The 57,671-nt window shown below is 34.1% G+C and carries 52 protein-coding genes (1 of these 52 running past the window's edge); 21 read left to right on the forward strand and 31 right to left on the reverse strand.

What is annotated here, in order from left to right; all coding sequences use genetic code 11:
- Positions 1–130: 130 nt before the first annotated feature.
- The 4 genes from AAEO59_RS11690 to AAEO59_RS11705 form a co-directional block, all read right to left on the reverse strand.
- Entirely contained in the window at positions 131–1,651 is a 1,521-nt protein-coding gene (locus tag AAEO59_RS11690) for an aminotransferase class V-fold PLP-dependent enzyme (protein ID WP_341700926.1), read from the reverse strand.
- Between the two features lie 73 nt (positions 1,652–1,724).
- Entirely contained in the window at positions 1,725–3,698 is a 1,974-nt protein-coding gene (locus AAEO59_RS11695) for a protein-disulfide reductase DsbD family protein (RefSeq protein WP_341700927.1), read from the reverse strand.
- A 10-nt stretch (positions 3,699–3,708) separates the two neighbouring features.
- Positions 3,709–4,155: a protein-disulfide reductase DsbD domain-containing protein gene (locus tag AAEO59_RS11700; RefSeq protein ID WP_341700928.1), complete on the reverse strand. Its 447-nt coding sequence runs from the start codon at positions 4,153–4,155 to the stop codon at positions 3,709–3,711.
- A gap of 11 nt (positions 4,156–4,166) precedes the next feature.
- The gene (locus AAEO59_RS11705; protein WP_341700929.1) at positions 4,167–6,992 is read right to left on the reverse strand and encodes a M16 family metallopeptidase; all 2,826 of its coding nucleotides are present in this window, start codon (positions 6,990–6,992) and stop codon (positions 4,167–4,169) included.
- A gap of 886 nt (positions 6,993–7,878) precedes the next feature.
- On the opposite strand from AAEO59_RS11705, the gene AAEO59_RS11710 reads away from it, so the two are divergent.
- Positions 7,879–8,421: a hypothetical protein gene (locus AAEO59_RS11710; protein WP_341700930.1), complete on the forward strand. Its 543-nt coding sequence runs from the start codon at positions 7,879–7,881 to the stop codon at positions 8,419–8,421.
- A gap of 83 nt (positions 8,422–8,504) precedes the next feature.
- Here AAEO59_RS11710 and AAEO59_RS11715 read toward each other — a convergent pair whose 3' ends face one another.
- Positions 8,505–9,383: a PPK2 family polyphosphate kinase gene (locus AAEO59_RS11715; RefSeq protein WP_341700931.1), complete on the reverse strand. Its 879-nt coding sequence runs from the start codon at positions 9,381–9,383 to the stop codon at positions 8,505–8,507.
- A 181-nt stretch (positions 9,384–9,564) separates the two neighbouring features.
- Between AAEO59_RS11715 and AAEO59_RS11720 the strand changes: the two genes are divergently transcribed.
- Complete coding sequence (locus AAEO59_RS11720) at positions 9,565–10,281, forward strand: 3-ketoacyl-ACP reductase (protein ID WP_341700932.1); 717 nt, start codon at positions 9,565–9,567, stop codon at positions 10,279–10,281.
- A 150-nt stretch (positions 10,282–10,431) separates the two neighbouring features.
- Here the strand turns inward: AAEO59_RS11720 and mtaB are convergent, their stop codons facing one another.
- Positions 10,432–11,760 carry a tRNA (N(6)-L-threonylcarbamoyladenosine(37)-C(2))-methylthiotransferase MtaB gene (mtaB, locus tag AAEO59_RS11725; RefSeq protein ID WP_341700933.1) on the reverse strand — a complete coding sequence of 443 codons (1,329 nt, stop codon included), beginning with the start codon at positions 11,758–11,760 and terminating at the stop codon, positions 10,432–10,434.
- Positions 11,761–11,880: 120 nt separating this feature from the next.
- Here mtaB and AAEO59_RS11730 point away from each other — a divergent pair, with 120 nt between their 5' ends.
- From AAEO59_RS11730 to AAEO59_RS11740, 3 genes are all read left to right on the forward strand, one after another.
- Positions 11,881–12,126, forward strand: a complete 246-nt coding sequence (locus AAEO59_RS11730) for a hypothetical protein (protein ID WP_341700934.1) — start codon at positions 11,881–11,883, stop codon at positions 12,124–12,126.
- A 79-nt stretch (positions 12,127–12,205) separates the two neighbouring features.
- Positions 12,206–12,892 (forward strand): hypothetical protein, encoded by a 687-nt coding sequence (locus tag AAEO59_RS11735; protein ID WP_341700935.1) that lies wholly within the window; start codon positions 12,206–12,208, stop codon positions 12,890–12,892.
- Positions 12,893–13,200: 308 nt separating this feature from the next.
- A complete protein-coding gene (locus tag AAEO59_RS11740; RefSeq protein WP_341700936.1) occupies positions 13,201–14,700 on the forward strand; it encodes a hypothetical protein in 1,500 nt (499 codons plus the stop codon).
- 106 nt (positions 14,701–14,806) lie between these two features.
- On the opposite strand, the gene AAEO59_RS11745 is transcribed toward AAEO59_RS11740, so the two are convergent.
- The 12 genes from AAEO59_RS11745 to hisS all read right to left on the reverse strand — a co-directional run bounded on the left by AAEO59_RS11745 (position 14,807) and on the right by hisS (position 24,953).
- Positions 14,807–15,604 carry a Cof-type HAD-IIB family hydrolase gene (locus AAEO59_RS11745; protein ID WP_341700937.1) on the reverse strand — a complete coding sequence of 266 codons (798 nt, stop codon included), beginning with the start codon at positions 15,602–15,604 and terminating at the stop codon, positions 14,807–14,809.
- Positions 15,605–15,644: 40 nt separating this feature from the next.
- Positions 15,645–15,929 (reverse strand): hypothetical protein, encoded by a 285-nt coding sequence (locus AAEO59_RS11750; RefSeq protein WP_341700938.1) that lies wholly within the window; start codon positions 15,927–15,929, stop codon positions 15,645–15,647.
- A complete protein-coding gene (locus AAEO59_RS11755) occupies positions 15,930–16,223 on the reverse strand; it encodes a type II toxin-antitoxin system RelE/ParE family toxin (RefSeq protein WP_341700939.1) in 294 nt (97 codons plus the stop codon).
- A 1-nt stretch (position 16,224) separates the two neighbouring features.
- A complete protein-coding gene (locus tag AAEO59_RS11760; protein ID WP_341700940.1) occupies positions 16,225–16,470 on the reverse strand; it encodes a hypothetical protein in 246 nt (81 codons plus the stop codon).
- Positions 16,471–16,506: 36 nt separating this feature from the next.
- Complete coding sequence (locus AAEO59_RS11765; RefSeq protein WP_341700941.1) at positions 16,507–16,725, reverse strand: putative signal transducing protein; 219 nt, start codon at positions 16,723–16,725, stop codon at positions 16,507–16,509.
- A 15-nt stretch (positions 16,726–16,740) separates the two neighbouring features.
- Positions 16,741–17,415: a DEAD/DEAH box helicase gene (locus tag AAEO59_RS11770; protein WP_341700942.1), complete on the reverse strand. Its 675-nt coding sequence runs from the start codon at positions 17,413–17,415 to the stop codon at positions 16,741–16,743.
- A gap of 103 nt (positions 17,416–17,518) precedes the next feature.
- Positions 17,519–18,682: a sigma-54-dependent transcriptional regulator gene (locus AAEO59_RS11775; RefSeq protein WP_341700943.1), complete on the reverse strand. Its 1,164-nt coding sequence runs from the start codon at positions 18,680–18,682 to the stop codon at positions 17,519–17,521.
- Positions 18,683–18,746: 64 nt separating this feature from the next.
- Positions 18,747–20,066, reverse strand: a complete 1,320-nt coding sequence (locus AAEO59_RS11780) for an ABC transporter permease (RefSeq protein WP_341700944.1) — start codon at positions 20,064–20,066, stop codon at positions 18,747–18,749.
- A gap of 70 nt (positions 20,067–20,136) precedes the next feature.
- Complete coding sequence (locus AAEO59_RS11785; RefSeq protein WP_341700945.1) at positions 20,137–21,060, reverse strand: ABC transporter ATP-binding protein; 924 nt, start codon at positions 21,058–21,060, stop codon at positions 20,137–20,139.
- Positions 21,061–21,218: 158 nt separating this feature from the next.
- The gene (dnaJ, locus tag AAEO59_RS11790; protein ID WP_341700946.1) at positions 21,219–22,328 is read right to left on the reverse strand and encodes a molecular chaperone DnaJ; all 1,110 of its coding nucleotides are present in this window, start codon (positions 22,326–22,328) and stop codon (positions 21,219–21,221) included.
- A 56-nt stretch (positions 22,329–22,384) separates the two neighbouring features.
- Positions 22,385–22,963, reverse strand: a complete 579-nt coding sequence (locus tag AAEO59_RS11795) for a nucleotide exchange factor GrpE (protein ID WP_341700976.1) — start codon at positions 22,961–22,963, stop codon at positions 22,385–22,387.
- A 331-nt stretch (positions 22,964–23,294) separates the two neighbouring features.
- A complete protein-coding gene (hisS, locus tag AAEO59_RS11800; RefSeq protein WP_341700947.1) occupies positions 23,295–24,953 on the reverse strand; it encodes a histidine--tRNA ligase in 1,659 nt (552 codons plus the stop codon).
- Positions 24,954–25,133: 180 nt separating this feature from the next.
- On the opposite strand from hisS, the gene AAEO59_RS11805 reads away from it, so the two are divergent.
- Positions 25,134–26,375 (forward strand): ABC transporter permease, encoded by a 1,242-nt coding sequence (locus AAEO59_RS11805; protein WP_341700948.1) that lies wholly within the window; start codon positions 25,134–25,136, stop codon positions 26,373–26,375.
- 70 nt (positions 26,376–26,445) lie between these two features.
- Here the strand turns inward: AAEO59_RS11805 and prmC are convergent, their stop codons facing one another.
- Positions 26,446–27,303 (reverse strand): peptide chain release factor N(5)-glutamine methyltransferase, encoded by an 858-nt coding sequence (gene prmC, locus AAEO59_RS11810; protein WP_341700949.1) that lies wholly within the window; start codon positions 27,301–27,303, stop codon positions 26,446–26,448.
- Positions 27,304–27,550: 247 nt separating this feature from the next.
- On the opposite strand from prmC, the gene ribD reads away from it, so the two are divergent.
- From ribD to AAEO59_RS11825, 3 genes are all read left to right on the forward strand, one after another.
- Positions 27,551–28,594 carry a bifunctional diaminohydroxyphosphoribosylaminopyrimidine deaminase/5-amino-6-(5-phosphoribosylamino)uracil reductase RibD gene (ribD, locus tag AAEO59_RS11815; RefSeq protein WP_341700950.1) on the forward strand — a complete coding sequence of 348 codons (1,044 nt, stop codon included), beginning with the start codon at positions 27,551–27,553 and terminating at the stop codon, positions 28,592–28,594.
- Positions 28,587–29,198 (forward strand): HAD family hydrolase, encoded by a 612-nt coding sequence (locus tag AAEO59_RS11820; RefSeq protein WP_341700951.1) that lies wholly within the window; start codon positions 28,587–28,589, stop codon positions 29,196–29,198. Before ribD ends, AAEO59_RS11820 begins: the two co-directional genes overlap by 8 nt.
- Positions 29,199–29,283: 85 nt before the next feature.
- Positions 29,284–29,895 (forward strand): IMPACT family protein, encoded by a 612-nt coding sequence (locus AAEO59_RS11825; RefSeq protein WP_341700977.1) that lies wholly within the window; start codon positions 29,284–29,286, stop codon positions 29,893–29,895.
- Between the two features lie 117 nt (positions 29,896–30,012).
- On the opposite strand, the gene AAEO59_RS11830 is transcribed toward AAEO59_RS11825, so the two are convergent.
- Complete coding sequence (locus AAEO59_RS11830; protein WP_341700952.1) at positions 30,013–30,414, reverse strand: acyl-CoA thioesterase; 402 nt, start codon at positions 30,412–30,414, stop codon at positions 30,013–30,015.
- A 200-nt stretch (positions 30,415–30,614) separates the two neighbouring features.
- Between AAEO59_RS11830 and dnaA the strand changes: the two genes are divergently transcribed.
- From dnaA to AAEO59_RS11860, 6 genes are all read left to right on the forward strand, one after another.
- Positions 30,615–32,042: a chromosomal replication initiator protein DnaA gene (gene dnaA, locus AAEO59_RS11835; RefSeq protein WP_341700953.1), complete on the forward strand. Its 1,428-nt coding sequence runs from the start codon at positions 30,615–30,617 to the stop codon at positions 32,040–32,042.
- 7 nt (positions 32,043–32,049) lie between these two features.
- On the forward strand, positions 32,050–32,517 hold the full coding sequence (locus tag AAEO59_RS11840) for a low molecular weight protein-tyrosine-phosphatase (RefSeq protein WP_341700954.1): 468 nt from the start codon (positions 32,050–32,052) through the stop codon (positions 32,515–32,517).
- Between the two features lie 31 nt (positions 32,518–32,548).
- On the forward strand, positions 32,549–33,271 hold the full coding sequence (locus AAEO59_RS11845; RefSeq protein WP_341700955.1) for an SAM-dependent methyltransferase: 723 nt from the start codon (positions 32,549–32,551) through the stop codon (positions 33,269–33,271).
- A 207-nt stretch (positions 33,272–33,478) separates the two neighbouring features.
- Positions 33,479–34,606, forward strand: a complete 1,128-nt coding sequence (locus AAEO59_RS11850; protein WP_341700956.1) for a methionine aminotransferase — start codon at positions 33,479–33,481, stop codon at positions 34,604–34,606.
- Positions 34,607–34,894: 288 nt separating this feature from the next.
- Entirely contained in the window at positions 34,895–35,776 is an 882-nt protein-coding gene (locus AAEO59_RS11855) for an SDR family oxidoreductase (RefSeq protein WP_341700957.1), read from the forward strand.
- 69 nt (positions 35,777–35,845) lie between these two features.
- Complete coding sequence (locus AAEO59_RS11860; RefSeq protein WP_341700958.1) at positions 35,846–36,373, forward strand: hypothetical protein; 528 nt, start codon at positions 35,846–35,848, stop codon at positions 36,371–36,373.
- On the opposite strand, the gene AAEO59_RS11865 is transcribed toward AAEO59_RS11860, so the two are convergent.
- On the reverse strand, positions 36,353–36,565 hold the full coding sequence (locus AAEO59_RS11865; RefSeq protein ID WP_341700959.1) for a transposase: 213 nt from the start codon (positions 36,563–36,565) through the stop codon (positions 36,353–36,355). The genes AAEO59_RS11860 and AAEO59_RS11865 overlap by 21 nt on opposite strands.
- Positions 36,566–36,862: 297 nt before the next feature.
- Between AAEO59_RS11865 and udk the strand changes: the two genes are divergently transcribed.
- The 4 genes from udk (at position 36,863) to scpA (ending at position 41,707) form a co-directional block, all read left to right on the forward strand.
- On the forward strand, positions 36,863–37,471 hold the full coding sequence (gene udk, locus AAEO59_RS11870) for a uridine kinase (RefSeq protein WP_341700960.1): 609 nt from the start codon (positions 36,863–36,865) through the stop codon (positions 37,469–37,471).
- A 300-nt stretch (positions 37,472–37,771) separates the two neighbouring features.
- Positions 37,772–38,095 carry an FtsB family cell division protein gene (locus AAEO59_RS11875; protein WP_341700961.1) on the forward strand — a complete coding sequence of 108 codons (324 nt, stop codon included), beginning with the start codon at positions 37,772–37,774 and terminating at the stop codon, positions 38,093–38,095.
- Between the two features lie 48 nt (positions 38,096–38,143).
- Entirely contained in the window at positions 38,144–39,511 is a 1,368-nt protein-coding gene (locus tag AAEO59_RS11880) for a methylmalonyl-CoA mutase subunit beta (RefSeq protein WP_341700962.1), read from the forward strand.
- A gap of 42 nt (positions 39,512–39,553) precedes the next feature.
- On the forward strand, positions 39,554–41,707 hold the full coding sequence (scpA, locus tag AAEO59_RS11885; RefSeq protein WP_341700963.1) for a methylmalonyl-CoA mutase: 2,154 nt from the start codon (positions 39,554–39,556) through the stop codon (positions 41,705–41,707).
- Positions 41,708–41,756: 49 nt separating this feature from the next.
- Here scpA and AAEO59_RS11890 read toward each other — a convergent pair whose 3' ends face one another.
- The 5 genes from AAEO59_RS11890 to dapF form a co-directional block, all read right to left on the reverse strand.
- A complete protein-coding gene (locus AAEO59_RS11890) occupies positions 41,757–42,395 on the reverse strand; it encodes a peptidoglycan-binding protein LysM (protein WP_341700964.1) in 639 nt (212 codons plus the stop codon).
- A 97-nt stretch (positions 42,396–42,492) separates the two neighbouring features.
- Entirely contained in the window at positions 42,493–43,407 is a 915-nt protein-coding gene (locus tag AAEO59_RS11895; RefSeq protein ID WP_341700965.1) for a DUF2279 domain-containing protein, read from the reverse strand.
- Positions 43,408–43,409: 2 nt separating this feature from the next.
- Positions 43,410–44,450: an endolytic transglycosylase MltG gene (gene mltG, locus AAEO59_RS11900; protein WP_341700966.1), complete on the reverse strand. Its 1,041-nt coding sequence runs from the start codon at positions 44,448–44,450 to the stop codon at positions 43,410–43,412.
- 15 nt (positions 44,451–44,465) lie between these two features.
- A complete protein-coding gene (locus AAEO59_RS11905; protein ID WP_341700967.1) occupies positions 44,466–44,999 on the reverse strand; it encodes a GNAT family N-acetyltransferase in 534 nt (177 codons plus the stop codon).
- Positions 45,000–45,018: 19 nt separating this feature from the next.
- Complete coding sequence (dapF, locus tag AAEO59_RS11910) at positions 45,019–45,801, reverse strand: diaminopimelate epimerase (protein ID WP_341700968.1); 783 nt, start codon at positions 45,799–45,801, stop codon at positions 45,019–45,021.
- Positions 45,802–45,936: 135 nt separating this feature from the next.
- On the opposite strand from dapF, the gene AAEO59_RS11915 reads away from it, so the two are divergent.
- Positions 45,937–47,340, forward strand: a complete 1,404-nt coding sequence (locus tag AAEO59_RS11915) for a Do family serine endopeptidase (protein ID WP_341700969.1) — start codon at positions 45,937–45,939, stop codon at positions 47,338–47,340.
- 303 nt (positions 47,341–47,643) lie between these two features.
- On the opposite strand, the gene AAEO59_RS11920 is transcribed toward AAEO59_RS11915, so the two are convergent.
- From AAEO59_RS11920 to AAEO59_RS11940, 5 genes are all read right to left on the reverse strand, one after another.
- A complete protein-coding gene (locus AAEO59_RS11920; RefSeq protein ID WP_341700970.1) occupies positions 47,644–49,155 on the reverse strand; it encodes a peptidoglycan endopeptidase in 1,512 nt (503 codons plus the stop codon).
- Between the two features lie 224 nt (positions 49,156–49,379).
- Positions 49,380–51,641: an aconitate hydratase gene (locus AAEO59_RS11925; protein ID WP_341700971.1), complete on the reverse strand. Its 2,262-nt coding sequence runs from the start codon at positions 51,639–51,641 to the stop codon at positions 49,380–49,382.
- 122 nt (positions 51,642–51,763) lie between these two features.
- Positions 51,764–54,535, reverse strand: a complete 2,772-nt coding sequence (locus tag AAEO59_RS11930; RefSeq protein ID WP_341700972.1) for a bifunctional aconitate hydratase 2/2-methylisocitrate dehydratase — start codon at positions 54,533–54,535, stop codon at positions 51,764–51,766.
- A gap of 313 nt (positions 54,536–54,848) precedes the next feature.
- Positions 54,849–55,802, reverse strand: a complete 954-nt coding sequence (locus tag AAEO59_RS11935; protein ID WP_341700973.1) for an AAA family ATPase — start codon at positions 55,800–55,802, stop codon at positions 54,849–54,851.
- A gap of 78 nt (positions 55,803–55,880) precedes the next feature.
- Positions 55,881–57,281 (reverse strand): peptidylprolyl isomerase, encoded by a 1,401-nt coding sequence (locus tag AAEO59_RS11940; RefSeq protein WP_407934933.1) that lies wholly within the window; start codon positions 57,279–57,281, stop codon positions 55,881–55,883.
- Between the two features lie 333 nt (positions 57,282–57,614).
- Here AAEO59_RS11940 and AAEO59_RS11945 point away from each other — a divergent pair, with 333 nt between their 5' ends.
- Positions 57,615–57,671, forward strand: partial view of a peptide chain release factor 3 gene (locus AAEO59_RS11945; RefSeq protein ID WP_341700975.1) — the beginning only. Its footprint extends 1,533 nt past the window's final position; the window shows 57 of its 1,590 coding nt (coding positions 1–57); its start codon is at positions 57,615–57,617; its stop codon lies beyond the right edge, outside the window.

Consider the following 57,671-nt stretch of genomic DNA (forward strand, 5'->3'; position numbering starts at 1 on the left):
AAATTCGTCTGATAATAAATCTTCTTTTTTCATAAGACTGTGTAATATTTAAATTTAAACAAAAAAATAATGAGGTCGTAAAACCCCATTATTTTTTAATTACACAGTTTATGTTATAGTACCTTTGAAATTAAATTTTAAACCAGTTTTCAGATATTTCACTTTCAACCAATTTATTGCTTTTGTGTACAAATTCATTTTTAGAGGAATTATAAGTATAATCTTCCCCCCATGTTTTGTAATTGGTAGCAACCTGCTTGATCGCATCGCAAATGAATTCGATTTCATCATTTGTCATAATTGGATGAACTGACATACGTATCCATCCCGGTCTTTCTATAAAACAACCTTCTAAAATCTTAAGCTCTATTGATTTGGATGTTGGCTGATCAACATTTAACAAATAATGTCCATAAGTACCCGCACATGAACAACCGCCTCTGGTTTGAACTCCAAAACGGTCATTTAATAATTTAACAACCAAATTATAATGAGCATCTTCAATATAAAATGAAACAACCCCTAATCTTTCAGTGTAATCAGGTGCCAAGATTTTTAGATTCTCAATCTTAGATAATCTGTCAAAAATAATATCAGTCAATTCATGCTCTCTATCCAAGATATTTTTAACACCCATTTTTTCTTTCAATTCAATGGAAAGAGCGATTTTAATAGCCTGTAAAAAACCAGGTGTACCACCATCTTCGCGAGTTTCAATATCATCAACATAGTCGTGATCTCCCCAAGGATTCGTATAACTTACAGTTCCGCCTCCAGGATTATCCGGCACTAGGTTTTTATATAATTTTTTATTAAAAATCAATACCCCTGAAGTTCCTGGACCACCCAAAAATTTATGAGGTGAAAAAGTAATAGCATCTAAATACTCTTCCTCATTTACTGGGTGCATATCAATTTGTACATAAGGAGCTGAACAAGCAAAATCTACAAAACACAAACCGTTATTTTGATGCATTAATTTCGCTATTTGATGATAATTAGTTCTAATACCTGTTACGTTAGAACAACCTGTAACCGCAGCGATTTTAATAGGCACATGTTTGTACTCCTGAAGTAAACTATCCAAAGCTGATAAACTTGGCAAACCATTTTCATCTGCAGCAATTACAACTACTTTAGCAATAGTCTCTAACCAAGATGTTTGATTAGAATGGTGCTCCATATGAGAAACAAAAACTACAGGTCTTTTTTCTTCAGGAACCTGGGTATGTTCTTTAAGGTTTTCGTTCAATTTAATTCCTAAAATACGTTGGAATTTATTGATAGCTCCAGTCATACCGGAACCTTCCGTAATTAACACATCGTCTTTTGAAGCATTAACATGTTTTTTGATAATTTCTCTCGCATCATGATACGCATGAGTCATTACACTTCCTGTTATAGCAGTCTCAGTGTGTGTATTTGCCACATAAGGACCTATTTCATTTAAAAGTTTTTCTTCAATAGGTTTGTATAATCTACCGCTTGCTGTCCAGTCGGCATATATAATTTTTTTCTTTCCGTAAGGAGATTCAAAATACTGATCTACTCCTACAACATTATTTCTAAATTGTTCAAAATACTTTTGAAGATTGGATACTTCCTTTTTTGAACCAGCCTTAGCCTTTAGAAAATTACTTATCAAACTCATAAATTGAAATTGTATTAAATACCACTTTGGCTGTTAACCAAAGTGGCATAAATAAAAAAATTAAGTTGTAGAATTATTTTTTAAATTTTGAAATTCCATCTTTAAGCCACTGATGGAATGTTGGTACATCTGGAGTATATCCCACAGGATCAATCAAATTATTTTCATTATGATCCATTAAAACATAGAAAGGTTGCGAATTAGCTTTGTAACGAATCGTTTGTAATTCGCTCCATTTTTGACCAATGTATTTTAATTTTTTACCTGGTTGCAATTTAGATTCGGTAATTTCACTTTCTTCTAACGGACGTTTATCATCAACATATAAAGAGATTAAAACCACATCCTTTTTCAAGATTTCTAAAATTTCAGGTTTTGGCCAAACATTTTGTTCCATCTTTCTACAGTTTACGCAAGCCCAACCTGTAAAATCTAACATCACTGGTTTTCCTACTTCTTTTGCGTAAGCCAAACCTTTATCATAATCGTCAAAAGCAACAATGTCGTGTGGTGCTAACAAGTGCGCTCCTTCCGGCAAAACTGTTTCTGCTGCTGCGCTACCATCACCCGCTTTAGAGTAGCCTACTCCATAAGGCGATTCACTATATTCTTGCGGCGGAGGGAAAGCACTAATTAAATTTAAAGGTGCTCCCCAAAGTCCAGGAATCATATAAATCGTAAAAGACAACACTACTAATCCTAAACTTAATCGACCTACCGAGATATGACTCAAAGGCGAATCATGAGGCAATTGGATTTTTCCAAAAAGATAAAATGCCAATGCTCCAAAAACAGCAATCCAAATAGCAATAAACACTTCTCTTTCTATCAAATGTGTTTGCGACACCAAATCAGCCTGAGATAAAAATTTGAATGCTAAAGCTAATTCTAAGAATCCTAATACCACTTTAACCGTATTTAACCATCCACCAGATTTAGGTAATGAATTTAACCATCCAGGGAAAGCTGCAAATAACGCAAAAGGTAAAGCGATAGCCATTGAAAATCCTAACATCCCGATAATTGGTGCTAAACCACCTTTAGAAGCAGCTTCTACTAAAAGTGTTCCCACAATTGGTCCTGTACATGAAAATGACACAATCGCTAAAGCTAATGCCATAAAAAAGATTCCTATCATTCCACCTCTATCGGCTTGAGAGTCTACTTTATTAGCCCATGAGTTTGGTAACATAATTTCGAAAGCTCCTAAAAAGGAAGTAGCAAATACTACTAATAGGATAAAGAAAATAATATTAAACCAAACATTTGTAGCCAAAGCATTTAAAGCATCCGCACCAAAAATACTGGTAACAGCTGTTCCTAATAATACATAGATAAAAATGATGCAAAGACCATAAATAATCGCATTTCTAACACCTACCGCTTTGTTTTTACTTTGTTTAGTAAAGAAACTCACAGTCATAGGAATCATCGGAAACACACAAGGAGTTAACAAAGCAGCAAATCCTGATAAAAAGGCAATGAAAAAGATAGACCAAATTCCTTTTTTAGAGTTAGAATCGGTTTTTTCTCCCTCAGAAACAGCCGATTTGTCAACTTCAGTTGTACTAGTAGCAGTTGCTACAGGCGCTGTTGCAGCAGAAAGATCAAAAGATAATTCAACTTCCTTAACAGGAAGACTTTCTTTTCCATTCGAAGCTACAAATTCTAAAAAAGCAGCTATTGTTTTTACATCACCTTTAGTTTCAATTCGTTGTTTAAAAGTAGCCTCTTTTTCAAAAGATTTAATTTTTAATTTATAAACAGCATCCTCAGCAGTTTTACCCTCATCTTCAGTTGTATTACCTACAATTGTAAAATTTCCAGCACTATCATCATAAATAAAACTAGTTGCTGTTGGACCTCCATCTGGAACAGTTTGAGAAAATAAGCTCCAACCTGATTCGATTGTTGCTTTTGTAACCAAATCATATTCAGTTGCAGAAATTTTTTCTACAGAAGTTGTCCACTTAACCGGATCAATATTTTGAGAATACCCCAGCGTTACAAAAACAAGTAAGGCATATACAAAAAGTATCTTTTTCATCAACTAAATATTATTTAATACTGAATTCTAAATCTTCTTCAGTAGGAGGTAAACATCTGCTATCATCACAAACCATATATTCCACTGTAGCTTTTACTTTGAATGGAGCTTTCCCTTTTAATTTAATACGTTGTTTAAAAGAAGCTTTATTTTCAAAATATTTAATTTTCATTTCAAAAATAGGATCATTTACAGTATGTCCTTGCTCTTCTACAGTATTCCCTTTTTTAAGGAATTTTGGGTTCGCAGGGAAAATAAATTTTGTTGGTTTTGGACCATCAGCAGGTATTGTCTGAGAATATAAATGCCATCCTTTATCGATAGTAGCAGTAGCTATTAATTCATATTCTGTGGCCGAAATCTTTTTAACAGAAGTAGCCCATTTTACTGGTTTTAAAACTTGTGATTGTCCTCCAAAAGCAATCATTAAAGTAAATAATAATACTAGTTTTTTCATTTGATTTTAATTTAATTAAGGGTATTGATTTTTGGTTTTATTATTATTTCATAAGATCTTTTTCCTGCTAAGATCTTTTTAGCGATTTCCTGAAAATCTTTTTCAGACATTTTATTTAAAATATCATCAAACTCTTTAGGATCGTTCATATTTTCATTGTATCTGAAATATCTTGAAAGCAACTGCATATCATAATCATTTTTATCTTTATACTGCTGACGTTCTTTAATAAAATTCACTCTTGTTTTATTCAAATCATTAGCATTTATTGTGCCATTTGCAATTTTTTCAAATTCATTAGTAACAATCTTTGCTAACTTATCTGCCATATCAGGATTACATTCAAATGAAAAAGACACATAAACACTTGTTTTAGGCTCTCTTATAAAACTTGCTCCCGCTCTTGGACTATAAGCACCTCCTTCAGATTCTCTTACGGTTTCTGTAACTCTTAATTGCAAAATATCTCCTAAAACATTAGTAAAGAGCACATTTTCTCTAGAATATTTAATATCATTATTTTTGAAAACAATATTAATTGAGGCTTTTGGATCTTTCATTTTTAAATAGACCGTTTTATCAATTTTATTAGATAACCAGTCCACTTGATTGTCTTTATAATTCTCTTTTTTATTCTTAGTTGGGATACTCGCAATGAATTTTTCTAAAAGCGGTTTCAATTCAGCTTCCTTAACATCTCCAACTATAAAAAACTCAAAATCAGAAGCATCAGCAAATCTATCCTTATAAATTGATGTTATTTTATCAAAAGAAATGGCGTCTATATATGCCTTGTCAAAAATATGCTTTTTAGGGTTATTTTTACCATATAAAGTAACCAACAAACTATCTTTCATATTCTCATTAATACTCTTGCTTCGCTTTTCAAGATTATTATTTAAATTACTCTTTAAAATTTTAAAGGCATCAGCATCAAAACGAGGTTTCACAAAGTTAAGATGAATCATTTGCAGCATAGTTTCAACATCTTTACTATTTGAAGATCCTGAAATCACTTCATTAATTTCATTAATAGAAGCATTCACTCTGGCTGTATTACCAGCTAGGATTTTATTCAAATCAGTTTCAGTAAAATCTCCCAAACCAGACATTTGTTGCAAACTTGTAGCAACAGAAGCCGATGGTAAATCTTCATCTTTTAGTAATGAAGTACCCCCGTAACTAATTGCATTAAGAGCAACAGTATTTTTTTGTTTGTTTACAAACTTGTAGCGCACTTTAACACCATTACTTAATTCAAAAGTTGTGGCTCCTACATTTGCGTCCTTAATTTCTTTGACAATTTTACCTTCATTAATTACTAAATCAGATACTAAATTTTTATTGGATACTGTTTCTGTATAGGGTTCTAATGTACCATCATTTTCAACTGATTCAATAATTGCAATAGCATTTTCTTTACTTAAATTTTCCTGACCTTTAACCCCTACAACATTCAAAAATCGATTATCCTTTGTATAAAGATTTTTTAAAGTAGTTTGAAGTTCTTCTGCTGTAATATTGTTGAATATTTCCTTAGTAATTTCATATTCTTTAGTAATATCTGTGATTACCTCATTATCCAAAAAGTTGTTTTGAATATTATCTTCAATGGAACTGTGATCAATATCATCTTTTTTGGCAATTTGATTTTCATATGATGACTTAAACATCGTAATCATTCGGTCTATTTCAGATTGAGTATAACCGAATTTAACAGCACGCATTACTTCTTGAAAGGCTTCTTTAAAAGCTTCTGCATGTTTATTTGGCTTAGGACTTACATTTAAATTAAAAACAGACATTGTCTTTGTCCAAGAGCCATTACCTACACCTGCTCTTACAAAAGAAGTATTAGGATCTTTAGCTTTTTCGGCAATTCTTGAAGATAACATTCCTAATGCCATATTTTGCAAAAGGGAACGTTTTAAATCAGCAACTGTTCCAGTGTTTAGTGGTTTTTTGTGGCGAATACCAAAACTGATTGACGGCGTAGATACTTCAGGATCTGTTCCTAAACTATACATCATTTCCTTGCTTTCAGGTATATCAACCGTATAACGTTTAAGTGGATTTTTTACTGCAGGGATTTTTGAAAATTTAGCAATAATATCCTTTTCCATTTTATCCACGTCAAAATCACCAATAACTGCTATTGCCTGTAAATCGGTTCTATACCAATCACGATAAAAATCTCTTAAAGCTTTGTACTTAAAACCTTCAACTACTGACATCAAACCAATAGGCATTCTATCAGCGTATTTTGAGTGATTGAAGATAACTGGAAATGAAATCTCAGATAAACGTGCATTTCCATCTTGTCTGGCGCGCCATTCTTCTTTAATAACTCCACGCTCAGCATCGATTTCCTCATCAGTTAACAATAAATAATGAGACCAATCAAACAAAACCTGCAAACAAGTATCAACTAAACCATCTTTGGTTGGAATATTATTTAAATTGTAAACTGTTTCGTCAAAACTAGTATACGCATTAATATCTTTTCCAAATACCGCACCGTGCTTTTGAAGCGTATTTAAAATACCTTTTCCTGGAAAATGTTCTGTACCGTTAAAAGCCATATGTTCTAAAAAATGAGCCAAACCTCGTTGATCTTCATTTTCTAAAATTGAGCCTACATTTTGAATAATATAATAACTTGCTGCATCTTTTACGACACTTGTACTTTTAATATAATATGTCATACCGTTAGGCAAAACACCTTTTTTATAGGTTTGATCCACTGGCAATGACGCCTTATAATCAATTGATTGCGAAATTGCTTCGGTCCCTATTAAAGCAAAAAAAGCAACAAACAAAAAGAAAAATTTCCTCATATAATCACCGGATTTAGTTTGGTTTAGTTTAATTTTTATTGAAAATCATTTTTCAAAGATATTCTCAAAAATAATGCTGTTATGTTAAAAAAAATTTAAAATATAATCATATAAATCCGATAGAATTACAGAAAAACCAACAATATTTCAATATTTAGCAAAAAAATAAAGTGAAAAAATAGTTATATAATTTATTAATAAACTCCTTTTTATATCAATTAAACAATATTCAACAGTTACAACTGTATTTAAAAAAGGTTCTATTCTTACTTCTTTCCTAGTTACAAAAAAAACATAAAACAATATATAACAACACTTTACACACAAAAAACAATCATTTTAAATCCATTTCATGTAACATTTAACTTTACAAATCATACTCTTTTAGTCGTATTTCAATTTATATTTCTTTTCATAATGCTAAAAAATAATTATCAAACTGTAATTTTTTTGTAAGTAAAATATTTTTTTGTAAACAACTTCTCATAATAAAAAAATACTGTTTGTAATTATAATCACAAACAGCCTCTTCTGAGATAGTTTGACTTTAGAATATATTATATCTCAGAAAGGTTTTTATAAAATGAATTAGTAGATATACTCAAAATCGTTTAAAATCAATTAATCTCTAGTCAAAAATTTGATTTATAAAGAAAATCCAATCCGTTTCCTATGCCTCGATTACAAAATCAATAACATCATTTTTTCTTTTAAAACACTCCCCCAAGAAAAGGATCTATATCCATTTAAACATCAATGCTTATATATTTTCAAACAAAATGTAACAAAATGCACAACATTTAAAAAGCTGTTCCGTTTATTAAATCTGAAATAAACTCTTCTAAAGAAATAGTATAAAATTTATAAATAAAAATCCCCCCAAATCATGAAAACAACAAAAAAAATTACTGCAACATTTATGCTTGCTTTAACGCTATTCTCTTTCAATGGAATTAAAGCACAAGAAACTAAAAATTATGACCAAGGTTTCCGTTTAGGATTTGGTTTAAGTGCCGGCTATGCGAACGAAGATCCATACAAACTTGCACTTGGAGCCGATGCCAGACTGCAATATGACCTGACTAAAAGATATTCTATAACCTTAACAACAGGTTTCAACAACATATTTGTAAGCAAAAATGACGGTAATGACTTAGGTTTTATTCCGGCAAAAGCAGGTTTGAAAGCCTTTGTATGGAACGACCAATTTTATTTGACCGGTGAAGCTGGAGCCGCTTTTGCAGTGACTAATAATTACAACGACACCTCGTTCTTACTATCACCTGGTATTGGATTTGCCAACAGATATATTGACATTTCTGCTCGATATGAACATTATTCTGATTTCCCAACTATTAATAATGATGGAAGTCCAGGCAAAGGTTTTGGTCAATTTGCAGTTAGACTGGCTTATGGTTTCAAATTATAAATTTAAAATTATTAAATACAAAAAGGTTTCATCTCAAATTTTAAGATGAAACCTTTTTCATTTAAAAAAAGCTTATAAAAACTTTATTCTTTAGCCAATTGCTCTTTATAAACTGCAAAATTAGCTTTCACTTTGTCCTCTAAATCAGGAACCTGAATGTCAGTCAATTTTTGCATTTCTTCCCAAATAATTTTAGCCACAATATAGCGCGCCATTTCTTTATCATCGGCAGGAACAATGTACCAAGGTGCATTTTCGGTAGCCGTTTTATTAATAGCTTCCTCATAATATTGCATATAAGAATCCCAATGCTCCCGCTCTTTCAAATCTCCCGGTGAAAATTTCCAATGGTGTTCCATATTTTCCAGTCGTCGTAAAAGACGTTTGCGTTGTTCTTCTTTACTCAGATGAAAATAAAATTTCAAAACAATCGTTCCATTTTGAGTAATGTGTTTTTCAAAATTCCGAATTTGCTCCATTCGGTTTTCCCAAAATTCAGGTGTAATGTCTTCGACCTTTTCTATTCCGGGCAAATTTTCATTCAAAATATATTCCGGATGCACTCTGGTAACTAAAACATTCTCGTAATGTGTACGATTAAAAACAGCAAATTTTCCTTTTTCCGGCAAAGCCAAATAATGGCGCCATAAATAATCATGCTCTAGTTCTGTAGAATTCGGTGTTTTAAAACTGTGCACCACTACGCCTCTCGGATTAAATTCCTTGAAAACTTCTCGTATTAAACTATCTTTCCCAGAGGTATCCATCCCCTGCAGGCAAATCAATACCCCATAACGGTTGTGCGCATACATGACATCCTGCAACACACTCAGCTTTTCCTGAACCTTTTCCAGTTTCTCTTCCTTATCATCATCACTGGCTTTGTTGTTTAAATCTGTCGGAATTTCCGAAAGTTTAATAGGCGCTATTACTTTAAAATCGGCTGGATCTATTGATTTCATAAGACATCTCTTAAGGTTACACTCTCAAATATAAGGAATAAATACTATATTTCTTTTCCTTTTAAAAAGTGAAATTTCGATTTTAAAATAAAATTAACTCAATTTCAACTTCGAAAAGCTAATTTTAGCATTCAAAATCAGTACTAAATCTTAATTAGTTATTTTATTAATAATCAAACAAATGACAAATCTAAAAAACAAAAATGCAATAATAACCGGAGCCGGAAAAGGAATAGGAAAAGCCATTGCTCTAGCACTTGCAAAAGAAGGTGTCAATGTAATTTTAATGGCCAGAACTCAGGTAGAAATTGACAATGTAGCTGCCAAAGCCCGTTCGTTAAGGGTAAAAGCCTTAGCTCTAACGGTGGATGTTGCTGATATCAATTCCGTAAATACTGCTGTTGCAAAAGCCTTTGCTGAATTCGAAACTATTGATATTCTAATCAATAATGCCGGAATTGCCGCTTTTGGTAAATTCTTAGAACTGGAACCTGCCGCTTGGGAACGTATCATTCAGGTAAACTTAATGGGAGCTTATTATATGACACGCGCTGTAGTTCCTAATATGATAGAAAGACAAACCGGAGATATTATCAATGTTTCTTCTACAGCGGGACTGGCCGGAAATGCTTTAACCAGCGCTTACAGTGCCTCTAAATTTGCTTTATTGGGAATGACCGATTCTTTAATGCAGGAAATGCGTAAACATAACATTCGTGTAACAGCCTTAACTCCAAGTACCGTGGCTACAGATATGGCCAAAGACTTAAATCTAACGGATGGAAATCCTGAAAAAGTGATGCAAGCTGAAGATATGGCCGAATTAATTATCGCACAACTAAAATTAAACCGACGTGTGTTTATCAAAAACAGCAGCATTTGGTCTACAAATCCTTAATTGCAACTAACCATATAAGTACATTTAAGAAACTTATATAACTCCTATCTCTCGACAGACAGGACAAGGTAAAATATAAAACCATTAAGGAATTAAGTTTATTAAGCCTGATACTTAATTTTCTTAATGGTTTATAATATTTTAGAAAAACTAAACTAAAGCCGAAACAAATTCCATTCGAACGCTTCCATCTTCGTCTATATGTGTCAAGTTTACTTCATGTAAAGTGTTCACTAATTCCGGATTCCAAGGCGTTTTAACTTTCACATAGTTTTCAGTAAATCCGTGGATGTATCCTTCTTTATTTTCTCCTTCAAAAAGTACCGTCCTTTGTGTTCCTAACTGACTTTCATAAAAAGCACGACGTTTTTTAACTGACAAACTGCGTAACATTTTGCTGCGTTTAGCACGCACATTTCCTGCAACAACACCTGGCATCTCTGCCGCTTCGGTATTATCTCTTTCCGAATAGGTAAAAACATGGAGATACGAAATATCCAAATCATTCAGGAAATGATAGGTTTCCAAGAAATGTTCGTCTGTTTCCCCTGGAAAACCAACAATCACATCGACTCCAATACAAGCATGAGGCATCACTTCTCGAATTTTAGACACTCTTTCTGTATAAACCTCACGCAGGTAACGACGCTTCATCAACTTAAGGATTTCATTACTCCCTGATTGCAACGGAATATGGAAATGCGGTACAAAAGTTCTGCTTTTAGATACAAACTCGATGGTTTCGTTTTTCAATAAGTTCGGCTCGATCGAAGAAATACGCAAACGCTCAATTCCTTCTACCTCATCCAAAGCCTGAACTAGTTCTAAGAAAGTATGTTCGTGTTTTTTGTTACCAAATTCCCCTTTTCCGTAATCACCAATATTCACACCGGTAAGCACGATTTCCTTGATGCCTTGCTGCGAAATTTCGTAGGCATTTTTCAAGACATTTTGCAGTTCGTCACTTCGTGAAATCCCACGGGCTAAAGGAATGGTACAATAAGTACATTTATAATCGCAACCATCCTGCACTTTCAGGAAAGCACGAGTACGGTCACCAATGGAATAACTGCCTACATAAAAATCGGCTTCGGAAATCTCGCAAGAATGCACCTCGCCAATATCATTTTTAGACAAATCATTGATGTAATCGTTCAGTTTGAACTTCTCAGTGGCACCCAGCACCAAATCCACCCCGTCCACATTGGCCAACTCTTCCGGTTTCAATTGCGCATAGCAACCCATTGCAGCAATAAAAGCTTTATTGTTAAGCTTCATGGCTTTGCGAACGACTTGTTTAAATTGTTTATCGGCATTTTCGGTTACCGAGCAGGTGTTGATAACATACATATCTGCCACTTCCTCAAAATCCACACGGTCAAATCCTTCGTCCTGTAAGTTACGGGCAATGGTTGAAGTTTCTGAAAAATTCAGTTTACAGCCTAGGGTATAGAAGGCTACTTTTTTTCTTTTTTCCATAAGTAGTCGCTAATAATGAAATCGTTGTCAAAAATTAGCGTGTGCAAATTTACAAACAAATACGGGAATTAAAAACCCGATTATCATTATATTTGTAAATAGATTTTAAACTTAAAAATCATGCAATCAGCTAATTTACAGAAGCAAAAATTAGAACTCATTGAAAAAATCATCCATACTGATGATCAAAACACTTTGGATTTTTTAAAAAGCATCTTAAATGATGAAACTTCGGATTACGAATTGACCGATGAACAAAAGCAGATTGTAGAAGAAGCTACTGCTAAATACTATTCTGGCGAAGAACCTTCTTTCACTTGGGATGAAGTAAAAAACAATATTAGAAAAAGAAATTTCCAAGACTAATATAAATCAAAAGAAAAATTTTATTAAGCTTTTGAATTTTGCCAAACAGTCTCTACTATATCATACATTAATTAAAAAAATGGAAGAAAAATCAAAAGACGCCATTGTACTTTTTATTAAATTCGGAAGCGAAGAAAACATCAAATCTCTCTATGAAAACGGTTTGATTTATTTAAATACAATTGATTATTTTCAAAATTTAGAAGATAACGGTGTAAGAGGAGATAAATTTGAAGGCACCGTAAATATTAAAAATTTTAAACATACTGATGAGTTCAAACTCGAAATAACTGACACCATAACTGGAGAAAAAATGAATTTCAAGCCTGGTAAATTACAACTACGTCATTATGATTCAAATCCAAAAGGAAATTTATATTCACTATATTGTATAAAACAATCAGATTTTTTAAATACAGATGAATTTATTATAGACTCTAAAGTCAAAGAATTTGGTACACATGCATTGTTTATAAGAAACACAAAAATATTCATCGACAAACTTACCGATGAAATCACAAAGCTAAATATGCCTTACAAAGCAAAACCAATAGAATACTATGAGCCGGAAAATATTAATGGTGAGATAAATTTATTCCAAAAAATTCAACAATATAAGTATCAAAGTGAATATCGAGTTGTTGTCAAAAATAACAAACAAGAACCTTTGAAAATATTGATAGGAAGCTTAAAAGAACATTCTGAAATGTTTGCAATGAATTCTTTAAATGACTTAAAAATAATTGCAAATAAAATAAAACTTTAATTACTACAGAAAAAGAAATACCAATTTATAACTACACAAAAAAACACTAAGAAATCAAGATTAAGAACAACTCTTAAATCCCTGCAAGAATGAGCGTCCCGCTCTTGCATCTTTCGAATATAAAACACTTATAATTACTTTATGAGATTGCTTCGCCAGTTCGCTATCGCTCGTGTCCTCCTTCGCTGGATGACAAAATCATATCAAAATTAAATCGTCAAACAAACATATAAGAAAATTTACTACGTTTGCTTTTTTTAAACATACAATTTTTCGGACTTAAACCAACTTTAACTTAAATAAACTCCATGAAAAAATTATTCATGCTTTGTGCATTTATTATCACTCATTCAATCTTTTCACAATCAACAACAAAACTAAAAGTCACTGAAAGTGCAGAATACAAAGACGACATCAAATCCATAGATATCCTGACTATTCATACAACCGAATCAGGAGAAACTGCTATTATTAGAAATGGGAAACATGATTTCTTATTTGACATTTTTGATAAAAATCTTAAAAAAACTTTTTCTAAAGTGGTTGAAGCTGAGAATGACGAAAAATTTGTTGGCGAATTATTTTACCAAAATCAACTTAAGTTTTTTACAGTTTATGCTCCAGAAAAAGACAAACGTATTGTTTACTGCCACACTTTAAATCTAACAACAAAATCTTGCTCAAAAACAACGATATTTGAAACCGCTGCAGAAAAAAACCAAAGCATTTTTGGTTCTGAAAGAAAACACAAAACTAATTTTGCTTTATCTCCTAATGGCGATTATTTTGCAATTGCTACAGACAATATTTTAAAAAACAAAAACTCTTACACTATTAGAGTTTTTGACTCAAAGTCGGAAAAATTAATTTATACCAAATCCTATCAGGAAGACGAAAAAAAGACATTTGAGTTTAATGATTTATTCGTAGACAACAATGGAAATGCTTTTTCACTGGGTAAACTTTACAAAAATGGATTAGCAGATAAAAATGCATCTGGAGATGCCAATTATCAATTTGTCCTTAATAAAATATCAAAAGACCAGACTAGCTTTATTCTTATAGATTTAGAAAACGAACACATTAATTCTCTAAGTATCTCAAATAATAATAACGAATTAAATCTTATTGGTTTTTATTCAGAATTGAATGTAAACAGAATTAAAGGCGGATGCACTTTTGTAATTAACACCAATGATTTAAGTATTAAAAGAAAAAAAATTCAGGAACTACCAAAACAGGTTTATGACGATTTATACGGCTACAGAACGGCAGAGCGTAAAAATGACAAAAAGAAAGAATTAAGAAACTTTGATATCGATTATGTTTTAAGAGATGATACGAATAATGTTTTCCTTGTAGCAGAAGAATTTTACATAACCACTATGTATGTGAGCACAGGAATGTATGGTGGAGGCTACTGGCAAACTATATATCATTATGATGACATTTTGATTTTAAAATTCAATGCTGAAGGAGATTTGGTTTGGGGAAGAAGTGTTTACAAAAGAGCTACAGCTCCCTCTTACAATGCGTTTCTAAAAAACGACCAACTCCATATTATCTTGAATTCTGGTAAAAATCTAACTGAAAAAACCGATGGAAGAACAAAATTATCCAAAGGATGGTTAGAATCTACTTCCTTGTATGATTTAGAATATTCTAATAACGGAGAAGTTAGTTACAATAAAATACAGGATAATAACGGTAATGAATTTTATCTTCCTTTTTATGGTACTTACGAAGGAAATAAATTTATCATGATGAATGATGGTCGAAAGAAAAAGATATTTATGACTCTAGAATAATTAGTTAAATGAACTAGCTAAAAAACAAAAAACCATTAAGAAATCAAGATTAAGAACAACTCTTAAATCCCTTAATTTCTTAATGGTTTAAAAAAAGTAAAACGGTCTAAGCTAAAATAAATCGCTCAATTACCTCAGCTACTCCGTGATCGTTATTGGAAGCGACAACTACATTTCCTTTATCTCTTAAATGCGCATCTACATTATCCACCCAAACGCCAAGACCGGCATATTCAATCATCGAAAGGTCGTTTCCGGCGTTACCTACAGCAATCACCTCAGCCTGGGCGATGTTTAATTTTTCAGCCAGGAATTTCACACTGGCACCTTTGTCAATTCCTGTTTGAGCTGCTTCAAGAAAAAATGGTTTCGACATACACACGCTCAAATGCGGCATGGTTGCTTTCAAATCATTTTCTACTTCTTTCAAATAAGAAGGTTCTTCAAGCAAAATACATTTTATTGCCGAAGTTTGTACCCTTTCTTTAAAATTAGGCACCACTTCGTGTTCCAAGCCTGTAATATTAATTTCTACGTCAATGTATTCAGAGCGGGTTTCACTCACTACTTTTCCGTCTAAATAGGTAATAATATGGGTGTTTTTAGCCTTGCTATAATCATACAAAGCATGGATTTGCTCCAACGTCAAACTTTGCTCAAAAATTACTTCGTTCGTTTTCAAATCGGTAATTACCGCACCATTAAACGAAATCATATAGGAATCCATCAAGCCTAAATCCTTAGCATACTCAATCATTGCAGGCGTTGGTCGCCCAGAAGCCAAAATAATCTGTACTCCTTTTTCTTTGGCCTTAGCCAACATATTTCTGTTCTCTGCTGAAATGATATGGTCGTCATTCAATAACGTATCATCCATATCCAGCACCAACATTTTGTATTTCATAATTTTATTCTTTAAAATAGTTCTTCAAAGTTTATTGACTTTAACGAACAATATATCTTGTAAATTTTAAATTTTCTTTCTCCAACAACAACAAATTACCAAGATAACAACCTATTAGATAAAAGGAAGCAGAGTTTCCATTTTTTGAAATCCTAATATTAAAATTATTCTGAATATTAATATTTTGTTCGATAGCTATTGGATCTCCCATATATTTTCCAGTTTCATATTCCCATAAATTATCCAATCGACTTGGCATAAATAAAAATCTGTCACCAATAAGCAGGACAATAACAATCGATATTATTAGAAACGGCTTCTTCATTTATTTTTTAAATTGACCTTGTCTGGAATCAAAAATTTGAAGAATTCTAATTTCTGATTCTGAATGAATTTTATAAATAACTTTAAAATTACGCACGATCATTCTTCGATATGGTTCTCCTAAAAATTCATCCACCTGATATTGCTCAGCAAAATGAATACTTTTACTCTGTTTAACAATATCGTTAATAACATTTTTAGCTCCTTGTGGTGATTGTATTCGGATAAATTCGAAGATGAGTTTTAAATCTGCCTTAGCCTGATTATCCCAAAGTACTTGAATTGGCTTTTTCATTTTACCAATTCTCGATTTCTTTTTCTAAATCTTCAATTGTTGTATAATTGCCTAATGTAATTCGAACATCGGCTTCTTTAACCATGTTAATATATTCTACTTTATCAACTGGATAACCACTAATAGTATGAGCAACAGCTTCTTTATCCAAAACCGTTTTTAGAGCCATTATTTTTTTAAGTTTACTTTCATCATTAATATGAAGTAACCAATCCAATAATTCTATTTTTTTTGCAGCTATATCCATTTTAACAATAGTATTAGAATAACAAATATACAACTATTAAATATTCAATCGAAACTCTTCAATAACAGTATTTGCCTTTGCAAAATCAGTTTCCTGAATAAACAATTCCACAGCCGAACCTGAACTCCCAAAACCCGCCAATCTGGCCGATTGAATGTTGTCTTTCATCAATACTTCCACACCTATGGTTTCCATTTTTTCCTTCAAAGCCAAAGCCAAAACTTCACTCCCTGAAAACACTTTCATCAATCCCATCGTTACTGTTTTTTTTTAATTATTTCCGTTTTCTTCGTTGCCTTCTTCCTCCTCAAAATCATCATCCTCTTCTTCTGTTTCTTCAAAGTCAAATTCGTAAGGCTCAATTAGCATTTTATCAGCTAAAATCGCTACTCTTTCGGTATAAAAATCCGAGAAAATAATGCGTTGTGTTTTAGCAATACTATTAGAAATACGCATGATTTTCGACTCGTGACGCATTTTCAAAAGCGCATCACAATCATCAACGATAAACATCTTCAATCGGTTCACATTATAGCCTGCCGTTGAAAACATTTCGTTTAGTTTCGTTGGTGTCCCAATCAACACATCAATTCCGGTAGAAACATAGTTTTTATCATAATCCATATCTCCTTTTTCGTGAACGCCATACACTTCCAGATGGGTATATTTGCTATACTTCTCGAAAAGTTCCTCCATAGCCAACATCTTTTCCTTGTCTTCCACCACAATCAAAGCACGAGGCGATTCTTCATTGCTTCCTGCTAATTTCTGAATCACGTTAAGTACAATTGCTGTTGTTCTTCCGCTTCCTTTCGGCGCATAAATAACACAGTCGGCACCACTTTTTATCGTTGAAAAGGTTTCTTGCTGCACTTCAGTAGCTTCCGTTAATCCGTTTTCTGCTAAAGCCTGTTGGAGCTTTTCATTTATTTTTTTTAGTTTCATCAACTTTATATTAAAAGATTGAAAAATTCAAAGATTGAAAAATTACAACTGCAAGCCAAATCTTTAAATCTTTGAATTTTTAAATCATTAAATTTAATTTTAATTATTTCGATGCAAACAGTTTTACATCATTTTCTGAAATTTGGCTTCCGCCAAGGATAATCAAACGTTCTACCACGTTGCGCAATTCACGGATATTTCCGGTCCAATCGTATTCCTGTAACAATTTGATGGCATCATCAGTAAATTTTTTCACAGCAGTTCCTTGCTCAGAAGCAATTTTATCGGCGAAATGTGTCACTAGCAACGGAATATCTTCTCTTCTATCATTCAGCGAAGGCACTTTAATCAAAATCACCGCCAAACGATGGTATAAATCCTCACGAAAACGGCCTTCTTCGATTTCTTTTTTCAAATCTTTATTGGTTGCCGCTACTACACGCACATCCACTTTGATATCTTTATCAGCACCTACTCTGGTAATCATATTTTCCTGTAAAGCACGTAACACTTTGGCCTGAGCCGAAAGACTCATATCCCCAATTTCATCTAAGAAAATGGTTCCTTTATCAGCTGCTTCAAATTTTCCGGCACGGTCTTTCACCGCAGATGTAAAAGCTCCTTTCACGTGTCCAAACAATTCACTTTCGATTAATTCAGAAGGAATAGCGGCACAGTTTACCTCAATCAAAGGAAAAGCGGCACGCTCACTTTTTTCATGCAATTGATGGGCAACTAATTCTTTCCCGGTTCCGTTTGGTCCGGTAACCAATACACGGGCTTCGGTTTGAGCAACCTTATCAATCATCATTTTGATATGATTAATAGCTTCACTTTCACCTATCATTTCGTAGTTTTTGCTGACTTTTTTCTTTAAAATCTTATTCTCAACTACTAATTGTTTTCTATCTAAAGCATTGCGAACCGTATTCAGTAAACGATTCAAATCAGGCGGTTTTGAAATATAATCAAAAGCCCCTAAACGCATCGCCTGAATGGCAGTTTCCATATCGCCATGACCCGAAATCATGACCATTGGAATTTCCGGCTTTATTTTTTTGACTTCTTCCAATAATTCGACACCATCCATTTTAGGCATTTTGATATCGCAAATCACCAAGTCGTAATCGTTATTCTTTATTTTCTCCAAACCCGAAACACCATCTTCAGCTTCCTCTACCTGATAGCTATCATTTTCTTCCGAAAGAATCTTAGAAAGCACTCTTCTGATGGCAGCTTCATCTTCGATTAATAATATTTTACTCATTTGTTTATCTGATTATTTGATGATTTGATTAAAACAATTGACCAAATCAACGAATTAACATTATTTAATATTTTAACCAACGGTACAATTCTTTCCAGCTTGGCTTTTTTCCATACATCAAAATTCCCACTCGATAAATCTTAGAAGCGAACCAAACTACTAATAAGAAAGTTCCAAATAATAATAGAATCGAAATTGCAATTTGCCAAAATGGCACACCAAAAGGAATACGCATCAACATTACAATTGGAGATGTCAACGGAAATATCGAAAAAGCAACTGCAATGGTACTGTTTGGATCATTTATCACGCTAAAGAAACCCACATAAACACTCAATACCAAAGGCATAATGATAGGCAAAAGGAATTGCTGAGAATCGGTTTGATTGTCAACGGCAGCACCAATAGCGGCATAAAAAGAACTATACAAAAAGTATCCTCCAATGAAATAAACCACAAAACCAATCAAAATACTGGCAATAGGTAAATTCCATAATTCTTTTATATACAATTGGGCTATTCCAGCAAAATCTCCAGAAGAATGCTCAACCAAAGCTGATGGTAAATGCGTTGTCGCCGGCCCCACATTCACATCAAAAAATGCAGAAGCAGTTATCAACAACGAAAGTCCGATGATGACCCATATAGTAAATTGCAAAATTCCTGCCAAAGAAGTACCAATGATTTTACCGATCATCAACTGAAAAGGTTTTACCGAAGAAATGATGATTTCTATAATTCGGTTCGTTTTCTCTTCAATAACAGAGCGCATGACCATATTTCCATAAATGATAATAAACATCATGATAAGGTAACCAAAAGCGCCTCCAATGGCAATCTTAGCTTCGTTGAGTCCTTTCAAACCATGTTCACCCGAAGTTTTGGCAATATTAATATTGACCGTAGCTTGCGCCTTTTCAATCACTAAAGCATCCAAATGGGCATTTTCCAGATTGATTTTGGTAATTTTATTTGCAATAATATTCTGTGCGTTTTCGATAAATGACATGCTGGGACTAGCATTAGAAATAAACTCAATTTTATTTTCTAAATCAGCTATAGAAGTGGTTTTAGGAATTACCAAAATTCCCTCATATCCATTATTAGCTACACTATCCTTTAAAAACTGTTTATCAATTTGCGATAAATCCAAATACTTATACTGTTCGTCCTGACTGTTTTGAGCAATAAATTCCTTGGCAAACAAAGCTGTTTCATCATGAATTGCGACACGTTTTACATCGGCTTTCATTGAACTCAAATACCCAACAAATACAGCTACTACAACAAATAATAGCGGACTTAAAAAAGTCATTACAATAAAGGATTTGTTGCGCACCTTGGCAAAAAATTCTCTTTTTATAATTAGTGATATTATACTCATAATTTAAAATATTCAAATCTGAAATTCCAAATACCAATAATCTTGAAATTTGGAATTTCTTTATTGATTTTTATTGTTTAGTTACCGTTTGGATAAAAATATCGTTTACACTTGGAATTTTCTCAACAAAATGAGTCACTTGTCCTCTTTGAGTAATCAAATGCAACAATTCATTAGGTAACGCATTTCCAATTTGTATTTCTAGTTTCAACTCGTTGTTCAAAGATTTAAAATTAGCCGGACTAACAGTAAATTTCTGGGTAATATCATACATTAAACCTTCTACATTTTCAGTCAAAATACCCACTTCATAACTATTTATTTTATGCTGTCTTTTGACATCGTCTAATTTTCCTTCGATTAATTTATTCGATTTATGAATCAAAGCAATATGATCGCATAATTCCTCCACACTTTCCATACGGTGCGTAGAAAATAATATCGTTGCACCCTGTTCTTTCAAAGCTAATATTTCCTCTTTGATAACATTGGCATTTACAGGATCAAAACCTGAAAAAGGTTCGTCAAAAATCAGTAATTTAGGCTTATGCAAAACACAAACAACAAATTGGATTTTTTGAGCCATTCCTTTCGAAAGCTCCTGAATCTTCTTGTTCCACCAACCCTGAATCCCTAATCGGTCAAACCAATAATCCAGCTGTTTTTTAGCCTCAGCCTTAGAAAGTCCTTTCATTTGTGCCAAATACAAACATTGCTCACCCACTTTCATACTTTGGTACAAACCTCTTTCCTCTGGCAAATAGCCAATATACTGTACATGTTTAGGCTGTAATTTTTCACCATCCAAAATTACTTCTCCACTATCCGGCATAGTTATTTGGTTAATGATTCGAATAAGTGAAGTTTTTCCGGCACCATTAGGCCCTAAAAGCCCAAAAATACTGCCTTTAGGAACAGACAAAGATACTTCGTTAAGCGCTACATAATCTCCGTATTGCTTCACGACTTTATTGACTTCTAATAAGGTATTCATGCTGATTTTTAGAATTTTCTTTTCAATTAAACCTTTTTGGTCTTACGGTTGTAAAAGTAAATAATTACTACCTAAATAGACGATAATTGTTTCATAAAAAAACCCATCATCATTATTGACAATGGGTTTTATATCTTGTTTTTATTTTCTCTAAAAGTTTAAGAAAACATATCTTTTACTTTTTCAAAGAATGATTTATCTGATTTCTCAGGATTTGGTGAAAAATGATCATCCTCTAAGTATTTTTCAAAGAATTGTTTTTGCTCTTTGTTCAATGTTTTAGGTGTCCAAACATTCACATGAACTAACAAATCTCCACTTCCATATCCATTGATACTTGGGATTCCTTTTCCTTTCAAACGAAGAATTTTACCCGATTGAATTCCTTCTTCTAATTTGATTCTTACTTTTCCGTTAACCGCTTCGATATCTTTAGAAACTCCTAAAACAGCTTCCGGGAAACTGATATACAAATCATAATGCAGGTTCTCTCCTTCTCTTTTCAGGTATTCGTGCTCTAATTCTTCAATAGCAACAATTAAATCACCAGGAATACTGTTACCCGGAGCATCGTTACCTTTGTTAGAAACTTTCAACTGCATACCGTCAACAACACCCGCTGGAATTTTGATAGAAACAGTTTCATCTTCTACAATCATTCCCTGAGCATCAGCATGAGATGGTTTATGATCTAAAATTTGACCAGACCCACCACAAGTATGACAGGTTTGTGCCGATTGCATTCTCCCTAAAATGGTATTGGTTACACGCATTACCTGTCCTTGACCATTACAAGTCGAACATGTTTTGTATGTAACACCAGGAGCCTGAACTTTACGTTTAACTTTTACTTTTTTCTCCACTCCATTAGCAATTTCCTCCAAAGTCAATTTTACTTTGATTCGCAAATTACTTCCTTTCGCACGACGAGGACCACTGCTTCGACCACCGCCAAAACCACCAAAGCCGCCACCGAAAATATCACCAAACTGACTGAAGATATCATCCATATTCATATGGTGACCACCGCCAAATCCGCCGGAACCATCAAAAGCCTGATGTCCAAATTGGTCATATTTTGCCTTTTTTTCAGGATCTCCCAACACCTCATAAGCTTCAGCTGCTTCTTTAAACTTTTCTTCAGCCGCTTTGTCTCCAGGATTTTTATCAGGGTGAAATTCAATAGCTTTCTTTCTGTAAGCTTTCTTTATTGCTGAAGCATCAGCACTTTTAGAAACACCTAATATCTCGTAAAAATCTTTTTTCATTGTATTTATTTTTTAAAAAAGCACTGCTTTTTTGTCCGACAACAAAAGGTCTTATATTACTGTCCAATAACTACTTTTGGATAACGAATAATTTTGTCTCCTAATTTATATCCTTTTTCAAGTACATCTACAATTTTCCCTTTCAAGTCTTCTGACGGCGCAGGAATTTGAGTAATTGCTTCTGCAAAATCAGCATCAAAAGCATCTCCAGCTTTCACTTCAACTAATTCTAATCCTTTAGATGATAAAGTGTTTTTTAATTTTTCATGAATCAATTCAACTCCTTTTGTCAAAGTTTCATCAGCTGTTTTTGCAATTTCAACCAAAGCCCTGTCAAAATCATCCAAAATTGGCAACATTGCTAATAAAACTTCCTGATTGGCAGTTTTAAACAACTCAACACGTTCTTTTGAAGTTCTTCTTTTATAGTTTTCAAATTCAGCAAATAATCGTATATGTTTGTCTTTTTCATTCGCTAAGTCTTGCGCTAATTGCTCTTCAACACTTAACTCCTCAGTAACCGCTTGTTCTTCACTCGCTTTATTTTCCATTGTTACCTCATCCATTTCCTTATCGATTTCTGTATTCTCAGTACTCATATTTCCCTTATTTTTAAATATATTTTTAAACTTCATCATTTTTTACACTTTCCTAAAGATAACAAAAGTATTGCCAAATCACACTAAATGCCAAATTGTCACTCTTTTTCTCAATAGCCATTTTTTAACCCTAATTTTTCCTTAATTTATTTTTTTTCATCTTTAAAATGAAATTTTAATAAAATTTTAATATATATTTCAATTATATTGTATATGTTTGTTATTGGGTTCTAATCAATATCTAATTTTCGTTTGAAAATAAGCCCGAAAATTAGAATTGATTTCTAAACAATTATTAATTCGCGATTATTATACTAAAAAAAGCTTTGTCCATGACAAAGCTTTTTTTGTACTATTTCTGATTATTTTATTCTAATGCTTTTTTCAATCCTTCAAAATCTAAAGCCATCTGCTCACCTGAAACTAAATTTTTAAGCGAATAAGTACTAGAATTCATTTCTTCTCCACCCACTATCACTGCAAAAGGAATATTTCGTTTATCAGCATATTGAAACTGTTTTCCAACCTTTGCTTTATCCGGATACAATTCAACTTTTATACCCGCTGCTCTTAATTTTTGAATAGCCTGCAAAGCATAAAAAGCTTCGGCATCTCCATAATTCACAAACAAAGCTTTAGAACTTGCCGTCACTGTTTCAGGAAATAGGCCTAATTCTTCAATCACTAAATAAATACGATCCAAGCCGAAAGAAATCCCAACACCACTAGTATCTGGTTTTCCAAAAATACTCGTCAAATCATCATATCTTCCACCACCTCCGATGGATCCCATAGCAACACCTTTTGGCGCAGCTACTTCAAAAATTGCTCCTGTATAATAATTCAAACCACGTGCTAAAGTCACATCCAAGTCCAAAATTGCGGTTGACAATCCTAATTGAGTCACATTGTCACAAATAAAACCTAATTCCTCCACACCTTTCATTCCTTCTTCTGAAGTTGCCAAAAGCAGTGATAATTTTTCGATTTTCTCAGAAATGCTTCCTGTGAAATGAAACAAAGGCTGCACTTTTACAATGGCTTCTTCGGAAATTCCTTTTTCAATCATTTCCTTTTTAACACCATCTTCGCCTATTTTATCTAACTTATCCAAAGCCACCGTAAAATCAATCAATTTATCCGAAGCACCAATCACCTCAGCAATTCCTGACAATATTTTTCGGTTGTTAATTTTTACTGTTACTCCGTTCAAACCTAATGACGTAAAAACCGTATCATATAACTGCACCAATTCTACTTCCTGCCATAATGATTTTGAACCTACCACATCGGCATCACATTGAAAAAATTCTCTGAAACGCCCTTTTTGAGGTCTGTCAGCACGCCAAACTGGTTGGATTTGGTATCTTTTAAACGGAAATTCAATTTCGTTTTGATGTTGTACCACATATCTTGCAAAAGGCACTGTCAAATCATAACGCAAAGCTTTTTCAGTTAACCAATCTGTCAGATATTTAGGTTTTAATTCAGTATAAAATCGACCAATAATAGCCTTTGAGAAAAAAATTAATTCATTCTCTTCTAAATTTAAAAACTTTTCTATTTGCTCTTCATTATCACCTACTTCAACTATAATTAATGGAAATAAATCTTTTGAAAATCTATCAATAGTAACATTAGTATTTTGTAAATATTTCAATGCTCCAGAAGCATAATTTTTAATGTTTTTTTGAAAATTTACAATAAGATCATCTTCAGAATAGCTATCAAAATTTTTATAATAATCTTGATAAAATTTACTAATCCCAAAAACAAATTGTAATAAACAATCATTTAGTTCATTCAAATAATCTCCCGAATTCAAAATTTTAAAAATCAAACGATCCCCTTCTTCTCCATATTTCCCCATAAGGGTTTCTGAATTTTCAAACGAAGGTGTTTCAATTGGTTGGAAACCAAATTTTTCAAAATTAGCTTTGATTGTTTGAATGATATATTGACGTTTAGCCACCTCAGCCGGTGAAAAATCTCTTGTCCCTTTAGGAATACTTGGTTTTGATGCCATTTTTAAAAGTTAGAAGTTAGAAGTTGGAGGTTAGAAATTAAAAATTCCAAGCACGACCACTTCTTATCTCTAACTTTTAACCTCTTATTTCGCTGTGCAAATATCTTATTTTTAAAATAAAAATCAGACACTAAAATAAAGTTGTAACAAAAATTGTATTTTCGTAACAAACTACTTACGATGCGCGGTCTGTTAAAAGAAAATATAAAAATAGCTTTTGGTTCGATTAAAACTCAAATATTACGAACCATATTGACAATCCTAATTATCGCCATTGGAATCACCGCTCTGGTGGGAATCCTTACCGTAGTTTCGGCTCTGGAAAACACCATTTCTTCTGATTTTGCTTCTATGGGAGCCAACACATTCAACATTAATCGCTACGAAAACACTATTAAAAGGCATGGTGGCGAACAACGAACCATTATCAATCCGGTGATTTCCTATCCTGAAGCCGTTGCCTTTAAAAACAAATACAATTTCCCACTTACGCAAACCTCGTTATCCTTCAAAGCCACTTCAACAGCCGAAGTAAAATTTGATACCGAAAAAACCGACCCTGAAATTTCGGTTGTAGGTGTAGATGAATATTTTATCACTAATTCAGGACTAGAAACCAGTACGGGACGCAATTTTAACAATTTTGACATTAGCAACAACAACTATGTTTGCGTAGTAGGTTCAGACTTTTTAAAAGGCTTACTTAAAAATATCAATCCCATTAATAAAATCATTTCAATTCGCGGTGCACGTTTTAAAGTCATAGGTGTTTTAAAAGAGAAAGGCTCTACTTTTGGCAATAGTCAGGATTTAAGAGTATTAATCCCAATTCAAGTGGCTCGTTCTCTTTTTACAGCTCCAAATATCAATTACAATTTAAGTGTAATGGTAAATAATAAAAATTTTCTAGAAGAAGCTACGGATAACGCCATAAGTACTATGCGCAGCATTAGAAAATTAAACCCTGTAGAAGAGAATAATTTTGCTATTAGCAGAAGTGACGATTTGATTAATCGATTTCTTAGTGTCACCGAATATCTAGAATTAGCAGCTTGGGTCATTGGAATCATCACCATTTTAGGCTCTTCCATCGCTTTAATGAACATTATGATTGTTTCGGTCACGGAACGCACCCGCGAAATTGGTGTTCGAAAAGCATTAGGCGCTAAACGCTCCACTATTGCTATCCAGTTTTTTATAGAAACCTTACTTATTGGACAAATTGGAGGTTTAGCCGGAATTGTTTTCGGAATTCTGATTGGTTACGGAATTGCTTCTGCTTTGAGTTTTGTCTTTGTAATTCCCTGGCAGGCAATCATGGCTGCTTTTTTAACCAGTTTTGCAGTAGCCATTGTTTCCGGATTGTATCCCGCAATTAAAGCCGCAATTTTAGATCCTATTGAGGCGCTGCGTTATGAATAACTGTTCTGTGATCAGTTTACAGTATTCAGCCTGTACCAACCTTGTAATTCCTAAAAAAACTGAACACTGCTCACTGAACACTACTTTTTGTCATTCTGTCGTTCCCGTAAATATCTTTTCGTAATTCGACATCTTTGAAATTCATATTCTCAAGCATAGCAATCATTTCTTTTCCTAAATACTGATTGATTTCAAAAAATAATTGTCCGTTTGGAGTTAGATTTTTTTGTGCCAATTCGGCTATTTTTCGATAAAAAACTAAAGCGTTATCATCTTCTACAAAAAGTGCAAGGTGCGGTTCATACTCTAAAACATTCTTCTTGATTTCCTGTTTTTCCAGATTTCGAACATAAGGAGGATTAGAAACTATAATATCAAATTGCTGTTCCAAATCATTAGTTTGCAAAATATCTTTATGGATACAAGTAATATTCACTTGATTTAATTCCGCATTTCTTTTGGCTGTAGCCAAAGCTTTTTCAGAAACATCAATAGCAAAAACCTGTGCATTCGGAATATTTTTAGCCAATGAAATTGCAATACAACCACTCCCTGTACCGATATCTAAAATCCTCAACTGCTGACCGCTGACTGCTGACTGCTGACTATTTATTATCCAATCCACTAACTCTTCCGTTTCCGGTCTTGGAATCAACACATTTTCATTAACTTCGAATTCCAATCCGTAAAATTGGGTTTTCCCTAATAAATATTGAACCGGAATCTCTAATTTTAATTGTTCCAAAATAGCGTTCCAAAGCTGCAATTCGGCATCCGAAAAACTTAAATTGGGCTGTAATGCCAAATCAATTCGTTTCAATTGTTTTTTTTCTTCTAAAATCAAGTAGAAAAAACTTTCAGCTTCGCCCTCATCATAAATAGTCGAAAGCGCTTGAATAAAAAGAGACCTGTATTGTTTGATTTGCATATTAAGTAAGTTCAAAATAAGAAAAACACATGTTAATAACCATTCTGTCAGATTAAAAACTTTAAATTTTCCTTTTCACCATTAAGTCATTAAGCAGCATTAAAGCTTAACATTCTTAATTTCTTAATGGTTTTTAATTATTATTTTTAATGTTAAGCTATAAAAAGACAAAAATAGAAATAGTTTATTGTTATTTTTAGCCTTTTCAAAACTAAATCATAAATCCAAAAATGACTATTTTTGCCCCGTGAATACAGATGAAAAATACTTAGCGCGCTGCATTGAATTAGCCCAAAACGGCTTAGGAACTACCTACCCTAATCCGATGGTAGGCAGTGTTATTGTTTATGAAGGCAAAATAATAGGTGAAGGCTGGCACAAAAAAGCAGGCGAACCTCATGCCGAAGTAAATGCCGTAAATTCAGTTAAAGATAAGTCTTTACTAAAAAAAGCAACCATTTATGTAAGCTTGGAACCTTGCAGTCATTTTGGAAAAACACCGCCTTGTTGCGATTTGATTATTCAAAACAAAATTCCTAATGTAGTCATTGGAACTGTCGATCCTAATGAAAAAGTAGCAGGAAGAGGCATCAAAAAATTAATCGAGGCAGGTATAAACGTAAGGGTTGGTGTTTTGGAAGAAAAATGTAACGAACTCAACAAACGATTTTTTACTTTTCATCAAAAACAACGCCCGTATATCATTTTAAAATGGGCTGAAAGTCAAGATGGCTTTATCGCACCAGAAGAGAGAACCGAACAAAAACCCGTTTGGATTAGCAATTCCTATTCGAGACAATTAGTTCACAAATGGAGAAGCGAAGAACAAGCCATTTTAGTAGGAACACGAACTGCTATCGATGACAATCCTAAATTAGATGTGCGCGATTGGGGTGGAAAATCACCAATAAGAATCGTTTTAGACCGAAATAATCGTATCCCAAAAACGAATCATTTACTGGATAAACAAATTCCAACTATTGTTTTTTGCCAATCCAACTCCCATACAAACGAAGAAAATCTTATCTTTGAAGTAATTGATTTTGATCAACATATTGCACCCCAAATCACACAAATTTTGCATCAGCATCAGATTCAATCAGTGATTATCGAAGGCGGCCGTCAAACCTTACAAACCTTTATTGACGTTAACCTTTGGGATGAAGCACGGATTTTTAAAGGAAAAACCAACTTAAAAAAAGGAACAAAAGCTCCTGTTATACAACCAAAAGCAAACCAAAAACAGTTTATCCTTGAGGACGAACTCCTAATACTAAAAAACCATGACTAGCACCATAAATACCATCATTTTCGATTTTGGAGACATCTTCATCAATTTGGACAAAAAAGCCACAATGGATGGATTTAAAAGACTTGGCTTAAAAGAATGGAACAGCGAATTAGACCAATTGAATTTTCAATTTGAAAAAGGCAATATAACTAAAGACGAATTTCTGATAGGTTTTCAAAAACAAATGCCCAACGCCAGTATCGAAGAAATCCTAGAATCATGGAATGCAATTTTGGCTGATTTTCCTTTGTATCGACTGGAATTTTTACAAATGCTTTCTAAAAAATACCGCTTATTCTTATTAAGCAACACCGATTCTATTCACATAGAAACATTTGAACAAAGAGTGGGTGCTTCTTTTTATGGTGATTTCTATCAATGTTTTGAAAAAGTTTATTTTTCATACGAAATGGGAATGCGTAAACCGGATGCCGAAATTTACCAAACACTTTTAAACAAACACGAATTACAAGCCAAACGCACCTTATTTGTTGACGACAAAAAAGAAAATACGGATGCTGCTGCTGCATTAGGAATTCACGTTTGGAATCTACAAGTAGGCAAAGAAGATGTAATTGATTTATTTCAAAAAACAATTCTTTAACAATACCAAAAAATAACGGTAATCTCAAAATCAAACAATCACAATCAACTTGTATTGTAATTGCTAATAATTTTTGACATTGCTATTGAAGATGAAGGACACCTACAACACCATTGCTTATGAATCCGAAGAAATACTTTTTAAAGAAAAAGGGAGTAAATTCTTTGGCTACGCTTTTCCCATCACTTCCGAAGAGGAAGTCAAACCCATTCTTGATGTTTTAAGAAAACAACATCCCACCGCCTGTCATTATTGTTATGCTTACCAATTAGGCACTGAAAAAATAAGCTACAGAGCCAATGACGATGGAGAACCCAGTAATAGTGCCGGAATGCCAATTTATGGCCAAATTCAGTCTTTTGCAGTTACCAATACGCTTGTCGTAATTGTTCGCATTTTTGGAGGAACCAAATTAGGCGTTGGCGGACTAATTACAGCTTACAAAACTGCCGCTCAACTCACACTAGAAAGTTGTTCCATTATTGAAAAAACGATAGACATTCACTTTTTAATTTCTTTTGATTACAAAAACATGAATAAGGTCATGCGTATTATCAAAGAAAAGAATCTGGACATTGTCAATCAAAAAATGGAAATGAGTTGCGAAATCGAAATCAAAACCCGAAAAAAAAATGCCGAACAAATATTCGACATTTTTAATTCATTATTTGAAATTGAAATAAAATCAAAAAAATAACTTTCTACCTAATAAAAAACCAAAAAAACCACCCTTAAAATTTTATAAAATCTTTAAAATTAGTACTAAAATTTTGTCTCAAATTAGACAAAAAAACACTTTCAAATCTTTCGATTTTTAAATTCGTAAAAGTTGCGTTTTCACATACTCTGGAGCTGCCATCGGACGGCCTGTTTTCATATCAACAAAGACCAAAACCGAGTGCCCAATTGTTAATAACTCATCCTGTTCATTATAGATTTCATAATCAAATTCAATCTTAACTGATTTCTGGCTTTTGAAAATTGTTTTAACCCGCAAAATATCATCATATCGAGCAGGTTTTTTATAATTCATTGTCAAAGAAACAACTGGAAGCATCACACCATTTTCTTCCATCCATTTATAAGAAATCCCAATGTTTCTAAGCCATTCCACGCGTCCCATCTCAAAATACTGAGCATAATTCCCGTGATAAACCACTCCCATTTGATCGGTTTCTGCATACCTTACCCTAACATTGTACTCGTGTTCTCTCATCTTTTAATTTACATTTCTTTTATACCTTTTTTTGGAATACTTTTCCTCTTACTTACAATAATATTTCTACAAAATCAACCTCTAAATATTTTTTTTTAACGAAAATTGTTCACATATTTGTTTCCCCGAGAAATAATAACTTTTTAGATATTATTTACTTCAAAAAACAGAATAAAAAATATAATAATTTAACAGAATTTATGAACAAAACTGCTCAATCAGTATGGGATAACTGTTTGTCTTTTATAAAAGACAATATTCAAGATCAGGCATACAAAACCTGGTTTGAACCAATTAAGTCAGTTGAACTTACCGATAACGCATTATACATTCAGGTTCCTAGTAAATTTTTCTACGAATGGTTAGAAGAACACTATGTTAAATTATTGAAGGTTGCCCTTACTAAAGAACTTGGAAAAAACGCAAAGTTACTTTATAAAATTAAAATGGAGAACACTTATGGTAACAAACAACCGTTCACTGAACAGTTACCAAGTACCAACCGTCCTCCAGTAAAACCACAAAATGTAGATGCTCCTTTAAAAAATCTGGATCCGGAATTAAAAAATCCATTTGTAATCCCAGGAATCAGAAACTTAAAGATTGAATCACAACTAAACGCTAATTATAGTTTCGACAATTTCCTTGAAGGTGATTCAAACAGATTAGCTCGTTCGGCGGGTATGGCTGTTGCCAATAAACCGGGCGGAACTTCATTCAACCCATTGTTAATTTTTGGTGGTGTTGGACTAGGAAAAACACACCTGGCTCACGCAATTGGAGTTGAAATTAAAGACAAATATCCTGAAAAAACAGTATTGTATATCTCTGCTGAAATCTTCACACAACAATATATAGATTCGGTAAAGAAAAACACCCGAAATGATTTTATTCATTTCTACCAATTAATTGATGTATTAATCATTGACGACGTACAATTCCTTTCAGGTAAATCTGGAACTCAGGACGTGTTTTTCCACATCTTTAACTATTTACATCAAAACGGCAAACAAGTCATCCTAACTTCTGACAAGGCTCCTGTGGATATGCAGGATATTGAACAACGCTTATTATCTCGTTTCAAATGGGGATTATCAGCAGAGTTACATCAACCGGATTACGAGACTAGAATTTCGATTCTAAAAAATATTCTATACCGTGATGGTGTTGAAATGCCGGATGAAATTATCGAATATGTAGCTCGTAACATTAAATCGAATGTTCGAGAACTGGAAGGTGCTATTATTTCATTGATTGCTCAGTCTTCTTTTAACAAAAAAGAAGTAACTATCGAACTTGCTAAAAGCGTAGTTGAAAAATTCGTTAAAAATGTAAAGAGAGAAATCTCCATCGATTACATTCAAAAAATTGTTTCTGATTATTTCCAATTGGACGTTGAAACACTGCAATCTAAAACACGAAAAAGGCACGTAGTACAAGCAAGGCAATTGGCGATGTTTTTCGCTAAAAAATTCACCAAAAACTCTTTGGCTAACATTGGTTCACAAATAGGTGATCGTGACCACGCTACTGTTTTACACGCTTGTAAAACGGTTGACAATTTGGTAGCAACCGACAAACAATTCAAAAAATTTGTCGAAGATATCCACAAAAAACTAACGCTATAATAGCAATATGTCTGTCAAAATTTTAATGGTATGTTTGGGCAATATCTGTCGGTCACCACTGGCTGAAGGTATTTTAGCATCCAAACTACCAAAAGACAAATTCTTCGTTGACTCTGCCGGTACAGGAGCATGGCATTCCGGAAATCAACCTGATTCTCGTTCCATTGCCGTAGCAAAAAACCACAATTTAGACATCTCGTATCAAAGAGCTCGACTATTTAAAGTGGAGGATTTCGAAACTTTCGATTATATCTATGTAATGGACAAATCCAACTTCAGAGATGTAATACGTTTAGCAAAAAATGATAAACAAAAAGAAAAAGTTGAGATCATCCTGAACGAATTGTATCCGAATGAAAATGTAGATGTTCCGGATCCTTATTACGGCATCGCCAATGGTTTTGAAATGGTGTACCAAATGCTTGACGAAGCCTGTGAAATCATCGCAACAAAATTGAAAGCTAATCATAACTAATTTTTAGCTTAACACTCAAAACAAAAACCTAATGAAATCGAATACTCCTTTTGGAAAACTCTATCTAATCCCAACTACCATGGGAGAATGCGACCCAATGGACGTTTTACCCCAAACTGTAAAAAGAACGATTGATTTCATTGACCATTATATTGTAGAAAACGAAAAAACAGCAAGAAAATCTATTAAGGCAGTACATCCTGAAAAGAAACAATCTGATTTAATCCTTTTTGCTCTCAACAAACACACCGATTCCAAAGAACATAAAGACTTTATCCAACCGTTGTTAGAAGGAAAAAATGTAGGTTTGATGAGTGAAGCCGGCTGTCCAGGAGTCGCTGATCCCGGTGCTGTAATTGTAAAATTAGCCCATGAAAAAGGTATTCAGGTTGTTCCTCTTGTAGGTCCTTCTTCTATTTTATTAGCCATGATGGCATCTGGAATGAACGGACAAAGTTTTACTTTTCATGGTTATTTACCGATTGAAAAAGACGAAAAAAGAGCCACTCTTAAAGCTTTGGAACGTATTTCATTCGAAAAAAATCAATCCCAAATTTTCATTGAAACCCCATATCGCAACAACAAATTAGTAGAAGATTTAATTCAGATACTACATCCTGAAACCCATTTGTGTATCGCAACCGATATCACGTTGCCAACGGAATACATAAAAACCAAGAAAATTTCGGCCTGGAAAAAAGAAAATATGGATTTACACAAACGCCCTACTATTTTTATTATTCATAAAATGTAGTTTCCCATTTTATTTTTTTTAAACATATAAGTCATATAAGTTTTTTTTGTTAAGGTTTTCATTTTTCAGAATAAATAAGTCGAAATAAAAACCCTCAATTTTCGACACCCCATTCTTATATGAACTTATATGACTTACATAGTTACAATAAAACATATTTATTTTCTCAGTAGCTTTCCTTACTTTTAGGCCTTTAAAAAGTAAGTCATGTCTAAACTTCCCAATATCACCACCAGTATTTTCACGGTTATGTCAAAAATGGCAGCCGAGTACAATGCCATCAATTTATCTCAAGGTTTCCCCAATTTTCCAGTAGATGAAAAGCTGACTGATATTGTAGCCCAACTGGCCAAGGAAGACGTACATCAATACACTCCGATGGCAGGTTTTCCGCCATTACTAAATAAAATTGCATCATTAGTTCAGAAATCATACAATAGAACTATTCAGCCAGAAACCGAAATTTTAATTACAGCCGGAGCCACACAGGGCATTTACAGTAGTATTCAAGCATTAGTTGGAAGCGGAGACGAAGTCATTATTTTAGATCCCAGTTACGACTCTTACGAGCCCAATGTTTTGTTATCCGGTGGAATTCCTGTCCGAATTCCGTTAAATGACGACTACACCCCCAATTGGGATTTAATCGAAAAAGGCTGTAATGACAACACCAAAATGATCGTCATTACCAACCCGCACAACCCAACGGGGAAAATCCTATCAATGACTGATATCGAAAGACTGGAAAGCATTTTAGCAAAATTCCCAAAAATAATTCTGTTGTCTGACGAAGTTTACGAATACATTACTTTCGAACAAAAACACCTATCCATCCATACACGTCCAGCCCTACGAAACAGAGCAATAATTACCGCTTCTTTTGGAAAAAGCTTCCACATTACAGGTTGGAAAATCGGTTATGTTGTAGCTCCTGAACATTTGATGAAAGAAATCAAAAAAGTGCACCAATTTCTGGTTTTTAGTGTCAACAGTATTTCGCAGGCTGCCATTAGCCAGTATTTAGACTACGTTTCAGTCGAAGAAATTAGTCCCTTTTATCAGCAAAAAAGAGATTATTTCCAAAAATTACTTTCTAACAGCCGATTCGAATTAATGCCTTGCGAAGGCACCTATTTTCAAGTCGTGTCTTACAAAGCTATCTCTGATGAAAACGATGTGGATTTTTGCAAACGCCTCATTATCGAACACGGAGTTGCCGCCATTCCTATTTCTACTTTCTATGAAAATGGTAAAGATTTGCGCTTAATTCGTTTTTGTTTTGCAAAGGATAATGCAACTTTAGAAGAAGCCGCGAGGAGACTTTGTGCAATTTAGACAATCTACTCAGGGCAAACGTCCTAAGTTTAGAAATAAGAAAAACAGCCACAAATTACACGAAAAAACACAAATTTAAATGTTGCTTTATTACACGAATCTGCTAAAAGCAGATATAAATTGGTGTAATTTATTTTTAGAATTACTATTTTTTGTGCAAATTAGTGATATTCGTGGCAAAAATAAATTCATACGTTTGCCTTAAAAAACTACTTAACTAAAATTATAATCAAAACCCAATTATAACAAATCTCCGATTTCGTATATTTACCATAAAACCTCATCAAAATGAACTTTAGCCAAAAAATGTTACGAGACGATGCCCTGCAAGGCAAAGTAATTGTTGTTACCGGTGGTGGTAGCGGATTAGGAAAATCCATGACCCAATATTTTTTGGAGCTAGGTGCTAAGGTAGCCATTACTTCACGTGATTTAAGCAAATTGACTCATACAGCAACCGAGTTGGAAACCACAACTGGCGGCACTTGCTTGCCCCTACAATGCGATGTACGTCATTATGAAGAAGTCGAAAACATGTTGCAACAAGTTCTGAAGGCTTTTGGCAAAGTTGATATTTTACTAAACAATGCAGCCGGAAACTTCATTTCTCCTACTGAGCGACTGTCGGCCAATGCCTTTGATACCATTATTGATATCGTTTTAAAAGGCACAAAAAACTGCACCTTGGCTTTTGGAAAACATTGGATCGACAGCAAACAAACATCTGCTACGGTTTTGAATATTGTCACTACCTACGCTTGGACCGGTTCGGCTTATGTGGTACCCAGTGCGACTGCCAAAGCTGGCGTGCTCGCCATGACCCGAAGTCTGGCCGTCGAATGGGCTAAATACGGCATTCGTACCAATGCTATTGCGCCCGGACCTTTCCCTACCAAAGGCGCTTGGGACAGATTGTTACCGGGAGATTTGGCTCAAAAATTTGATTTGGCTCAAAAAGTACCACTCAAGCGTGTGGGCGATCATCAGGAGTTGGCTAATCTGGCGGCTTACTTGGTTTCCGATTTCTCGGCTTATATTAATGGCGAAGTCATTGTCATTGACGGTGGCGAATGGCTCAAAGGCGCAGGACAATTCAATATATTAGAAGCCATTCCGGAAGAATTGTGGGACCAACTGGAAGCAATGATTAAAGCAAAGAAGAATAAGTGATTTAGTTATTTTTTTCTCTTTTATCATTTTCCAAAAAATAGTAAATACTAATTTATAAATCAATCAATAGTGGGTTATTACACAAGAGTATTTTGCTCAAGCACACAGAAACCTAAGATTAATCAAATACTTGATTATCTTAATACAAAAGGCCATAACATTAGTATTAACTTAAACGAATTACCTGATAATTGGAATGAATTTGAATTATTTTATGATTCTGAAAGATTACCATTAATAGTAGAATTAAACGAGAAAGAATCAGATCACTTAGCAGAACAAGAAATCGAAGAATTTTGCAAAGCCATTGGAAAGCCTTCTTTTTTTGAATTGAATAAGAAGAAAGTATTTTCTCATTTAAATAAAACAGAATATATAATTTGCATACAGCTACCTACATCAGACATTTTAGATAAAGGTTATGATGTAAACGGAGATTTTATGAATTATTTAGAAACAAATTTTTACGGAATGATTCAATGCGATAATGAAGGGTTTTATCTTAAAACTAAACCACTCTGCACTGAAAGTGCAGAGGTTGGTTTTTACGAGGGACTGAAAGTCCCTCTTTTTCTTTCATTCGAGAATGAAATTTGAATTCTCATTATCATCTTTTTTCCGATGATGCTCTAAATATTCATTCACCATTTTATCTGTAATATTACCCGTACTCCAAACTCCGTAACCACTTGCCCAAAAATGTTGCCCCCAATTATATTTTGTAACCCAAACAACATGACATGTTAATCTGCTTACTGTGTGCGAACCTTTTCTTAAATCTGTACTCATAACCTAAAAATATAGATTTTTTCGCATTACTAAAGTACTGCAATAAATTGCAGGGTTTTAAACCCGAGATTGAGACCAATAAACTATTATTAAAGATGGAATAAGTACACAAGTGAATAAAAGGCTATTATCTAAAACATTAATTTCAACAAATTCACAAACGTATCCTCTTGTTACCTAAAAAACAAAAAACACCAATAAAACTTATTGATAACCCGACAACATTTCACCCAAAAACCCAAAGCAACTCCCAATTAAATTGCTATTTTTGTTGTATCCTAATACAAAAAACAACCTATGCTGATTATAGGAATTGCAGGCGGAACCGGTAGCGGAAAAACCACGGTGGTACGCCAAATCATGAATCAATTACCGGATGCCGAGGTAGGCGTAATATCTCAGGACTCTTATTACAAAGAAACCAATCATCTTAGTTATGATGAGCGGGTACTCATCAACTTTGACCATCCCAGAGCCATTGATTTTGATTTATTGGTCAGTCATTTAAACCAACTCAAGGCTGGCGAAACCATTCAGCAACCCATTTATTCCTTTGTGACACACAACCGCACAGAAGATACGATAAGCACCCATCCACGAAAAGTAATGATTGTAGAAGGGATTTTGATTTTGGCGCATGCCGAACTAAGAGGTCTATTTGACATCAAAATCTTCGTGCATGCCGATGCCGATGAACGCCTTATTCGCCGTTTAAAAAGAGACATCGCCGAACGAGGCCGCGATATGGATGAAGTCCTCAACCGTTATCAAAAAACCTTAAAACCCATGCACGAACAGTTCATTGAACCTACGAAAGCCTTTGCCGATATCATTATCCCGAATAATAATTACAATACAGTAGCCATCGACATGCTGCGTAGTGTAATAAACCAAAAAATTCTATAATTTTATCGTAATTTTAAACTTTTAGTTTGAAGTTGCAATTGTCCTTAACTTCCGCAGTCGGGCGTCAAATGTTTGAAGAATGCGAAAAAAGAAAAGCTGTTTGAGGACGAAGGACGAGTTCTTTTCTTTTAGCATTCGAAAACTAATTTGACCGACGAGGAAGTGCAGACTTGATTTTTTTGTTTCTTTTTTGATCAAGCAAAAAAGAAAATCAATAAATCTGATTTTTCAACTTAAATCAAAACGTGAATCCTATTATTTTTGTAAAATAAAAAAGTATTCCTGAAATAGATACAACAAATGACAAATCCCTATAAAGAAAAAGCCTGGTTTAAATTTTTAAGCAATAAGTACATTTGGTCCTTATTATTTTTCATTGTTTGGATGTTATTTCTGGACAATTATTCTTATTTTGACCATCGGGTTTTAGACAATCAGATTGAAGAACTGGAAGACAACAAAACCTACTATCAGGATGAAATAAAAAAAGACGAAGCGCAGATCAAGCAACTCAAAAATCCGGATCAGGTTGAAAAATATGCCCGTGAAAAATATTATATGAAAAAAGACAGCGAGGATATTTACATTGTTGAATTCGAAGGCGACACGATTGAGAAAAAATAAACAGTATACCCTCAAACCCTCTCAAGAAGGGGATTAAACCAAACTAAAATGGCGACTCACCTATTCGAAGATTTTGATCCTGTTTCCTCCAAACAATGGAAACAACGAATCCAATATGAATTGGATGGTGCCGATTATAATGAAAATTTAGTTTGGAATTCACCGGAAAACATTAAAGTAAGACCTTTTTACCATGGAGACGATTTTAGCCAAACTACAACCGCTCCTACCTTTGCTTCCGACTTTAAAATTTGCCAAAACATCTTTGTTTTTGACGTTCAAAAATCAATTGACAGAGCTTTAGATGCCTTGCAAAGAGGAGCCGAAAGTCTGCGTTTCACCATTGACAATGAATCACTGGATATCAAAAAACTGCTTGAAAGTTTACCCTTAGAAAACACCGCTATCTATTTTGATTTAAAATTTCTTGCGGTGGATTTTATAGAAAAAGTAAACAAAATTGTAGCTTCAAAAAAAGCCCGCATATTTTACAATTTAGACCCTATAGGCCAATTAGCAAAAGAAGGCAATTGGTTTGTTGCTAAAGAAAAAAACAATTTTGAAAGTCTGCAATTGCTTTCAAAGAACTTCCGTGAGCATTCCTTAATTAGTATCAATTTGGCCTTGTATCAAAATGCAGGTGCTACAATGGTACAGCAAATTGCTTATGCTTTGGCTCATGCCAATGAATACTTCAACCGAATTTCTACGATTCATCAATCAATAGCTTTTGAAGTAGCTGTAGGTAGCAATTATTTTTTTGAAATAGCCAAATTACGTGCCTTACGACTATTGTTCCAATTGATTGCTAAAGAGTATTATCACGACAAAGATTGTCATATCTTGGTAACACCATCTAAACGCAACAAAACCTTATATGATTACAACATGAATTTGTTGCGCACGACGACAGAATGTATGTCGGCCATCATAGGTGGCGCTGATGCCATTGCTAATCTGCCTTATGATGCGATTTACCATAAAAACAATGAATTTAGCGACCGCATTGCCCGAAATCAATTATTGATTTTGAAAAATGAAAGTTATTTTGACAAAGTCAACAATCCCGCTGATGGCAGTTATTATATTGAAACTTTAACTCAGCAACTTGCCGAAAAAGCACTCGCTTTATTCAAAGAAATTGAAGCCAACGGAGGTTTTTTAAAGCAATTAAACGACGGCATTATCAAACGAAAAATTCAGGAAAGTGCCGATAAAGAACAGCAACTTTTTGATTCAAATACAGAAATTTTGGTTGGAACCAACAAATACCAGAATCCAAAAGACAAAATGAATGACAACATAGAGTTGTATCCTTTTGTAAAAATAAAACCCCGAAAAACACTGATTACCCCAATAATTGAAAAACGTCTGGCAGAACAATCCGAACAAGAGCGACTGGCAGCCGAAAAATAAATCAAGAATACAAGCCAAAATCAATTTGCAAAAAGCACCCAAATGATTCGAAAAGACCTCCGACATATTCAACTAAAATCAGAAGCTGAAAGCAGTTTTGAATTTTCTTTTGCAAAAGAAAATTCGACTGTTGAAAATTTTGTCACGGCAGAAGGTATCGAACTCAAATCCAATTATTCAGAAAAAGATATTGAGGATTTGGACCATTTGGATTTTACTGCGGGATTTCCTCCATTTCTACGAGGACCTCACACTACGATGTACGTTCAAAAACCCTGGACTATCCGCCAATATTCAGGATTTTCAACTGCTGAGGAAAGTAATGCTTTTTACAGAAAAAATCTAAAAGCCGGTCAGGAAGGACTATCTGTTGCCTTTGACTTGGCGACGCATCGCGGTTATGATTCGGACCACGAACGTGTACAAGGCGATGTAGGAAAAGCAGGTGTAGCCATTGATACTGTTGAAGATTTCAAAATACTTTTCGACCAGATTCCGTTAGACAAAATGTCGGTTTCCATGACGATGAACGGAGCAGTTTTACCCATAATGGCTTTTTATATCGTTGCCGCCGAAGAACAAGGTGTTAAACCAGAACAACTTTCAGGAACGATTCAAAATGACATCCTGAAAGAATTTATGGTTCGCAATACTTATATTTATCCACCGGAAGCTTCGATGAAAATTATTGCTGCTATTTTTGAATATTGCAGCAAAAACATGCCCAAATTCCATTCGATTTCTATTTCGGGTTACCACATGCAGGAAGCGGGAGGAACTGCAGATATTGAATTGGCCTACACACTTGCTGATGGCTTAGAATATGTAAGAACCGGACTTTCGGCAGGACTCAAAATTGACGATTTTGCTCCCCGATTATCATTCTTTTGGGGGATTGGGATGAATCATTTTATGGAAATTGCCAAAATGAGAGCCGCCAGAATGATTTGGACTAAACTCATGCAAAATTTTAATCCGAAAAATAATAAGTCACTTTCGCTACGCACTCATTGTCAAACCAGCGGCTGGAGTTTAACGGCTCAGGATCCTTTTAACAATGTAGCCCGTACCTGTATCGAAGCGGCCGCTGCTGTTTTTGGAGGCACTCAATCCCTTCATACAAATGCCTTGGACGAAGCTATGGCTTTGCCAAGCGAATTTTCGGCACGAATCGCACGAAATACGCAGTTGTATCTATTAGAAGAAACTAAAATCACCAAAACAGTTGACCCTTGGGCAGGTAGTTATTATTTAGAAAGTTTAACGAATGAAATTGCCGAAAAAGCCTGGAAACACATTGAAGAAATTGAAGCCCTTGGTGGAATGACCAAAGCATTGGCAAGCGGAATTCCGAAATTACGAATTGAAGAAGCATCCGCACGCAAACAGGCACGAATTGACAGCGAACAGGATATAATTGTAGGCGTTAATAAATTTCAAGCAAAAAAAGAGGTACCTTTAAATGTTCTGGATATTGACATTGAAAAAGTAAGAAGTCAACAATTAGAAAGACTACAACAGGTCAAAAAAAACAGAAATGGCTCAAGAGTTAAAGAAGCTTTAGAAAAAATTACCCTTTGTGCACAAAGCGGAAATGGTAATTTATTAGAGTTAGCTGTTGAAGCTGCCCGAGAGAGAGCCACTTTAGGTGAAATTAGTCAGGCTTTAGAAACGGTATACGGAAGACATCAGGCACAAATTAAAACGTTAAGCGGTGTGTATAGTAATACAATAAAACAGAATAAAAGTTTTGAAAAAGCAAAACAATTAGCTGACGCATTTACTCTTCAGGAAGGTCGTCGCCCCAGAATTATGATTGCTAAAATGGGTCAGGACGGACATGACAGAGGTGCAAAGGTGGTAGCAACTGCTTTTGCCGATATCGGTTTTGATGTGGATATTGCGCCTCTTTTTCAAACTCCTGCAGAAACCGCTAAACAAGCAATTGAAAATGATGTTCATATCGTAGGCGTCTCTTCCTTAGCCGCTGGTCATAAAACTTTGGTTCCACAATTAATTGAGGAACTAAAAAAATTCGGACGAGAAGACATTATGGTGGTAATTGGCGGTGTGATACCTACCCAAGATTATCAGTACCTTTTTGATGCAGGAACAGCTGCTATCTTTGGTCCGGGAACCAACATCAGTAAAATAGCTTCAAAAATACTAAGTTTTTTTATTGAGGAAAAACATTAAAAGAGAGTCCGAAGTCATAAAAAGGACTCTCTTTTCAAGAATTTTCAATTTAAAGAGAAACTACAGCGTTGCTATTTGGCACAATAAAAGAGGTATCATAACCAGAAAATGCTTTTAAATAACTTCTAATCGAAGTACCATAAGCATCCCTAAAGAATCTCTTTCCATTACTTCTGAAATATCTTTTTACGGTACCAGTACCTCCAAGATGAGCAGCAGCAAGAATACCCGATTCGGTAATCAAAATACCACCTACAACTTTTCCGTCGTATTTCTCGATAATGTCCTTTAAAATGGATTTGTTTTTAGATAATAAAGCAACAAAGGCTTTTTCTTGCAGTTTTGGGCTTCTTAAGAATTTATCTGTATCATGAATTCCAATAGACCTCAAAGTTTTGTTTCCAAATTGGTATTTCCCTAAATACCCTAACGAATTAACTTTTTTGTACTTGTTTTCGGATTCTCTAAATCCGATTGCTTCTTTAAAACCGATGAATAAATTCCCTGTGAAAGGAATATTTAAACCGGAATTAACTTCTTGCGCTAATGAAGGGAACTGGTATTTTTCCCCTTCAACATTTCCCCTCAAAAACCACTCATTTTCTTCTAACTTAAGTGGTTTAAAACTGTAACTCAGGAATACAATTATTACAGTTAAACTGGTGTAAAAATGCCATTTTTTTATCATAAATTGGTTTTCTTCCAAAGCTGTCACCTCTGAAAATTTCACTGCGCAAAGATACAACTTTTTTAATAAAACCTGAAAATCAAGCAATTAATTCAACTCAAAAGTAAAACAGATGCGCTCTAAACCCCTCAGGACCTGAGTATTCAAGCGTGGGTGCAGGAATTTTTAAAACAGAAAAAACAGAAAAAAAAGTCTTCAAAAAATGGGATTTGGTCTCAATTTTTGTCAAATCGAGATCTAAACTTAGGTAAAATTGTCGAGATTTTTGCAGATTTTCGCTTGCTAAAATTACAGAATTTTCATCTTTTCCAGTTAACATTCCATCTGCTCCGTATCCAATTGCAATATTTAAAATTTTTGGAATTTTGGAGTCTTTAAAAAAGGATTTCAAATTAGCCGATAACCAGTAGGTTTGTCCGTTATAATCTTTTAAAATTTGCTCAGAAAAACTACTTCCTAAAACTTCTGGGCGGTATGCTGCAAATCGTGTAGTATGAAAGGAAAATTTGGGCATAATTCGTTGCTCTTTCCAAAGTAATTGTTGGGAAACATATAATGCCGTTCCTGTTGCATTGGCAATCACATCACCGGATGAAGCTCCCCATTGAGAAGAAAAGCCGTCTAAAACTTCTACAGCTGTCAAAAAAGCAAATCCTAGGCCAGCGCCATAAACTAATTGCTTTTCAGGACTGGCTCCACTCCACCGCAACATTTCACTTCCCAAACGGCCTAAATGATAAGAAGAATATAAATGTCCTGACTTATCCATTTGCAACCATTCTTCATTATCATTGATAAAATGGAACTTAGAACGGGGATAATCGGCATACCACAACTGATTTAAACCCACCAAACTTATAGCTGAAAAAGCTGCTTCCGAAACGAAAACAGCTTTTTGTCTTTTATGATTTAAACTATCTGAAGGTTTCAAAAAAGAGTTTATTCCACTTTGAGCCACGCAATTCGAAATTGCAAACAACAAACTCAGGAATAAAATACTTTTACACTTCAAAACTATCTTTTAATTCCCTGAGCATTAACCCAATCAGCATATTTTTTGGCATTTACGTTGTGCTCCGCTAAAGTAGCTGCAAATTCATGGTAGCCAAAACGATCAGTACTGGCACAAAAATAAATAAAGTTATTTTTTTCAGGATTTAATACCGCTTCTAAGGCTGTAATATCAGGCATGGCAATAGGTCCCGGAGGAAGTCCAACTACTTTATAAGTGTTATAAGGAGAATTCAAAAACAAATCGTTGTATAAAACACGTTTTATAACCTGATTGAAATCATTATCTTTTTTCTTTTTTGCAAAAATTACAGTAGGATCAGCCTGGAGTGGCATTCCTGATCTCAATCGATTCAAATAAACACCAGCAATTCTTGGTCTTTCGTCTTTTTTTACTGATTCTTTGTGAACAATCGATGCCAATATTGTAGCATCAGTAGGTGTTAAACCTTGTTTTTTAGCTTTGGAAACACGTTCATTATTCCAAAAATTACGGTATTCTTTAATCATTTTATCCCTGAATTTCACCGCCGAAGTATTCCAATAGACTTCATAAGTATTAGGAATAAACATTGCCAATACATTTTCTTCGGTGAAACCATTTTCTTTTAAAAAGATAGAATCTTTGAATGAATTCATCAAAGAAGCACTATCTGCTTCTATTTGAGTACCTACACGAGCTGCTAAATTTTCAATACGTTCCTGATTATTAAAGGCCAATTTAACTGGAACATTATATCGCATCGCTTTTACTAATTCGTAACTATTCATTCCTTTAGTTAACAAAAAACGCCCCGATTTTACATTTTCAGGATAACTCATTTTACTGGCTACCATTTCAAATCGTTCTACATTAGTCACATAAGGAGTCAACGAATCCAAAACCTGCTCATAACTGGCATCCGTTGGAACATGAACATAAACTTCGTCTTGAGAAAACTTAGTGTTACTTGAAAATATTTGTCCAATCAAAACAAATCCATAAATAATCAATCCACTAATTACAACAATGGAAATGATTGAAATAATCTTTTTTGTGCTCATTATAAAGCTAAATTTTTAAAATTGGGGGTTAATTAATTGATAGATGGCTTCGTCTTGATATACTCCGTTTATAAGATTCCAATCTTTTTTGACACCTATACACTGAAAGCCAAATTTAGTAAAAAGTGCTATACTTGCTTCATTTTCTAAACCAATATTTGCATACAATTGATGCAAATTAAGATGCTTAAATGAATAGTTGATTAAAAGTCCTAAAGCTTCAGAACCTAACTTTAGATTTCTGTTAGCTACACTATGTATCAGAATTCCAATTCCTGCCCTGTTATTCTTAGGATCAAAATCAAATAAATCAATCAAACCTAAGGCCGGAAAATCTTCGTCCTGAGAAATGGCTAAACGCAATTGCTTGGCTTCATAAATGTCCTGATGGGCATTTTCAAGATACTGCCGAATGAGAAATCGGCTGTAAGGAGTTTGCGTATTACTCACTTCCCAAATGTTTTCATCGTTTTCTATGGTATAGATAAATTCTAAATCATCAGGCTCAAGAGCGCGCAAATAAAGAGAATCTCCTTTTAATGTAAGCATTGGGAAGTGAGGAATTTAATTATATTTCGATAGTGCCTTCAAAAACAAATTTTGCCGGACCATTCAGGAAAACATCAACATATTTATTGCCTTCTTTTTTGAAAGAAACCGATAATTTTCCGCCTTCAACATTCATATTAATAGACGTCAAATCTGTTTGCCCGGTAGCATTCATTGCAATAGCAGCAGCCGTTGCTCCGGTTCCGCAAGCCAGGGTTTCATCTTCTACTCCACGCTCATAAGTTCGAAGTGCAAAAGTAGAGTCGTCTATTTTTTTGACAAAATTGATATTACTTCCTGCTTTGCCATACAATTCTCCATAACGAATAGCTGCCCCGTTTTCTTTTACATTATAATGCTCCAAATCATCTACTAATTGCACATGATGTGGCGAACCTGTATTTAAAAAACTGTAATCCGGATTTATTTTTATGCCATCGACATCAATCATTTGTAAAGAAACAATTCCATCTTTATCCACTGAAGCATGATGTAATCCATCTACAGCATTAAAAGAAGTAGTATCACCAATTACATTTAATTGTTTCGCGAAAGCTACCAAACATCTTCCGCCATTTCCGCACATGGTACTTTGATTCCCATCAGAATTGTAATAAACCATTTTAAAATCGGTTTCAGGATCATTTTCAAGCAACATTAAACCGTCGGCTCCTATTCCAAAACGTCTATCACAAAGTCTTTCAATAAGTTTAGTATCTTCTTTTGGAAAAAAATTGCTACGATTATCAATGATTACAAAATCATTACCCGTTCCCTGATATTTATAAAAGTGTAGTTGCATTATTTATTAATTAGTTTTGCAAAAGTACGAACTATTAACGAAATGTTAATCATTGTTAAACAGCGTTAAAGTGTTTTTTAACATTCGTTTTTCGTTTTAAATTTACTCTACTAAATAACTAAAATAACTGCTATTATGAACCGATTTTCAAATCTATTTTTAGTATCCCTTTTAAGTGGAGCCACTACACTTGGCGCTTACAAATTATTATTTGACGAAAATGGTTATTTTTCGAATGACAGAAAAACGCTAACCACTTTGGCTTCTGATGCCTATACGAAAAGAGTGGGATTATCCCCGGATGTACTAGACTTTACCGAAGCCGCTGATAAAACGATTCATACCGTTGTTCACGTTAAAAATGTTTCGCACCAAAAAATCAGCGACCCAATTATGGAATTTTTCTACGGTTACCGTGGTGGAGGACAATCTCAGGAACAAGTAGGAACCGGTTCAGGTGTAATTATTTCTGAAGACGGATATATTGTTACTAACAATCACGTAATTAAAGACGCTTCGGAAATCGAAATTACCTTGAACAACAAAAAATCTTACAAAGCAAAACTAATTGGTACCGATTCTAAAATGGATATTGCCCTTTTAAAAATTGATGCTGATGAAAAATTACCTTATTCATCTTTCGGAAATTCTGATGATGTAAAAGTAGGTGAATGGGTACTTGCTGTAGGTAATCCATATAACCTTACATCAACAGTTACAGCTGGAATTGTATCGGCAAAAGCCAGAAATTTAACTAATGACGGAATCCAGTCATTCATACAAACTGATGCTGCTGTAAACCCTGGAAACAGTGGAGGAGCCTTAGTAAATACTCGTGGTGATTTAATAGGAATCAACACCATGATTAGTTCGATGACAGGATCTTATGTGGGTTATTCTTTTGCTGTTCCATCAAACCTTACCAGAAAAATCATTGAAGACATTATGCAATTTGGTAATGTACAGCGTGGAATTTTAGGTGTTGAAGGTGGTGAATTAAATGCTAAAGTTTCTAAAGAATTTGGAGTAAAACAAACAGAAGGTTTCTACATTAACAATGTTAGAAAAAATACTGGAGCTGACAAATCAGGACTGAAAAAAGGTGATATTATCGTTAAAATTGACTCGCAAAAGATTTCCACTTTTGCTGATCTTTCCGGATACATTAATACAAAACGTCCTAACGACAAAGTAAATGTAACTATTATTAGGGAAAACGAAACTAAAACTGTTCCTGTAACTCTAAGTAAAAATGAATTTTTTAGTGCTGAATTCAAAGGAATCGAATTAGAAAATATTACCCCAGCAGATAAAAAGAATTTCCGTGTTGATTATGGTGTAAAAATCAAATCAATCAATAATGAAAATCTAAGTCAATATGCTGACGAACTACAAGGAAACATCATTTTGAGCATTGACAATGTAAAAATAAAAGATATTGAAAGTGCTTCTAAACTTTTGAACAATAAAGACAATCAACAAAGTGTTAGAATAGAAATGCTAAACAAAAACGGAGAAATTATTCGAATTATCATTTAATATTTAACTTCAAAAACAAAACAAGCCGTCTCAAAAATATTTGGGGCGGTTTTTTATTTCTGTTAATTTGATTTGATTTTCTCTTACTGAAAAAGAACATTGACTCAAAAGTATGTAAGTTGAAAAAACAAGGCTTCGTTTATTATAATTTACATCTAATACAAATGACTATTTTTACTGCAGAAAAACTAAATTGATTTCAAAAAACAATCGTATTCAAAGGAAAAGTACTCTGTTCTATTTCCAAAAACCTCAAATAAATGAGCATAAAAAAACGCCTTAAAAAAGGCGTTTTTTTAATACTTAATAAATTCGTTCGTCTAAAACCCGATTGATTTGAGTGACTCTTTTACTATAATATTCTTCTTTGGTAGATGAAATAATTACACCACTACTTGTTGAGGCATGAATAAATTTAATTTCACCATCTGCTGCTACTTCAACTACCATTCCTACATGATTAATTCGGCTTCTTCCATTTGTTTTAAAGAAAATCAAATCTCCTTTTTTTGCTTCTTCAGCATTAATCTTGGTACCAATTTGTGACTGTTCAATTGAAGAACGAGGCAATTGTATATCATAACTCCCAAATGTAGAAAACATTAATCCGGAACAATCAAAACCATCTTTAGTAACCCCTCCTGATCTATAACGAACGCCTATATTTTCAGAAGCGGTACAAATCAACTGCTCTATTAAGTCAGTTCCTTGATATGATTTCATACTATAATTCACTCCTTCATCTCCAGCAAAATCATCATTGGCGGTAAAATCAAATTTTGCAGCTGATTTCACATTTGATTTTGCAGTTCGAATCATTAATTTTTCACCAACCAAAAGTTTATTTGCAATTTTAGGATTTTGCGTCTCTAACTCTTTCACACTAATGCCAAATGCCTTAGCAATTCCATACTTTGTCTCTTTAGGCAAAACTTCATGTGTAATTTCTACTTCAGCATTAAGGTCTTTATCATTTTCTGTTGCTTTTTTATCTGCTCCTGCAACAATCGAATTTATCCCAACCAATTCTTTATTGCTTTCAAGCACTTTTTCTTCCAAATTTACAGCAACTTTTTGAGCCGGTATAACTATACTCTGACCTATTCTTAAAGACTGTACAGCAAGAATTGGATTAGCCTTTTCAATATCAGCCACACTAATGCCATATTGTTTGGCAATTCCATAAAGCGTTTCTTTTGGTAAAACTTCTTTAATCAAATTTCCATTAGCACTTGGTTGCTCTACAGCTAATACTTCTTTCTTTTCAGTAATAATTTGAGGAACCTCAGTTTTAATTTCTTGTTTAACCTCTGCTTTTACTACAGGCTTAACTTCTGTTTTTACAAGTTCTTTTTTAGGTAAATTTGCTAATACCTCTTCTTTCTTTTCAATGAGCGGCACATTAATTATATCGCCCACTTTTAATGCTTTATTTTCTAAAGAAGGATTAATTGCATATAAGTCGGTAACTTTAACTCCATATTGCTTTGCAATTCCATAGAGTGTCTCTTTTGCCAAAATAACATGCTGCTCTTGTTTTGCATCCACAATAGTAGAGGCAACAAGATTTGAATTCTTTTTTGTACTTTTTGAAGAAGTAGAAGCTACAGGTATCAGCAAAACCTCTTTGAATTTAATCCCTTTTTTTGCATCAGGATTAAGTTCATATATAGCTGTAGATTTTACATTGTATTGTTCTGCAATTTTAGATATTGTTTCACCCTTAGTTACTACGTGCTGAATGAATTTTTCCTGAGAAAACCCATTAAACTTAACAAACAAAACCAATAAAACAATCCAAAATTTACGCCTCATACAATAATTTTAATTTAAAAAAACAGTTCTTTCATTTACAGAACCTTACAGAATCAATCCTAAAAGAATTTAGTTTTCCTGAACAAAAACTTGACAAAAGCGAATTTAACATTTTAATACCAATAAAACCAACTTCAACAACACTTTAAGCTCTTTTTTAGCATTTTATCAAAAAAAAAGCGACCTGATTAAACAGACCGCATTTTTTTACAATAAAATATAAATTATGCTTCGGCGGCAATTAAATTTAATGCAGCCCCTGCAACAAACCAACCAATTTGACTTTCATTATAAGTATGATTAGCCATTATTATATCTTTCGTTCCACTTGCATGAACAAATTCTAATTTCAATGGTTTACCTGGAGCAAATTCAGTTAAATCCAAAAAGTTAATCGTATCATCTTCTAGAATTTTATCATAATCCGATTCATTAGCAAAAGTCAGGGCCAGCATCCCTTGTTTTTTAAGATTTGTTTCATGAATTCGCGCAAAAGATTTCACCAATACCGCTTTTACCCCCAGAAAACGAGGCTCCATAGCTGCATGCTCACGAGATGAACCTTCACCATAGTTTTGATCACCCACTACAACCGATGGCACACTTGCAGCTTTATAAGCTCTTGCTACAGCAGGAACAGCATCGTATTCTCCTGTTAATTGATTCTTAACCGAATTCGTTTTTTGATTAAACGCATTCACCGCACCAATCAACATATTATTAGAAATATTATCCAAATGTCCGCGATATCGTAGCCATGGCCCAGCCATAGAAATATGATCGGTAGTACATTTACCAAAAGCTTTGATTAACAATTTAGCACCTACGATATTCTTTTTATTCCAAGCTTCAAATGGAGCTAATAATTGCAAACGATCTGAAGTCGGACTTACATTTACCTGCACATTAGAACCATCTTCTGCCGGAGCCTGAAATCCAGCATCTTCTACATCAAATCCTCTTTTCGGTAATTCATCACCTTCAGGAGCTACCAATTTTACTTCTTCGCCATTATCATTCAATAAAGTATCTGTCATTGGATTAAAATCTAATCTACCTGAAATTGCTAAAGCCGCCACCATTTCAGGAGAAGTTACAAAAGCATGCGTATTTGGGTTACCATCAGCTCGTTTTGAGAAATTACGATTAAAAGAATGCACAATAGTGTTTTTCTCTCCTTTGTCAGCTCCTGCTCTATCCCATTGCCCAATACAAGGTCCGCAAGCATTAGTAAACACCTTAGTACCCATTTTTTCAAAATCAGCTATAATTCCATCTCTTTCGATGGTATAACGAATTTGCTCAGAACCTGGGTTAATACCAAATTCAGCCTTTGGAGTTACCCCCAATGCTACGGCCTGTCGAACAATTGAGGCGGCACGGGACATGTCTTCATAAGAAGAATTAGTACAAGAACCTATCAATCCCCATTCTACTTTTATAGGCCAACCGTTAGCTTCGGCTTCAACTTTCATTTGCGAAACAGGCGTACCTCTATCCGGAGTAAAAGGCCCATTAATATGAGGCTCTAATTCAGATAAATTTATTTCAATTAATTGGTCGAAATATTCAGAAGGATTTGCATAAACTTCAGGATCTGCTGTCAAATAAGAAGCTACTTTATCTGCAGCATCCACCACATCCTGACGTCCTGTAGCAGACAAATACCTTCTCATTGAATCATCATAGCCAAAGGTGGAAGTCGTTGCACCTATTTCAGCACCCATATTACAAATTGTTCCTTTTCCTGTACAAGACATACTCGTTGCTCCTTCACCAAAATATTCCACAATTGCCCCTGTCCCTCCTTTTACAGTAAGAATATCGGCAACCTTCAGAATAACATCTTTTGGAGCTGTCCAACCTGATAACTTACCAGTTAATTTCACTCCGATTAACTTAGGAAATTTTAATTCCCATGACATACCTGACATCACATCTACTGCATCAGCACCACCTACACCAATTGCCAGCATGCCTAATCCACCTGCATTTACTGTGTGTGAATCGGTACCAATCATCATCCCTCCGGGAAATGCATAATTTTCGAGAACAATTTGATGAATAATTCCGGAACCCGGTTTCCAAAAACCTATTCCATATTTATTTGAAACTGAAGAAAGAAAATCGAAAACCTCTTTTGATTGTGTATTAGCAACAGCCAAATCCGTAGAAGCCCCTACTTTTGCCTGAATTAAGTGATCACAATGCACCGTCGTAGGAACAGCTACTTTTGATTTTCCGGCATGCATGAATTGCAATAACGCCATTTGAGCTGTTGCATCTTGACAGGCTACTCTATCCGGAGCAAAATCGACATAATCTACACCTCTTTTGTAGGCAGATTTTGGTTGCGCATCCCAAAGATGGCTATATAAAATTTTCTCAGTCAGCGTAAGAGGACGACCAACAATTTCACGTGCTGCATCAACACGGGAAGCCATGTTTGCATACACTTTTTTTATCATTTCAATATCAAATGCCATAAGATTTCTTTATTTTTATTTGTTATTTTATTAATCAATACAAGTTACAAAAAAATAATACAGCAATAAAAAAGCCTAAGTCAATTAACTTAGGCTTTAGATTTATTTAACTAATCTTACGATTATTTTACAAGCAATTTATGTGATGGAGCAAACTTAGTTAAGTTAATTCCCTCAACAGCTTTAGTATATTCTTCAATTGTTGGAGTTCTACCTAAAATTGTTGAAAGTACAACAACTGGAGTAGAAGAAAGTAATGATTCTCCTTTTTTCTCAGCTGAATCCTCAACTACACGACCTTGGAAAAGACGTGTTGAAGTAGCCATTACCGTATCTCCCTTAGAAGCTTTCTCTTGGTTACCCATACAAAGGTTACATCCAGGACGCTCTAAATACAACATGTTTTCATATTCCGTACGAGCTGCACCTTTTGGAGCATTATCGTCAAATTCGAAACCAGAATATCTTTGTAATACTTCCCAATCACCTTCAGCTTTCAACTCATCAACAATGTTATATGTCGGAGGAGCAACTACAAGAGGAGCATTAAATTCAACCTTACCTTTTTGAGCCTCAACATTTTTAAGCATTTGAGCTAAAATCTTCATATCTCCTTTGTGAACCATACAAGATCCAATAAACCCTAAGTCTACCTTTTTCTCTCCACCATAGTAAGATAATGGTCTGATTGTATCGTGAGTATAACGTTTAGAAACATCAGCATTATTAACATCTGGGTCAGCAATCATTGGTTCAGCAATAACATCTAAATCAACCACTACTTCAGCATAATATTTAGCATTCGCATCTGGAGTTAAAGCTGGTTTTTCACCAGATTTGATTTCAGCAATACGTTTATTAGCTTTATCGATTAGGCCTTTCAACACTTGTTTAGCATTATCCATACCTTTATCAATCATAATTTGGATTCTTCCTTTAGCAATTTCTAAAGATTCGATTAATGTCTCGTCTTCAGAAATACAGATAGAAGCTTTTGCTTTCATCTCAGCAGTCCAGTCAGTAAATGTAAACGCCTGGTCAGCTGTAAGTGTTCCAATATGAACCTCGATAATTCTACCTTGGAATACATTTTCTCCACCGAATTGCTTCAACATTTGTTGTTGCGTAGCGTGAACCACATCACGGAAATCCATATATGATTTCATATCTCCTTTGAAAGTAACTTTTACAGACTCCGGAATTGGCATAGAAGCCTCACCAGTAGCTAATGCAAGAGCAACTGTTCCTGAATCGGCACCGAAAGCTACCCCTTTTGACATACGAGTATGAGAATCTCCACCAATGATGATAGCCCATTCGTCAATAGTAATATCATTTAATACTTTGTGGATAACGTCAGTCATTGAATGGTAAACACCTTTAGGGTCACGAGCTGTAATCAATCCGAAGTCATTCATAAATTTCATCAATTTAGGAATGTTAGCTTGTGCTTTTTTATCCCAAACTGAAGCAGTGTGACAACCTGATTGGTAAGCACCATCAACAACCGGAGAAATTACCGTAGCAGCCATAGACTCTAATTCCTGAGCAGTCATCAAACCTGTAGTATCTTGGGATCCTACGATATTAACTTCTACACGAACGTCAGAACCTGCATGCAATACTTTTCCTGGTGTAGTTCCTACAGCGTTTCTGTTGAAGATTTTCTCAACAGCTGTTAAACCTTGCCCTTCATGAGAAATCTCTTTTGATGGAGCAAATACCACAGGAGCTTCAACGCCTAAAGTTTTAGCAGCAAATGTTTGTAATTTTTTACCAAATACAATAGCATATGATCCTCCTGCTTTAATGAATTCCATTTTTTGAGGAGTGAAAGATCTTGAAATATCAATCAACTCTTGGTCTCCATTATATAATTTTTTTGTTTTCGTATTGATTGTTAAAACCGTTCCTGTAGCCACAGAATAAGCTTGCTCTAAAACTGGCTCACCACTTTCGTTACGAACTAAATTTCCATCAGCATCAGTTTTTTTAACCCAGTTTTTAAGGTCAATCCCTATACCTCCTGTTACATCAACTGTAGTCAGGAAAATTGGAGAAATACCATTTGTACCACCAACAATAGGAGCAAAATTCACAAATGGAACATATGGACTAGCTTGTTTTCCTGTCCAAAGCGCCACGTTATTAACTCCTGACATACGAGATGATCCAACTCCCATTGTTCCTTTTTCAGCGATTAACATTACTGATTTATCTGGATGTTGTGCTTGCAAAGCTTTGATTTCCTCCTGAGCTTCAGGAGTAATCATACATTTTCCGTGTAATTCACGGTCAGAACGCGAGTGTGCTTGGTTTCCTGGAGAAAGTAAATCTGTTGAAATATCTCCTTCACCAGCGATAAAAGTAACCACTTTAATTTCTTCAGCAACTTCAGGAAGTTTTGTAAAAAATTCTGCTTTAGCGTAACTTTCTAATATCTCTTTAGCTATAGCATTTCCACTAGTGTAAGCTGATTTTAAACGATCAGTATCTGCTTCATAAAGGAAAACCTGAGTTTTAAGTACATCAGCCGCTTTTTGAGCAATTGTTGCATCATTTCCTAAAGCCAAATCAAGTAGCACTTCAATAGAAGGACCACCTTTCATGTGCGACAATAATTCAAAAGCAAAATCAGGAGTGATTTCGGCCACTACAGATTCACCAAGGATAATTTCCTTCAAAAATTTAGCTTTAACACCAGCAGCAGGAGTAGTTCCTGGCAAGGCATTGTAAATAAAAAATTGAAGAGAATCTTCTCTATTCGCATTATTTAAGTCTTTAATTTGCGAGATGATTTCGCTTAGCAATTCAGCGCCATCAATTGGCTTAGGATGAAGACCCTGAGCTTTTCTTTCTTCGATTTCCTTGATGTAATCGTTATAAATATTCATAATATTTCAATGTTAAAGGCTTTTCTCTTAAAAATTTAAGAATCAAACGCCATAATATTAGGTGTTTTTATTTTTTTTGTGTTGCAAATTTAGCTATTTAAGCCGAGAATTAAAAAAAATTTAATCTCCCTCAGCCCTTAAAAGAGTTATTATTGAAGAAACACAGTTATAAAACGTCTTAAATTAACAAAAAGGGGTATTTTAACCTTGTTTTATACACATTCAACAAACCAATTAATTATTTTCTAACAAACTTAAAACATGTTGTTACATAGAAAGCTATTATTTCCTCTAAAAAACAGCTAAGTAAAACTTAAATTAGCTTAGCAATAATCATTTCTTCAGTAATACCTTCGGCGTCAGCCTTATAATTCTTGATGATTCTATGCCTCAAAATAGGAGTTGCCACCGCCACAACATCTTCAATATCAGGAGAAAATTTCCCATTAAAAGCAGCATGAGCCTTAGCCGCCAGAATCAAATTTTGCGAAGCCCTAGGTCCTGCTCCCCAATCCAAATAATTTTTCACAAAATCCGTTGCCAAAGCACTATCGGGACGTGTTTTCCCAACTAATGAAACTGCATATTCAACAACATTATCAGCAACCGGAATTCGACGAATTAAATGCTGAAAATCGATAATTTCCTGAGCTGTAAATAATGGATTAATTTTATAAGCAGCGTCTGAGGTAGTTCTTTTTACCACCTGAACTTCTTCTTCAAAAGTAGGATAAGCTAATTTAACTGCAAACATAAAACGATCTAACTGCGCTTCCGGCAAAGGATAAGTTCCCTCCTGCTCAATTGGATTTTGCGTAGCTAAAACAAAATAAGGCGCGTCTAATTTATGATTTACTCCTGCAATAGTTACTGAACACTCCTGCATGGCTTCCAATAATGCTGCCTGTGTTTTAGGCGGAGTACGGTTAATTTCATCCGCCAAAATAATATTTGAAAAGACCGGTCCTTTTATAAATTTAAACTGTCGATTTTCATCCAGAATTTCACTACCTAAAATATCCGACGGCATCAAATCGGGCGTAAACTGAATTCTTTTAAACTGAAGTCCCAAAGCCTCGGAAATTGTATTTACCATTAAGGTTTTTGCCAAACCAGGAACACCCACTAAAAGCGCATGTCCTCCAGAAAAAACGCACAATAACAATTGATCTATTACGGCTTCCTGACCAACAATTTTTTTAGCTATTTCATTTTTTAATTCTGCTCGTTTTTGAACTAAATTATGTATCGCTGCAATATCAGACATTTTTAAACTATTTTAAATTAAAAAAGAGCTAACTCTATGAATTCATAAAGCTAACTCTTTTATTTTATTTTGAACAAATTATTTTTTTAACCAGTTATTTGTAAAATTACAATCTCTGTATTCTCCAATAATTTTAATATAAGTCTCTTTTATTTTCTCGTCAAACCACTTTCCAATTGCCTTAATTTGTTTTTCTTTCAAAGCCAAATCTTTAATCTTAACATAATCCTGAGCATAATCAGCAGTATGTTCATTAATTCTGTTGGTCACTGTAATAATTTTATACTGTTTTTTCCCTGATTGTGTTTCATCCAGAATTGGAGCAGAAATTTCATTATCCTTCAAACCAGACACTTGCGAATACAAAGTAGGATCCATTTTAGTCAACTCAAAACGAGTATCCTGAGTATTAGGATTTATCAAAACCCCTCCATTGGCTCTAGTCTCCTTTTGATCTGACGTTGTTCTCGCAGCTTCAGCAAAAGTAATCTCTTTATCCATGATGCGTTTTCTGATCAAAGTGATTTTTTCTTTCGCTTCTTCTAAAGATTCCTTAGTTACTGCCGGAGTCAACAAAATATGACGTAACTCTAACTCCTGTCCTTTAATTTTTTCTAAGTAAATGATATGAAAACCATATTCTGTTTCAAATGGAGCAGAAATCTCACCTTGTTCCAAACTAAAAGCAACATCTTTAAACTCTTTAACAAATGGCGTTTTTCTGGTCATTTTATAAAAACCGCCACTTGACCTGGAACCCGGATCCTGTGAATACAAAACTGCTTTAGTAGCAAAACTAGAACCCTCCTGAATGTCTTTCTTAAAACCATTCAGACGGTCAATAACTTTTTGTTTTTCAGCCTGTGTAATTTTTGGTTCTACTACAATTTGAGCCACTTCCATTTCGGCACCAAAAACAGGCAATTCATCTTTTGGTAATTTCTTGAAAAAATTACGCACTTCTTCTGGAGTAATTTCTACTTCATCCACAATCTTCTTTTGCATTTCAGAAGTCAGTTTATTTTCTTTCAGAATATCAAAAAAATACGTTCTAAACTCCTCTTCAGTATCTTTTTTATAATACTTAACCACTTTTTCCATTGAACCAAGCTGCTGTACCATATAATTCAACCGCTCATCCATCATGGATTTAATTTCAGCATCTGTCACCTTAACACTATCTTGAATGGCCTGATGCGCGTATAATTTATCTTCCAATAATTTGCCCAACATCTGACATCTACTGATATCTTTTATTGAGCCTCCTTGGCTTGAAATTTCTAAATAAGCTTTATCGATATCTGAATCTAGGACAATATATTCCCCTACATTAGCAATAACACCATCAATTTTTTGTCTTTGTCCCGGAGTGACTTTTTTTTCTGTAACAACAACGCTATCTTTTATTATTTCCTGTGCATTTATCGTTGTATTCAACAACACTACGACAAAAAACAAAAACAGATTCTTCATGTTCATAAATTTCATTCTTAATGATTTTAAAGGCATTTTCTTAATAGAATTTATTTTTAAAAATTGACTTCAAATATAATTCTCCAAATTAGCACTGAGGGAAGATAACAACTTAAAAAGAATATTACTTGTATTTATTTTAATAAAACGAACAAAAATAACAATTCAATTACATTATACAACTATCAAGCTTACTATTAACAAAAAATTATCGCCAAAACATAATTTTTATTTTTCAAATATTTCTTTCCCATATAAAAGTAAAAAAAGCAACTCCCTCCTATTTATTTTCAAATCGCATATATAAATAGTACTTTTGCGAACCATTTAGAATTAACTATGAGTTTTTTAGAAGAAATACAAAGAAGAAGAACATTCGGAATCATCTCGCATCCT

Source organism: Flavobacterium flavipallidum (assembly GCF_038289905.1).
Lineage (GTDB): Bacteria > Bacteroidota > Bacteroidia > Flavobacteriales > Flavobacteriaceae > Flavobacterium > Flavobacterium flavipallidum.

Excerpts from the sequence above, each read along its gene's own strand:
- AAEO59_RS11765 (WP_341700941.1), bottom strand. The coding sequence starts at position 16,725 with ATGGGATTGATGAAAGTGTTTTCAGGGAGTGAAGTTTTGGCTTTGGCT.
- dnaJ (WP_341700946.1), bottom strand. The coding sequence starts at position 22,328 with ATGAAAAAAGATTTTTACGAGATATTAGGTGTTTCTAAAAGTGCTGAT.
- hisS (WP_341700947.1), bottom strand. The coding sequence starts at position 24,953 with ATGGCATCAAAACCAAGTATTCCTAAAGGGACAAGAGATTTTTCACCG.
- AAEO59_RS11905 (WP_341700967.1), bottom strand. The coding sequence starts at position 44,999 with ATGCTTACATTAAAAGGAGATTCTCTTTATTTGCGCGCTCTTGAGCCT.
- AAEO59_RS11735 (WP_341700935.1), top strand. The coding sequence starts at position 12,206 with ATGGAAGAAAAATCAAAAGACGCCATTGTACTTTTTATTAAATTCGGA.
- AAEO59_RS11840 (WP_341700954.1), top strand. The coding sequence starts at position 32,050 with ATGTCTGTCAAAATTTTAATGGTATGTTTGGGCAATATCTGTCGGTCA.
- AAEO59_RS11875 (WP_341700961.1), top strand. The coding sequence starts at position 37,772 with ATGACAAATCCCTATAAAGAAAAAGCCTGGTTTAAATTTTTAAGCAAT.
- AAEO59_RS11700 (WP_341700928.1), bottom strand. The coding sequence starts at position 4,155 with ATGAAAAAACTAGTATTATTATTTACTTTAATGATTGCTTTTGGAGGA.
- AAEO59_RS11855 (WP_341700957.1), top strand. The coding sequence starts at position 34,895 with ATGAACTTTAGCCAAAAAATGTTACGAGACGATGCCCTGCAAGGCAAA.
- mltG (WP_341700966.1), bottom strand. The coding sequence starts at position 44,450 with ATGAGCACAAAAAAGATTATTTCAATCATTTCCATTGTTGTAATTAGT.
- AAEO59_RS11745 (WP_341700937.1), bottom strand. The coding sequence starts at position 15,604 with ATGAAATACAAAATGTTGGTGCTGGATATGGATGATACGTTATTGAAT.
- AAEO59_RS11880 (WP_341700962.1), top strand. The coding sequence starts at position 38,144 with ATGGCGACTCACCTATTCGAAGATTTTGATCCTGTTTCCTCCAAACAA.
- AAEO59_RS11775 (WP_341700943.1), bottom strand. The coding sequence starts at position 18,682 with ATGAGTAAAATATTATTAATCGAAGATGAAGCTGCCATCAGAAGAGTG.
- AAEO59_RS11805 (WP_341700948.1), top strand. The coding sequence starts at position 25,134 with ATGCGCGGTCTGTTAAAAGAAAATATAAAAATAGCTTTTGGTTCGATT.
- AAEO59_RS11760 (WP_341700940.1), bottom strand. The coding sequence starts at position 16,470 with ATGGATATAGCTGCAAAAAAAATAGAATTATTGGATTGGTTACTTCAT.
- AAEO59_RS11715 (WP_341700931.1), bottom strand. The coding sequence starts at position 9,383 with ATGAAATCAATAGATCCAGCCGATTTTAAAGTAATAGCGCCTATTAAA.
- AAEO59_RS11695 (WP_341700927.1), bottom strand. The coding sequence starts at position 3,698 with ATGAAAAAGATACTTTTTGTATATGCCTTACTTGTTTTTGTAACGCTG.
- AAEO59_RS11865 (WP_341700959.1), bottom strand. The coding sequence starts at position 36,565 with ATGAGTACAGATTTAAGAAAAGGTTCGCACACAGTAAGCAGATTAACA.
- AAEO59_RS11750 (WP_341700938.1), bottom strand. The coding sequence starts at position 15,929 with ATGAAGAAGCCGTTTCTAATAATATCGATTGTTATTGTCCTGCTTATT.
- scpA (WP_341700963.1), top strand. The coding sequence starts at position 39,554 with ATGATTCGAAAAGACCTCCGACATATTCAACTAAAATCAGAAGCTGAA.
- prmC (WP_341700949.1), bottom strand. The coding sequence starts at position 27,303 with ATGCAAATCAAACAATACAGGTCTCTTTTTATTCAAGCGCTTTCGACT.
- AAEO59_RS11770 (WP_341700942.1), bottom strand. The coding sequence starts at position 17,415 with ATGAAACTAAAAAAAATAAATGAAAAGCTCCAACAGGCTTTAGCAGAA.
- AAEO59_RS11730 (WP_341700934.1), top strand. The coding sequence starts at position 11,881 with ATGCAATCAGCTAATTTACAGAAGCAAAAATTAGAACTCATTGAAAAA.
- AAEO59_RS11740 (WP_341700936.1), top strand. The coding sequence starts at position 13,201 with ATGAAAAAATTATTCATGCTTTGTGCATTTATTATCACTCATTCAATC.
- AAEO59_RS11795 (WP_341700976.1), bottom strand. The coding sequence starts at position 22,963 with ATGAAGTTTAAAAATATATTTAAAAATAAGGGAAATATGAGTACTGAG.
- AAEO59_RS11920 (WP_341700970.1), bottom strand. The coding sequence starts at position 49,155 with ATGAGGCGTAAATTTTGGATTGTTTTATTGGTTTTGTTTGTTAAGTTT.
- AAEO59_RS11720 (WP_341700932.1), top strand. The coding sequence starts at position 9,565 with ATGACAAATCTAAAAAACAAAAATGCAATAATAACCGGAGCCGGAAAA.
- AAEO59_RS11925 (WP_341700971.1), bottom strand. The coding sequence starts at position 51,641 with ATGGCATTTGATATTGAAATGATAAAAAAAGTGTATGCAAACATGGCT.
- AAEO59_RS11890 (WP_341700964.1), bottom strand. The coding sequence starts at position 42,395 with ATGATAAAAAAATGGCATTTTTACACCAGTTTAACTGTAATAATTGTA.
- AAEO59_RS11705 (WP_341700929.1), bottom strand. The coding sequence starts at position 6,992 with ATGAGGAAATTTTTCTTTTTGTTTGTTGCTTTTTTTGCTTTAATAGGG.
- AAEO59_RS11710 (WP_341700930.1), top strand. The coding sequence starts at position 7,879 with ATGAAAACAACAAAAAAAATTACTGCAACATTTATGCTTGCTTTAACG.
- AAEO59_RS11785 (WP_341700945.1), bottom strand. The coding sequence starts at position 21,060 with ATGAATACCTTATTAGAAGTCAATAAAGTCGTGAAGCAATACGGAGAT.
- AAEO59_RS11930 (WP_341700972.1), bottom strand. The coding sequence starts at position 54,535 with ATGAATATTTATAACGATTACATCAAGGAAATCGAAGAAAGAAAAGCT.
- AAEO59_RS11915 (WP_341700969.1), top strand. The coding sequence starts at position 45,937 with ATGAACCGATTTTCAAATCTATTTTTAGTATCCCTTTTAAGTGGAGCC.
- AAEO59_RS11690 (WP_341700926.1), bottom strand. The coding sequence starts at position 1,651 with ATGAGTTTGATAAGTAATTTTCTAAAGGCTAAGGCTGGTTCAAAAAAG.
- AAEO59_RS11820 (WP_341700951.1), top strand. The coding sequence starts at position 28,587 with ATGACTAGCACCATAAATACCATCATTTTCGATTTTGGAGACATCTTC.
- AAEO59_RS11755 (WP_341700939.1), bottom strand. The coding sequence starts at position 16,223 with ATGAAAAAGCCAATTCAAGTACTTTGGGATAATCAGGCTAAGGCAGAT.
- AAEO59_RS11940 (WP_407934933.1), bottom strand. The coding sequence starts at position 57,281 with ATGAACATGAAGAATCTGTTTTTGTTTTTTGTCGTAGTGTTGTTGAAT.
- dapF (WP_341700968.1), bottom strand. The coding sequence starts at position 45,801 with ATGCAACTACACTTTTATAAATATCAGGGAACGGGTAATGATTTTGTA.
- AAEO59_RS11935 (WP_341700973.1), bottom strand. The coding sequence starts at position 55,802 with ATGTCTGATATTGCAGCGATACATAATTTAGTTCAAAAACGAGCAGAA.
- mtaB (WP_341700933.1), bottom strand. The coding sequence starts at position 11,760 with ATGGAAAAAAGAAAAAAAGTAGCCTTCTATACCCTAGGCTGTAAACTG.
- AAEO59_RS11850 (WP_341700956.1), top strand. The coding sequence starts at position 33,479 with ATGTCTAAACTTCCCAATATCACCACCAGTATTTTCACGGTTATGTCA.
- AAEO59_RS11780 (WP_341700944.1), bottom strand. The coding sequence starts at position 20,066 with ATGAGTATAATATCACTAATTATAAAAAGAGAATTTTTTGCCAAGGTG.
- udk (WP_341700960.1), top strand. The coding sequence starts at position 36,863 with ATGCTGATTATAGGAATTGCAGGCGGAACCGGTAGCGGAAAAACCACG.
- AAEO59_RS11845 (WP_341700955.1), top strand. The coding sequence starts at position 32,549 with ATGAAATCGAATACTCCTTTTGGAAAACTCTATCTAATCCCAACTACC.
- AAEO59_RS11830 (WP_341700952.1), bottom strand. The coding sequence starts at position 30,414 with ATGAGAGAACACGAGTACAATGTTAGGGTAAGGTATGCAGAAACCGAT.
- dnaA (WP_341700953.1), top strand. The coding sequence starts at position 30,615 with ATGAACAAAACTGCTCAATCAGTATGGGATAACTGTTTGTCTTTTATA.